Below are 49,779 nucleotides of genomic sequence, written 5' to 3'. Positions count from 1 at the left end.
GCGCAGTTCCCCGCGCCCCCGAAAGACAGGGGCTTGGCCGCGGGCAGCCGCTCCGCCGCAGGCCGGTGAGGGTTGCTCGCGCAGTTCCCCGCGCCCCCGAAAGACAGGGGCTTGGCCGCGGGCAGCCGCTCCGCCGCAGGCCGGTGAGGGTTGCTCGCGCAGTTCCCCGCGCCCCTACGGGGCGCTGCCATCGCGTCAGCGGCGCTTGCGCAACGCCCTTGTCACCACGATCGCCGATGCCAGCGCCAGTGCCGCCGCGGGTGCGGCCCATCGCAGGGCCGACGCGCCGGCCACGGTCTGCGGCGCCGGGACCGGCGCGTACCGGCCCCTCGGCGGTGCGTGGTCCACCTCTTCCGCGCTGCGGCCGATCATCGTGCGGCGGGCGTGCGCCGCCTCGGCGAAGATCTCGGGAAGCGGCTCCACCACGGACTGCGGCTCCGGTTCCGGCGCGAGCGACGGCGGCGGGACCTCCGTCTCGAAGACCGTGGCCGGTTCGGCGGCAGGCGCCTCTCCCGGACCCTCGCCCAGCCCCTCCGCGAAACGGCTCAGCAGCCTCGTGCCCGCCGCCTGCACCGCCTCCGCCGGCAGCTCCGCGACCCGCCCGTCGGCGGAGGCCGTACCGGTGACCGTGACCGTGCACCCCTCACCCGTCTCCGCGAGGCGGAGGGTCAGCGCCAGTTTCACCGTGCCGGTGCCGCGGGCCTCGGTGGCGTCACCGTCGACCGCGTACGAACCGTCGTCGTGGGCGCTCACGCGCAGGGAGCCCCGGTAGGTGATCGAGTGGCTGCCGATGCGGACCTTGAGGCGGCCGGTGCCGGGGTCGGCGCCCGCGTCCTGCTGGAGGCCGGGGACCGCCCGGGCGACCCGCGCGGGATCGGCCAGCGCCTCCCTGAGCCGCGAGGCCGGGGCCGGGACGTACACCTGGTGCTCCATGGCGAGTGAGCCTACCCACGAGTCGGTCCGGCACACCCTCCCCGACGCACGGCACGCTGCGAGCCTCCTTGACGCGCGGGCCCGTTCAGTACCGGGGGTGCACCAGCGTGGACGGCGGCGGCAACCCGGCCGTCGGCGTCTTCAGGGCGTCCCGCTCCAGTCCCCCTTCCGTGAGCGTCCGCAGCCGCGGGCCGTCGGCCGGGAGGCGCAGCGGCGGCCTCCGGGGACCCGCGGCCGCGAGGAGGAAGCCCCAGTCGTGCGGGGCCCTGGACTCGCCGGCCGAGCGGTCGGGGCCCGGGGTGAAACCGGCGTCCTGGCCGGGGACCCGGTAGGGGGTGACGGCGAGGCCCGCCGCCCGCAGGGTCGCGGCGACCGTCCAGAAGGCGTGCGGGCGGGCCTGGACCGGTCCGGCATGGACGACCAGGCGGCCGCCGGGCGCGAGGGCTCGGCGGACGAGGCCGTAGAACTCCTCGGAGTACAGCTTGGTGCTGGCGGTGATGCCGGGGTCGGGCAGGTCGGCGATGACGACGTCGTAACCGGAGGAGCCGGAGGAGCCGGAGCGGCTTGCCTCGCGCAGCCAGTCGAAGGCGTCGGCGGTGAAGACGCGGACGTGCGGGTCGTCGTAGGCGTGGCCGTTGAGCGCGGACAGGGCGGGGTCGTGGCGGGCGAGGCGGACCAGGCCCGCGTCGAGTTCGACGATGTCGACGCGGTCGACGCCCCGGTGGCGCAGCACTTCGCGCGCGGCCATGCCGTCGCCGCCGCCGAGGATCAGCACGCGCGCGTGCGGGCCGGTCATCGCGGGGTGGACGAGGGCTTCGTGGTACCGGCGTTCGTCGCGGCCGCCGACCCGCAGCCGGCCGTCGAGGAAGAGGTCGAGGGGGCGGCCGTGGGTGCCGCCGGTGAGGACGATCTCCTGGACGTCCGTCTGGAGGGCGACCCGGACCTCGGCGCCGTAGACGGCGTGCCGTGCGGCCCGTTCGAAGTCGCCGACGAGGACGGCGGCGGCGGCGAGGAGGCCGAGGACGGCGACGCCCGCGGCGAGGAGGATCCAGCGGGCCCGGCGGGACAGGTCGCGGCGGAACAGGCCGAGGACCAGGGCGCCCCCGGCGGCGACGTTGACGGTGCCGGTGAGCAGGGTGCCGGTCAGCTGGCCGAGGAAGGGCAGCAGGAGGAACGGGAAGGCGAGGCCGCCGACGAGCGCCCCCACGTAGTCGGCGGCGAACAGGTCGGCGACGGCGCCGCCCGCGTCCTGGCGGCGGATGCGCTGGATGAGCTCCATCAGCAGCGGCACCTCGGCGCCGATGAGCAGGCCGATGGCGAGGGAGAAGGCGACCAGGAGGCAGCGCGGGCCGGCCGCCCACAGGCCGCCCCAGCCGCCGGTCCAGGCGAAGACGGCGTACAGCGCCATGGCGCTGCAGCCGCCGATCAGCGCCAGCGCGGCCTCCACCGCGGCGAACCCGGCCGCCGCGTGCCAGCGCAGCCGTTTCGCGGCGAGCGAGCCGACGCCCATCGCGAAGACCATCACGGACAGCACGACGGAGGCCTGGGTGACCGAGTCGCCGATCAGGTACGAGGCGAGCGCGACCAGTTCGAGTTCGTACACCAGTCCGCAGGCCGCGCAGACGAACACGCACGCGAGCACCAGGAAGCGGCCCGTCCCCGGCCGCACGGGCAGCGGCGCGGGGGCGCCCCAGGGCGGCGGTGTGCCGGGAGGGGCCGGTGCGTGCGGATCGATCACTCTGCGACGTTACGTCACTCGCTCGGTACGCTTCGTCACCCACACGTGTGGAACTCGGGGCCCTTTGACGCCCTGTTGGTTTATGTCATCCGGCCACGGGTTGGGACACCGGGACCCGTACGCCGACCCGGGTCCGGGTCGCGACCAGCTGGCCGTCCTGCGGGTACGCGTGCCAGGTCCGCCAGTGCACCTGGCCCTCGTGGCGCTGGGCCAGCATCGCCGTGAACGCGTGCGGGCTGCCCGGGAAGACCCCGGCGAGGCCGTGCGGATGCTCGGAGACGAGGGCCAGCAGTTCCTGGGCGCGGCCCGCGAAGGAGCCCGGTGACAGCACCTCGACGCGGGCCGCGAACTCGTACTCCCAGTCGCCGTTGCGCTTGGCGACCCCGAGCGGCAGGGGGGTGCTGGACCCCGGGATGCACGCCACCGTCTCCGAACAGCCGCCGCACTCCTCCTCCAGGAGCACCTGGTGGGACGCGCCGAGCAGTCTCAACTGCAGCTTCGCCCCGGTCAGTTCCAGGTCGAGGGTGGCCAGGGCGGGCAGCGGCTCGCGTCCCAGGGCCCAGGCGAGGTCGGCCGCGCGCGTATCGGTGTAGGTGGTGTTCAGGGTCGTGAGCATGGATCGGCTCCGCTAGCACGCAAAAGGGGAGGAGTGTGGTCCGGCGCACCTCGGTCGACACCGGGAGATCGGCCCGGCCGGCCCAGCCGGGGGAGGGTGTCGTCAGGACGCCCGAGGCGCTGCTTTGGTGATTTAGAGGGAATCATGAACTGTGGTGCCGCCACAGCGTTTTTACCCAACTTCGTGGGGTTTCCATCCCTCAGAGGGCTCCACAGCTCAACTGTTCAACCAAGTTGTGCGCCCCACTCCTCCCGGCGCACGCCGGGGCGTCCGGCGAGAGCTCCCCGCTCTCCGTCCGGACGCCCAGGTTCCGCGCCGCCGCGGGCGGCTCAGTTGCCCCCGCCGCCGCAGCCGCCCCCGCCGCCGCCGCACGACGACCCGCCCCCGCAGGACGACCCGCCGCCGCACGAGGAGTGCCCGCCGCCGCAGGAGTGGCCACCCCCGTGATGCCCGCCGTGATGGCCGCCGTGATGGCCGCCGTGCGAGGACGACGACCCCGAGCCCCCGGCCCACCAGCTGCCGGAGCTGTCGTAGGAGGAGGAGCCGCCGCCGCGGTACGCCCCCCTGCCCCCGCCGCCCCTGCGGACCGCCGACGCGATGATCGCGAGGCAGATGACCGCGGCCACCACCACGATGAAGACGGTGCCCATGGCGTCACCTTCTTTCCGTTCCCCCGAAGGCGACCCCCCGTGGGCGCCCCGGCCGCCGCGCGAGAGCGCGGCGTGGACTGGGGATGCCCGGCCGTCGTGGCGGCCAAAGCGGAGTTGAGGAACTTCTGAGGGTCTCTCAGGACAGCCGGCCCCTGGTCAGCGCGAACAGGATCAGGAGGTCGAGCGTCATCACGGGGATGGCCCACAGCGGGTAGTACGGAACGAACATGAACTGGGTGATCAGGCTGATCGCCGCCACCGCTATGCCCGCCCCGCGGCCCCAGCCCTGGTCCGTCAGCACTCCCAGGCCGGCGATGACGAGTGCCAGTCCGACCACGAGGTGAATCCAGCCCCAGGCCGTCAGATCGAACCGGTAGGAGTACCGGGAGGCGGCGAACAGCGTGTCCTGCGCGATGCCGGATGCGCCCATCAGAATGCTGAGGGGGCCGCTGAGCATCATCATGCTCCCGGCGAACAGGGACGCGCCGTTGAACGTTCCGCTGCCTCCGGGCTCCCCGTGTCCTCGCTCCGGCCTGCTCGGCACCGTTGTCATGGCAGGAACCTTCCTGTGCAGCGCGGTCACCGATGCACACTGCCCGCGCGAAGTCGGCCATGCCCTCCTGCCAGCATGGCCGCAATCCCCCGGCGTCGCGACTGCAGCCCGCACCGCCGTCGGGGCATGCCCGCGGGTGCCGCCGGGAAGCCGGGTTGAGGAACGCCGGAGCCTGGGCGCAGGATGGCCGCCATGACCTCCAGCGAACGCCCGCTCCTGAACCGCCGGCTGGCCGAGTTCGGCACCACGATCTTCGCCGAGATGTCCGCCCTCGCCCTGCGCACCGGCTCCATCAACCTGGGGCAGGGCTTCCCGGACACCGACGGTCCCGAGGCGGTCAGGGAGGCCGCCGTGCGCGCGCTGCGCGAGGGGCGCGGCAACCAGTACCCGCCGGGGCCGGGCGTCCCCGAACTGCGCGCCGCGATCGCGGCGCACCAGCAGCGCCGGTACGGGCTGTCGTACGACCCGGACGCCGAGGTGCTGGTGACGGCGGGCGCCACCGAGGCGATCGCGGCCGCGCTGCTGGCCCTGGTGGAGCCCGGGGACGAGGTCGTCGCCCTGGAGCCGTACTACGACTCCTACGCGGCGAGCATCGCGATGGCGGGCGGCACCCGGGTGCCGGTCACCCTGCGCCCCGACGCCGGTGCCTTCCGCCTGGACCTCGACGAACTGCGCGCGGCCGTCACCCCGCGCACCCGCCTCCTCCTCGTCAACACCCCGCACAACCCGACCGGCACGGTCCTCACCCGCGCCGAGCTGACCGCGGTCGCGGAGCTGGCGGTGGAGCGGGACCTGCTGGTGGTGACCGACGAGGTGTACGAGCACCTGGTCTACGACGAGGCCGAACACGTCCCCCTCACCACCCTCCCCGGCATGCGCGAGCGCACGGTCACCATCGGCTCGGCCGGCAAGACGTTCTCCTTCACGGGCTGGAAGGTCGGCTGGGTGACGTCGACGCCGGAGCTGGTCACGGCGGTGCGCTCGGCGAAGCAGTTCCTGACGTACGTCGCCTCGGGCCCCTTCCAGTACGCGGTCGCGGAGGCCCTCGCCCTCCCGGACACGTACTTCGAGGCGTTCCGCCGGGACATGCAGACCAGGCGGGACATCCTCGCGGCGGGCCTGACGGAGGCGGGCTTCCAGGTCTACGACACCGCCGGCACGTACTTCATCACCACCGACATCCGCCCCCTCGGCGAGAGGGACGGCTTCGCCTTCTGCCGTTCCCTGCCGGAGCGGGCGGGGGTCGTCGCCATCCCGAACGCGGTCTTCTACGACCACCGGGAGGCGGGGGCGCCGTTCGTCCGCTTTGCGTTCTGCAAGCGGGCGGAGGTCCTCAAGGAGGCGGCGGAACGGCTGCGGCAGCTGTCGTAGCCGCGGGCGAAGCAGGTGGCCCTAGGATCACCGGCAGGTCCGGCGGGTCCGCAGGCCGGACGAACCGCATGTCATCAAGGAGTTGCTGAAGATCCATGGCTCTTGAGCCGCTCGTGACCGTGGAGACGGCCGACTTCTCCGTCACCTACGTACTGGCCCTGGACGACGACGCCGACACCGTCGAGGACGTCGACGCGGTCGTCCGCGCCCGTGACGGCAAGGGGTGGACCGCGACCTTCATGACCCCTCGGAAGATCGCCGAGGTGCTGGACGACCGGGCCGGCACCGGCGAGTGCGCCGACGGCCCGTACCTGCGGATCCCCGACCTGGTGATCGTCCGCGAAGGCGGCCTGGACGCCATGACCAGGGCCCTGGTCGACCTCTTCGGCACCTACGGCATGGACACCGGCGTCCTGCCGCGCTTCGAGGCCGACGAGGACGAGGACGACTGACCGCACGTGCACGGCCGTGCCCTGCCGGGTCGATCCTGGCGGGCACGCGCCGCCACGGGGGTGCTGCCCCCATCGGGCGCACATTTCTCGCACGCGCCCCGATCCCCCGGCACTGTGCGAATGTGAGCCACGCCAGCACCACCGCCCTCGCCCCGCCCGTCGCGCAGCATCCCGGCGCCCGGCTGTCCGTCGTCACCGCCGGCGGCGTCGCCGTGGGGCTGTTCGCGGCGGTCCGGCTCACCGGCATGGCCGTGCTGGCGCTGGCCGCGTGGGCGGGCGGACGGCATCCGCTGACGCTGCTCGGGAGGTCGTGGGACGCGGCGTGGTACCTGGGGATCGCGGCGCACGGCTACGGCCGCACCCTGTACTTCGGCCCCGGCATCGTCCACAGCGACCTGGCGTTCTTCCCGCTCTACCCGGCCCTCGTCCGGACCCTGACGGCCGTGACCCCGCTCAGCGGGGCAGGCGCGGGGCTGCTGGTGTCGTGGGCGGCCGCCGCCGTCGCCGCGGGCGGGATCTACGCGGTGGGCGCCCGGCTGCACGGCCGCGCGGTGGGCGCCGCCCTGGTGCTGCTCTGGGGGCTGCTCCCGCACTCCGTGGTGCTGTCCATGGCGTACACGGAACCGGTCCTGACCGCCTTCGCGGCCTGGTCGCTGTACGCGGTGCTGGCCGGGAACTGGCTGTGGGCGGGCACCCTGGCGGCGCTGGCCGGGCTGTCCCGTCCGAACGGCTTCGCGGTCGCGGCGGCCGTCCTGCTCGCCGCCGGCCGCGAGGTGTACCGGGCCCGCGGCCGGGTTGCCCACAGGCTGTGGACGGGCGCGGCGCTCGCCCCGCTGGGCTGGACCGCGTACGTCCTGTGGGTCGGCCGCCGCACCGGCGACGCGCTGGGCGGCTACTTCGGCGTACAGCGACTGTGGGGCTCGCGCTTCGACTTCGGCCGGGGTTCGCTGGCGTTCGTCCGTACGCTGCTGCTGCGCGGCGACCGGTTCGTCTTCCCGATGACGATGGTGATCGTGGCGGCGGCGGTGGTCCTGTTCGCCCTGCTGGCCCTGGACCGCGCCCCGCTCCCGCTGCTCGCCTACACCGCCGTGCTCCTGCTGATCGCGCTCGGCGGCTCGGGCTTCTTCGAGTCGAAGCCGCGCTTCCTGCTCCCGGCCTTCCCGCTGCTGCTGCCGCTGGCCCGCGCGCTGGTCCGCACGGCAAGAGCCCGGCCCTGGCACGCGACGGTGGTGGTCACGGCCCTGGCCGGGCTCTCGTACGGCTACGGCACGTACCTCGTCGTGTACGCGCACACACCGCTGTAGGTCCTACTCGTCGCCGTCTTCCGGCTCGTCGGCCTCGTTGACGGCCTCTTCCAGGCCGAGCTGCTCGACCAGCCACTTGTCGAACTCGATCGCGGCCCGCACCCAGCTGACCGTGGACGAGACGAAGTGGTTGATGTCGACGCCCGTGCCGATCAGCATCTGGGCCTCACCGATGAGACGGACGGTGCCGTCGTCGTGGGTGTGGGTGTAGACCTTGGGCCACAGGGTCCGCCGGTTCCAGTCGTCGATCGACTCGAGGAGCTGCGGCTTCTCGTCGATCTTGTGGGGGCGGTCGTAGAACGTCCGCACCGAGAAGACGGCCTGCTCGTCCTCGCCGCGGAACATGAAGTACGTGCGGAACTGCTCCCACGGCGCCGCGAGGTCGCCCTCGTCGTCGACGACGTACTTCAGCTCCATCTGGTCGAGGAGCTGCTTCACAAGATCCTGATCCGGGACGACGGGGCCCGCCGGTCCTTGGGGCTGCGGCTCGGGCTGGCCCCCGAAGTTCGGAATCGAGGACGGGTCGATGGTCACCGTGTTTTTCCCTTCATACGGATTCCGCCATCCTCCCCCATCCGGGGAGGGGGGTGGCAACCCCCGCCCCGGCGGGTTCATCTCGCGTTGGCGGAATTCCGCTCAGAGCGTTTTTCCGGTCTCCTGACCGGCGTTTTCCACGGCCTCCTCCGCCGTCGCCGGCCCCACGATCAGCCCGTCCCCGAACGCGTCCACGCGGATCGTGTCGCCGTCCTTGACCTCGCCGGCCAGGATCTCCTTGGCCAGCCGGTCGCCGATGGCGGTCTGGACCAGGCGGCGCAGCGGGCGGGCGCCGTACGCCGGGTCGTTGCCCTCCTCGGCGAGCCAGGCCAGGGCCTCGGGGGTGATCTCCAGGGCGAGCCGCCGGTCGGCGAGGCGCTTGGCCAGCCGGTCGATCTGGAGCCGGGCGATCCGGGCCAGTTCGTCCTTGGCCAGGGCGGAGAAGACCACCAGGTCGTCGAGGCGGTTCAGGAACTCCGGCTTGAAGGACTGCCGGACCGTCTCCAGGACCTGCCGCTTCTTCTCCTCCTCACCGAGGACCGGGTCGACCAGGTACTGGCTGCCCAGGTTGGACGTCAGCACCAGGATGGTGTTGCGGAAGTCGACCGTGCGGCCCTGGCCGTCGGTGAGGCGGCCGTCGTCCAGCACCTGGAGCAGGATGTCGAAGACCTCGGGGTGCGCCTTCTCCACCTCGTCCAGAAGGACCACGGTGTACGGGCGGCGGCGGACCGCCTCCGTCAGCTGGCCGCCCTCCTCGTAGCCGACGTAGCCGGGCGGGGCGCCGACCAGCCGGGCCACGCTGTGCTTCTCGCTGTACTCCGACATGTCGATACGGACCATCGCCCGCTCGTCGTCGAAGAGGAAGTCGGCGAGGGCCTTGGCGAGTTCGGTCTTGCCGACGCCGGTCGGGCCGAGGAAGAGGAAGGAGCCGGTGGGGCGGTCCGGGTCGGCGATCCCGGCGCGGGACCGCCGTACGGCGTCCGACACCGCGCGTACGGCCTCGGTCTGGCCGATCAGGCGGCGGCCCAGCTCGTCCTCCATGCGGAGCAGCTTCTGGGTCTCGCCCTCCAGCAGGCGCCCGGCCGGGATGCCGGTCCAGGCGGCCACCACGTCCGCGATGTCGTCGGAGCCGACCTCCTCCTTGACCATGGTGTCCCTGGCCGTCTCCTCCTCGGCCTCGGACGCGGCCTCCAGCTCCTTCTCCAGCTGCGGGATCTCGCCGTAGAGGAGCTTGGAGGCGGTGTCGAAGTCGCCGTCGCGCTGGGCGCGTTCGGCGGTGCCGCGCAGGGCGTCGAGCTTCTCCTTCAGCTCACCCACCCGGTTCAGGGACTGCTTCTCGCGCTCCCAGCGGGCGTTGAGGCCGCGCAGGTCCTCCTCCTTGTCGGCGAGGTCGCGGCGCAGCTTCTCCAGGCGCTCCCGGGAGGCCGGGTCGGTCTCCTTCTCCAGCGCCAGCTCCTCCATCTTCAACCGGTCGACGGAACGCTGGAGTTCGTCGATCTCGACCGGGGAGGAGTCGATCTCCATGCGGAGCCGGGAGGCCGCCTCGTCGACCAGGTCGATGGCCTTGTCGGGGAGGAAGCGGGAGGTGATGTAGCGGTCGGAGAGGGTCGCGGAGGCGACGAGTGCCGCGTCCGCGATCTGGACCTTGTGGTGGGCCTCGTAACGGCCCTTCAGGCCGCGGAGGATGGCGATGGTGTCCTCGACGGTCGGCTCGGCGACCAGCACCTGCTGGAAGCGGCGTTCGAGCGCCGGGTCCTTCTCGATGCGCTCGCGGTACTCGTCGAGGGTGGTCGCGCCGACCATGCGCAGTTCGCCGCGGGCCAGCATCGGCTTCAGCATGTTGCCGGCGTCCATGGCGGAGTCGCCGCCCGCGCCCGCGCCGACGACCGTGTGCAGCTCGTCGATGAAGGTGATGATCTGGCCGTCGGAGTCCTTGATCTCGGCGAGGACGGTCTTCAGCCGCTCCTCGAACTCGCCTCGGTACTTCGCACCTGCGACCATCGCGCCGAGGTCCAGCGACACCAGCCGCTTGTCCTTCAGCGACTCGGGCACGTCCCCCTTCACGATCCGCTGGGCGAGCCCCTCGACGACGGCGGTCTTGCCGACGCCGGGCTCGCCGATGAGCACGGGGTTGTTCTTCGTCCGGCGGGACAGCACCTGCACGACCCGGCGGATCTCCTGGTCGCGGCCGATGACGGGGTCGAGCTTGCCGTCCCGGGCGGCGGCGGTGAAGTCGGTGCCGAACTTCTCCAGTGCCTTGTACTGGCCCTCGGGGTCGGCGGTGGTCACCCGGCGCCCGCCGCGCGCCTTCCGGAAGGCCTCCGCCAGCTTCTTCGCACTGGCACCCTGCCGGTCGAGCACCTCGCCGGCCGCGCCACCCTTCGCGGCGATGCCGATGAGCAGGTGCTCGGTGGAAAGGAAGTCGTCGCCGAGCTCCTTGGCGCGTTCGCCCGCGTCGGCGAGGACCGCGAGCAGTTCGCGGTTGGGCTGCGGGGGCGCGACCGTCGAACCGGTCACACTGGGCAGCGCGGCCAGCACACGGTCGGCGCCCTGGCGTACGGCGGCCTGGTCGGCGTCGACGGCCGCGAGCAGGTCGGTGATGTTCTCGTTGTCCTGCCCGGCCAGCAGAGCCAGCAGCAGGTGGGCAGGGGTGAGGTCCGCGTGCCCCTCGGTCACGGCCCGGCTGCTGGCCGCGTTGATCGCGTCCCGGCTCCTGTTGGTCAGCTCGGCGTCCACGTTCGCGTTCTCCTCCTCGGCATCGTTCGGCTGACTCAGCCAACGTACATAAAGTTGAGTCTATTCCACTCAAGATGCGAGTGGGAGCCCTTCCTGGAAGCACCTTTCGGGCAATGAGCACCTACCGCGTGAACCCCGCCGCGCCGAACAAGGCACACCTGCGCTTCTGGCTGGAACGCCACGCGAAGGTGTCTCATCCGCCGGCCGCGGGGCCGGACGGGGCATGGGTGGCGGTGTGCCAGGTGGCGGGACGGCGGTGGGCGACGCTGGAGGGCCGGGCGGCCGTCCGGACCGAGCCGGCGAGGATCGCGGAGGCGGAGCGGCGGTATGCCGAGCGGTGCGGGAGGACGCCCGGGGGGAAACCGTCGAGTGTGGTGATCGAGATCGCGGTGGAGCGGGCGCGGGGGCGCGGCTGAGGGGCGGACACGGGCGGGGCGGCCGACCGGTTCCGGCGACTGGTTTCAGCCACTGTGGGGCACGGCCGAAACTGGCCGAAAAATCGAAATGTCCCCCCAAAACTGCAGCGGCGTCACCGTGTTCAGGTCACGGTGACGCCGCTGCGGGGGGAAGCACCTGAGCGATCTTTTACGACGGGGGAATCGCGTCAGGCACTGCGGGGGGTGGCCGAGATGGTCCGCACGTCCGGGACGTCCGGCTCAGCCAGCCGATGGTCCCGTTGGTCCAGGTTCACAAAGATCATTCCGTACCGGATCGCGCACCGCACGGGCTGGGGGGCACCCCTGGGCTTGCGCAGGCACCGGTACGCCCGTACGTCCTCATCCTCGTCGCGCGTGACGACGACCGGCTCACCGAAGACGGTCACCATCAGCGAGTCGCCACTGTGGGGGATGGCGGTGACCAGGTCGATGAAGTGCCAGCCGGAGCGGTAGGCCGTGGCCATCTCGCGCCGGAAGGAACGGTCATCAGGAGGAGTGGTCACGTCAACTCCACGCACTGTCGTCCGGGGTGACGCTAGTGCTGTCACTTACAGTCGCGTCGGGAGCCGCCACGGACCAGGCACTGTCGGCCCGCACCTCACCCTTCGCGCCGGCGAGGCCACTCAGAGAACCGAAGGCCACAATGGCGGCGAAGGCGGCGACAAGCACCGAGCGAAGCATTCTCTTAGGCATAGCCGGCTTCGTCCTCACTTGAAGGTCCCCTCATTCCCCCGTCCAGGTAAGACGATGGCTCATTCGGGCACATCATGGCCACACGATCGGTGCATCATGTTCCTGCATGTTCAGGACCCTGGGGGGTGGAGATTTGACAACGAATCGGGCGAAAGCTACGCATCCCCATGCGGTGACGGAACTGTGTGAGGATGGCGGCCGTCTGTACGCGAACGCGCTCCGCACAGGACGTATCGCCCGCGCCGACGTGGAACGCGCTCCTTGTCTCATGGAGTTCGCTCTGCTCCATCCGGATCCCGACGACGCGAACTGGCTGCGCCCGGTTCCCCCGGCGGTGGCCCTGGCCCAGCGGCTCAACCCCATCGAACGTGAGATCACCGACCGCCGACGGCTGTCCATCGACCTCGCCGACGCTTTCGAGCCGTTCATGGCGTTGAGCGCACAGACGGCGGAGTCGACGGACTCGATCACCGTGCTGGAAGGGCTCGACCGCATCAACGCCGCGCTCGACCTCGCCACCGCCCAGTGCCGGAACGAGATGCTCACCGTCCAGCCCAGCCACCGCCACCCCGAGCGCAGACTCATCGAGGCGCTGGAGCGCGACAAACCGTTGATCGAACGTGGCGTGCGGATACGCACCCTCTACCAGCACACCGCCCGCTACAGCCCCGAACGGCTCGCCTGGGTGGACCAGTTCTCCGACGGCAAGGCCGAGTACCGGACCATCGACGAACTCGTCGAACGCCTGATCATCTGCGACGAGACGGTTGCCTTCATCCCCACCCGCGACGACCGCCAGGTCGCCCTCGAACTACGCCATTCCGGCCTCGTCCGGTACCTGATCAAAGTATTCGAGTTCATGTGGAATCGCGCCGTACCGCTCAGCGCCGGCGCCCCCTACGAGACCGCTCCCGACGGCATCACCGACATTCAGCACTCGATCGCCAAGTTGTTGGTCGAAGGGCATGTCGACGAGGCCATCGCGCGCCGGCTGGGCATGAACGTCCGCACCTGCCGCGCCCACATCGCCAAGCTGGCCCAGGCGCTCGGCAGCGGCAGCCGTGCGCAGCTCGGCTATCTGATCGCCCAGTCCGGGCTCCTGGACCAGAAGCTCCGTGGGGAGGGCGGCGACCGGTGACGCCGGCCCCGCACACCGAGCACGGCGTCGAGGATCTGTGCGTCGCGGGGACGGAGGTCTACGAGCGCGCCCTCGGCCACGGGCACGTCTCCGTCCGGGAAGCCGCGGGGGTGCCCTGCCTCGTCGACCTCGGCCTGCTGTACCCGGCGCTCGACGACGCCGGCCGGCTGGAGCCCGTCGCCCCGGATGTCGCCCTGACCCGGCTGCTGCGCGGAGCCCGCGCCCGCATCACCGAGGAATGGCGGCTGGAGCAGCGCCTGGTGGAGCTCTTCGAACCGCTGATGAACGTCCAGGGGCCGCCCGGCGCGGCGGCGGACTCCCCGGCGCTGCGGCTGCTGAGCGGCACGCGACGGATCAACCAGGCCATCGGGGAGTCCATGGCGGAGGCCCGGCAGGAAGTCCTGTGCGTCCAGCCGCATGCCGGCCTGGTCGGCGAGCGCGGCGCCCAGGCCCGGCCCGCCGCCCTCGAACGCGACCAGGCGTTCCTCGACCGCGGCGGCCGGTTCCGCACGCTCTACCAGAACACCCTGCGCCATGTGCCCAACGTGTTCGTCTACGCCGAGGTCCTGAAGGGCGACAACGTGGCCCGCGGCCTCGACGAGGTGCCCGACCGGCTCATCGTCATCGACCGGACGGTCGCCTTCCTCCCCGCCAAGGAGGACGGCTCCCTCGCGCTGGAAGTCCGCCACCCGGCGCTGATCGACTACCTGGTCACCGCCTTCGACCGGCTCTGGCGCCTGGCCACCCCGATGTTCCCCAAGGCCGAGCTGCGCCCCACCATCAACGGCATCACCCCCCGCCAGCAGGCCATCGCCGCCCTCCTCGTGGACGGCCACACCGACGCCGTCATCGCCCAACGGCTCGGCATGAACATCCGCACCGCACGCGTCCACATCGCCAAACTCGCCGCCACCCTCGGCAGCGACAGCCGCGCCCAGCTCGGCTACCTCATCGCACGCTCAGGGGTCCTCGACGATGCGGAGTCCACCCCGTGAGCCGGTGCGAGCACGGTGTGGAGGAGCTGTGCGCGGCCGGCGCCGAGCTGTACGAACGCGCCCTGCGCACCGGGCAGGTCGAAGCCCAGGAGGCCGCGGACACGCCCTGTCTCACCGACTTCGGCCTCCTCCATCCGGCCCTCGACGACCCGGACCGGCTGGAGCCCGTGGCGCCCGCCGCAGCCCTGAACCGGCTGCTGCGTTCCGCCCGGGACCGGATCGCCGCCGAACGGCGCCGCGAGGAACGGCTGGTGGACCTGTTCGCACCGCTCATGGGGGCCGACGGCCCGCGCGGCGTCTCCCCGGACATCCCGACGATCAGCGTCCTCAGCGGACTCGATCGCATCGGTGAGGTCATCACCCAGGCCATGATCGCCACTTCCGGTGAACTTCTCGCAGTCCAGCCGCACACCACCAACATGGTGGCCCAAGCCCCTTCCAAGATGCATGTCGAAGCCCTGGCCCGCGACCAGGCCCTGCTCGACCGCGGGGGCCGCATCCGCACCCTCTACCAGCACCCCCTCCGCCACTCCCCCACAGTCATCGCACGCTACGAGCAGATACACGGCGACGTGGAGGCCCGCACGCTCGACGAAGTGACGGCACGCCTCATCGTCATCGACCGCACCGTCGCCTTCCTCCCCGCCAGCAAGGACCGCACCGTCGCTCTCGAGATCCGCCACCCCGCCCTTGTCCGGTACCTCGCCACCACCTTCGACCGCCTCTGGGACCTGGCCACCCCGATGTACCCGGAACCGGCCCGCCGCCCCACCGTCAACGGCATCACCCCCCGCCAGCAGGCCATCGCCGCGCTCCTCGTGGACGGCCACACCGACGCCGTCATCGCCGACCGCCTCGGCATGAACATCCGCACCGCCCGGGTCCACATCGCCAAACTCGCCGACACCCTCGGCAGCGAGAGCCGCGCCCAGCTCGGCTACCTCATCGCACGCTCGGGGATCCTTGATCAGGAAGGCTGACCGAGTCGGAGGCCGCGTCCGAGGCCGGGTCGGGGGTCCCGCCCGCCCCGCCCGGCGGCCGGTCCAGCCCCACCTGTGCTATCCGCACGCCGAGTTGGGTGCGGCTGGCCGCGCCCAGGGTCTCCGAGAGGCGGGCGATGTGGGCGCGGCAGGTGCGCACGCTGATGCCGAGGCGTTCGGCGATGACCGCGTCCTGGTGGCCCTCCGCGAGGAGTGCCGCGATGGACTGCTCCCGGTGCGAGATGCCCTCGATGCCGGTGTCGGGGAGCGGGGCGGTGAGCGGGATCGCGAGGCGCCAGAGGCGTTCGAAGACCGTGACGAAGTACTCGACGAGGGCGGGGTGGCGCAGCTCCAGGGCCATCGTGCGGTCCGCGTTCGCGGGGATGAACGCCACCGTGCGGTCGAAGAGGATGAGCCGGTCGATGACCTCGTCGAGGGTACGGGCCTCGACCGCGTCGCCCATCAGCTCCAGGTAGTTGAGCAGGCCCTGGCCGTGCCGGGCGACGTGCGTGTACAGGTCGCGCATCCGCACGCCCCGCCCGCGCAGGGCGACGGCCCGGTGCAGGCCCTCGGTCAGCTCCGACTCGCGCCGGATACCGCCCGGCTGCACGGTCAGCACCTCCTGCGTGCACGCCTCCGTCGCCTCGTCCATGGCCGCCTGGATCCGGGACAGCCCGTCGAGCACCCGGATGGCCGCCGTGCCCTCCGCGGACGCCGAGACGGCCTGCAGATGCCGTCCCAGACCCGCGTACCACTCGAACGCCGCGACCGCCGACCCCATCCGCCGCTGGCTGTCCGTCACCTCGTCGTAGACCCCGCGCAGCAGCCGGGTCATGACCTCCTGCGGGGCGGTCGGCACCAGCCAGTCCATGTCGTCGGGATCGGGGTGCAGCAGCGCCAGTTCAAGCAGGCAGGGCACCGCGTCGGCATCCGTGCGCGGCACCCGGCCCCGGCGCACGGCCCGGGAGTACACCCGGTCCCCGGCGGTGCACAGCCGGTCGGCACCGTGTGGATGCTCCTCCGTCCCGTGCCCGGCCATCGCCCATTCCACCCCCGGTTTGCTGCCTCTTCCGCAGCGCAACTATGAGCGGTCCGGACCGGGTCCGCAACACGGCTCCCCTCACACGGGGCGCCGTAATGCCCGGATGCGACCGGATATCACACCGCCTCCGCCGACCGCGTTGCAACAAGATGACGGTGGTGGCAGGGGGGTGGGCGCGGCATCGTGGGAGCCGCTTCCCACGGGTGTCGCCGGACACCCGGCGGGGCCCCGGGCCATCCTCCCCCGATCGGTCCGGGGCCCCGTGCAACGCGCCCACGGGGGAGATGCGTTGCAGGGAGGGCCGCTCGCGGGCACGTGGCGCGGCGGTCCCGGCGAATCCCCGAAATCCGCCAGTGATCGCCGCGTTACGTGCCCGCTCTAACGTCCCTGCATGGCGGACATATTCGACGCGTACGCGTTGGCCGACGCGTGGGACGAGATGTTTGTGCGGCCGGGTGAGGTCAGGACCGCCTATGAGCCGGTACTGGCTGCGCTCCAGCCGATCGAACCGAGTGAACTGCGGTTCCGGGCCGACCAGATGGCGCGGGCCTTCACCGACCGGGGGGTGACCTACGCCTTCGCGGGCGAGGAACGGCCCTGGCCACTGGACCTGGTGCCGAGGATCCTCGACGCCCTGGAGTGGGATCTCGTACGAAGAGGCGTGGCCCAGCGCGTGCGGGCCCTTGAGGCCTATCTGGCCGACGCCTACGGACACGCGCGGGCCTTCGAGGACGGGGTGGTGCCCTGGCGGCTGCTGCTGGGCTCGCCGCACTTCCACCGGGCCGCGCACGCGGTGGAGCCGCCCGGCGGGGTGCGCATCCATGTGGCCGGAATCGACCTGGTCCGCGACGAGGCCGGGGCCTTCCGGGTCCTGGAGGACAACGTGCGGGTGCCGAGCGGGGTGTCGTACGTCATCGAGAACCGGCGCGCGATGACCCGGATCTTCCCCTCGCTCTTCGCCGAGCAGCACGTGCTCCCGGTGGACGGGTACCCGGGACGGCTGCTCGCCGCCCTGCGGGCCGCCGCACCGGGCGGGGCGGCGAACGATCCCCGGGTGGTCGTCCTCACCCCCGGGCCCAGCAACGCCGCCTACTTCGAACACGCCCTGCTGGCCCGCCTGATGGGCGTGCAGCTGGTGGAGGGGCACGACCTGGTGTGCCGGAGCAACCGGGTGTGGATGCGGACGACGCGCGGCGAGGTGCCCGTGCACGTCGTGTACCGGCGCCTGGACGACGACTTCCTCGACCCCCTGCACTTCCGCCCCGACTCGGTGATCGGCTGCCCCGGCATCCTGAACGCCGCCATCGCGGGGAACGTCACACTCGCGAACGCCGTCGGCAACGGCATCGCGGACGACAAACTCCTCTACACCTACGTCCCGGACCTGATCCGCTACTACCTCGGCGAGGAGCCGGTCCTCCCCAACGTGGAGTCCTACCGGCCGGACGAACCAGGGCAGTTGGAGGCCGTCCTCGACCAGCTCGACCAGCTGGTCGTGAAGCCCGTGGACGGGGCGGGCGGGCAGGGCATCGTGATCGGCCCGAAGGCCGACCGGGCGACCCTGGAACGCACTCGCAAAGCCGTCGCGGCCGACCCGCGCGGCTTCATCGCGCAGCGCCCGGTGGCCCTCTCCACCTCCCCCACCCTCTCGGGTGAACGGATGGCCCCGCGCCACATTGACCTGCGGCCGTTCGCCGTGAACGACGGCGACGGCATCTGGGTACTGCCCGGCGGCCTCACCCGGGTCGCGCTCCAGGAGGGCAACCTGATCGTCAACTCCAGCCAGGGCGGCGGCTCCAAGGACACCTGGGTGCTCGCCGAGGGCCCGGCGGAGCGACCCGAGCCGGTCGGCGCGGGCCCGATCCCCGCGGTCGCCCCGCGCCGCCTCGGCCCCGACGGCACCCGTGCGGTCGGGGCGGAAGGAGCGCAGCAGCAGTGAACGACGTGATCCTCTCCCGTATCGCCGAGTCGCTGACCTGGACCGGGCGGTACGTCGAACGGGCCGACGCCACCGGCCGGATCCTCGACGCCTACCTGCACCGGATGCTGGAGGACCCCTGGCGCGACGAGGACGCCGCCTGCCGGTCGCTGTACGCGATCCTCGGCGTGGACGCCGGCGCGGCACGGGTCGACATGCAGCAGGTCCTGGACCAGCTCGCCTTCGACGCCCGTTCCACCTGTTCCATCGAGGGCGCGCTGGGCGCCGCCCGGCTGAACGCGCGCAGCGCCCGCGAGGCCGTCTCCTCGGAGATGTGGGAGTGCCTCAACTCCACCTGGCACGCGCTCGGCGACCGGCGCCGCGCGGCCCGCCGTACCGGCCCCTACGCCTACCTGGAGCTGGTGCGCAGCCGGGCCGCGCTCTTCTTCGGGCTGGCCGACTCGACGATGAGCCGGGACGACAGCTGGCGGTTCGTCGTCCTCGGGCGGAGCCTGGAGCGGGTGGACATGACGGTACGGCTGCTCTCGGTGCGGGTGCTGGACGCGGCGCACGCGCCGGACTGGCCGACGCTGCTCAGCGCGAGCGGCGCCGACGAGGCGTACGCGCGGGTGCACACCGGCTTCGGCGACACCCCGCGGGTGGCCGAGTTCCTGCTCCTGGACCGGGACTTCCCGCGCTCGGCGCTGCACGCGCTGACCACGGCCGAGGAGTGCCTGGCCGCGCTCGGCCGGCCCCGCCAGGACCCGGCCCGCTCCCCCGTCGGCCGGGCCCGCACCCGCCTCGAATACCTCGACACCGTCTCCCTGGAGGAGCAGCTGCCGGTCCTGCTGCGCGACCTCCAGCAGGCCTGCATGGCGTGCGCCGACGCGGTGGCCGAGCGGTTCTTCCCGTACCAGGGGCCCGTGCAGTGGGCCCAGGAAGGGGCCTGAGATGGCTCGTCGCCTCCGTATCCGGCACACCACCCGGGTCTCCTACGCACAGCCCGCGGCCTCCTCGCACAACGAGGTCCGGATGACGCCGCTGACCCTGCCGGGGCAGACCACGCTGGACGCGCGGGTCATGGTGCAGCCGGCGACCGCCGTCTGGTCGTACTGGGACTACTGGGGCACCCAGGTCACCGGCTTCGACCTCCTCGACCCGCACGAGGATCTGACGATCACCGCGTCGAGTCTGGTGGAGACGATGGCGCCGGGGCCGCTGCCGACCGCGCCGGGGTGGGCCGAGCTGGCCGAACGGGCTTCGGGGTCGCGGCTGTTGGAGTTCGTGGCGCCGACCGGTCGTACGTCGGTGCCGAAGAAGCTGGTGAAGAAGGCGTCGGGGGCCGCGGAGGGGCTGGGGCCGCACGAGGCCGCGGTGGCCGTGTCCGGGATGGTCGCCGACCGGGTGACGTACCTGCCGGGGGCGACCGGGGTGAACACCTCGCCCGCGGAGGCCTGGGCCCAGCGGGCGGGCGTCTGCCAGGACATCACCCACCTCACCGTCGCCCTGCTGCGGGGGCTGGGGCTGCCGGCCCGGTACGTCTCCGGGTACCTGCACCCGGAGCGGGAGGCCGAGCTGAACCGGCCCGTCGCCGGGCAGAGCCACGCCTGGATCGAGTACTGGGCCGGCGACTGGTGCGGGTACGACCCGACGAACCGGGTGCGGGCCGGCGAGGACCACGTGGTGGTGGGGCGGGGCCGTGACTACGACGACGTCACCCCCCACAAGGGGATCTACCGGGGGGTGCCGGGAGGGGCGCCGGAGGTGACCGTGGAGTTCACGAGGGTCGCGTAGCCGTCCGCGGGCGCGTGCGGGCGGGCGGGGTGCCTCCCCGCCCGCCGCCCTTGGGCAGGGCCTACCTGAGGCCGGCCGCCTCGCAGGCCGACTTGTACGCGGCCGTGCAGATCTGCGAGATCTTGTAGATGCCGTCCGCGACGACGGTGTCCTTGATCTTGCTCTTGGTCACGGCGCTGACCTGCACCAGCTGGGACGGGATGTCCTTGTTGGTCGGGCTGTCGACGGTGTCCTGGGTGAGCGCGTCGAACTGGATGTCCTTGCCCTGCACCTTGTAGACGGCCATCTGGGCGGCGGCCTCGGCCTCGTCGGGGTACGGCTTGTAGACCGTCATGTACTGCTCGCCGGCGAGGATCCGCTGGATGGCGTCGAGGTCCGCGTCCTGGCCGGTGATCGGCGGCATGTCGGTCACGCCCGCCGCCTTGAGGGCCTTGACGACACCGCCCGCCATCGCGTCGTTGGCGGAGTAGACGGCGGCGATGTTGTCCTTGCCGAGCAGGCCGACGGCCTTGGTGACCTCCTGCTCGGCGATGTCCGGGTTCCAGTCCTTGGTGTCGTACGAGTAGCCCGCGGTCGTCACCTTGCCGTTCAGCTCGGACAGGGCGCCCGTCTTGAACTGCTTGGCGTTGGGGTCGGTCGGCGAGCCGTTGATCATGACGACCTTGTCGGAGGTGTCGACGTTCGAGCCGAGCGCCTCCAGGAGGGTGCGGGCCTGGACCTCGCCCACCAGTTCGTTGTCGAAGGAGACGTAGGCGTCGATGGGGCCCTCGGCGAGGCGGTCGTAGGCGATGACCGGGATGCCCGCGGCCTTGGCCTTCTTCACCGCGCTCGCGATGGCGTGCGCGTCGACGGAGTCCAGGATGATCACGTCGACCTTGTCGTCGATCATCTGCTGCATCTGCGTCGCCTGGGTGGCGGCTGACGAGGCGGCGTTCTGGTAGTCCACCTTGCCCTGGTTGTTGGTGAGCTCGGCGATCTTCGACTTCATGATCGGGTAGTCGAAGTTGGTGTACCGGGTGTTGATCTTGTCCGGCATGAGCACACCCACCGTGATGTCGTTGCCCTTCGTCGGGGTCGCGGACGTCGACGATCCTGTCGCGTTGAGCGCGCCGCAGCCGGCAAGCGAAAGGGTCATCGTGGACGCGGCCACAAACATGGCTATACGACGCATACGGGGGCTCACTTCAGGTGCGTTCCGGACGTGGGCTGCTTTGCGACCCAGATGTCTGAAAAGACAACGCGTACGCAACACCCGGCGTCAAGCGGAATCACTTAACGAGTGCGCAACACCACGCTCCGCTGCACCTGTGAAGGAGGAGCGGAACCCCCTCCAAACACTCTTTACGGACCCTCCATCCAAAGGGAGTTCATCGGGAGGCAAAGATCAGTACAACCAAGTCCATTCCTCGCGAGTCGACATCAGGAACGGCCATCCCGGTCGTACTCACTTGTACGACGCGACCAGAGGATCGAATGAACCGCTCCTGGCGTTGCTGGACCGTGATGGCCAACTCGCCGTGCTCCGGACCCCTGGTCCGGGTGACCTCGCGAACGGTCTTCGAGGTCGGGGAACAGCGCGAGTTGGTCACCTCGGCACGGTCGGGTCTTGCCGCCTGGCTCGGGCGTGCCTGCCGTCCTGGGTGGGCTCGCGGTTCCGCACGCTCTTGGTGTGGACACGGCCTGGCCGGTAGCTCTCCCCACACTCATCCTCCGGTGAGCGGGGGTCACACCTGGCCGACGCCGAATCCCATACCCAAGGGCGCGCCTGCCGATGGCCACTCCAGCTGCATGATGCCGGGTGACCGTGATCTTCTTCGACTGCCGCTGCAACGGCCTGGTCCAGTGCTGCCCGCCCCAGCGGCTGGTGTAGGCGGGGTCGACCGCTACGACCACCAGGCCCCGGTGGTTGGCCATACCGCGCAGCCGTTCCCGGAAGCGGGCAGTGGGGATTCCTGCCACCGTATGGCGGAAGTGTCTGCCGCGTCTGCCCTTGCCCATGGACTCCCGCCCGGTGGCACGAGCGTCGGCGAATCCCAAGTTCTCGATGGCCATCCCGACGCAGCCGTGCTTGCGGGCGAGCTCGATCAGGTCGCTGATCGCGGCGCGCAGCCGTCCGTCCCGGGTGCTGGTGGGACCCGTCAGGTCGAGCGGGATGGTGACCGGATCGCCGATCGGGTTGCCGTGCACATCGAGCACGCAGGCGGCGAGGTGGTCGGCGTTCAGATCGACGCCCAGCAGCCGCGCGCTTCGCGTCTTGAGCTCCTCCGGAGTGGGCAACACGGTGAAGTCGGCCGACCAACTTGCGTCCAGGTACCAACGGCCGCTTGCCGGGTCGCAGGCAATGTCGTAGCGCACGGCCCGATGTGCGGTGACGCGGTCCAGCCATTCCTCGCGACGGTGCGAGAACCGCACCGTGCCAGTCAGCTGGTAGCGACCCCGAGGCGCATTGGACAAGTGTCTCAGCGGCTCAGGCAGCACGATCGTCACCGAGCCACAGGACGGATCAACCGTGATGGTGTAGTTGCCGTACGAGGCGCCGGACTCGCCATCCGCAGTCAGGAACAGCCTCACGCCCTCCCACCGCTCGCGCCACTGGGCCTCGGTCAGCCGGGCATCGGCGAGGTTGTGCCGCAGCTTTAGGAGGCGCCTACCACCGACGACAACCGAAGGGCACCCCGAGGCGATCTTCTGCTCCACGACGGCGAGCCGGGCCTTGAGCGCCTGCACGCGATGCTGCTTCTGAACGCGTTCATTCCGGTCGGCGTAACCGCGGACACCGTCCTTCGACCGCTTGCCGCAGGGAGCGGCCAGGCGCCGGGTGATGATGCGGATGGATCGGCGCAGTCCGACCCGCTCGTCGTTCAGGCAGCGAATCGACAGCTGGTACTGATCCTCCGAGACACGAGTCATTGCCCCGGCCCAACGGGACGAGGAGACCGCAGTGAGTTTCTTCTTCCGCTCTGCCCGCTTGGTGTCCTTCGCCTTGACCTGCCCAAGCCTGATGCGCTCGACCAGGTCGGCCCGTTGATGGTGACCAAGGTGCCTGCCCAGCAGGCGGAGCACCTTCTCATCGGCGGGATCCGGACGCAGCCGATCTCTGATCCGCGTCCCTGACGGCGCGGCAACCGTGAACGGAGTCGCCAGCACACGCAATGCACGCTTCCTCCCGCGCTTGCCTGCCACCGTCGACCTCTCCCCCTCTGGATCACTGCGAACTCAGCGGCCACCGCCGATCATGCGTTCCAAGAGCTCAGGAATCCTGACAATCCCCCCCGTTCACCCTTATGGGCGACACGATGGCGCTCTTCACCGTCCGAACGACGCCGAAAGGCCCGGAGGTCGGTGAACCTCCGGGCCCCTCTCGTACGCGTGTCGCGGTCAGTCCTTGGCCTTCTTCGGCCGCCACACCACCAGCGCGCTGGTCTGCTGGACCTCCTGGTACGGGACCAGGTCTCGGCGGTAGGAGGCGTGGACGGCGGCCTCGCGCTGCTGCATCGCGGCCGCCGCGCCGTCGACGGCCGCCTGGAGTTCGGCGACGCGCTGCTGGAGCGCCATGACCTGGTTCTCCAGTTCGATGATGCGCTTGATGCCGGCCAGGTTGATGCCCTCGTCCTGGGACAGCGCCTGCACCTGGCGGAGCAGTTCGATGTCACGGGCCGAGTAGCGGCGGCCGCGCCCGGCCGTGCGGTCCGGGGAGACCAGGCCGAGCCGGTCGTACTGGCGCAGCGTCTGCGGGTGCAGTCCGGAGAGCTGGGCCGCCACCGAGATGACGTAGACCGGGGTCTCCTCGGTCAGTTCATACGGATTACGTCGACGGCCGTCCATCTCTGTCATGCTCCCTTCGCGGCCTCGAACAACTCGGCGCGCGGGTCCTCGCCCGCGGTCGCCTCGCGATACGCCTCCAGTGCGTCCCGAGCATTCCCCGACAGGTCCTTCGGGACACTCACCTCGACGGTGACCAACAGGTCGCCGCGGGTGCCGTCCTTGCGGACCGCGCCCTTGCCCCGGGCGCGCATGGTGCGGCCGTTGGGCGTGCCCGGGGGCAGCTTCAGGGTGACCGGCGGTCCGCCCAGGGTCGGGACCCTGACCTCGCCGCCGAGCGCCGCCTCGGTGAAGGTCACCGGGACGGTCACCGTGAGGTTGTCGTCCTTGCGGCCGAACACCGGGTGGGTGTCCACGTGCACCATGACGTACAGGTCGCCCGCGGGGCCGCCGCGTTCGCCCGGTGCGCCCTTGCCGCGCAGGCGGATGCGCTGGCCGTCGGTCACCCCGGCGGGGATGCGGACCTGCATGGTGCGCGAGGACTTGGCGCGGCCGCTGCCCTTGCAGTCGGGGCAGGGGTTCTCCGCGATCAGGCCGCGGCCCTTGCAGTCGGGGCAGGGGTCGGTCAGCGAGAAGCCGCCGCCGGAGCCCCGCGCCACCTGGCCGGTGCCGACGCAGGTCGGGCACACTCTGGGCGTGCCGTTCGCGTCGCCGGTGCCCGAACAGGCCTTGCAGGGTGCCTGCGAGGACATCCGCAGCGGGACCGTGGCGCCCTCGATGGCCTCCGTGAAGCTGAGCGTGACCTCGGACTCGATGTCCTGGCCGCGCCTGGGCTGGGTACGGCCGGCCGTGCCGCCGCCCCGGTTGAACAGGCCCCCCAGGACGTCACTGAAGCCGCCGCCGCCCCCGCCGAAGCCGCCCCCGCCCTGGGCGTTGCCCCCGAAGAGGTCGCCCAGGTCGAAGTTGAAGTTGCCTCCGCCCGCGCCCGGCCCGGGGCGGAAGCCGCCGTTGCCGAAGAGGGCGCGGGCCTCGTCGTACTCCTTGCGCTTCTTGGGGTCGCCGAGTATGTCGTTCGCCTCGGAGATCTCCTTGAAGCGCTCCTCGGCCTTGGCGTTGCCCTTGTTGGCGTCCGGGTGGAACTCGCGGGCGAGCTTGCGGTACGCCTTCTTGATCTCGGCTTCGGTGGCGTCCTTGGGGACGCCGAGGACCTTGTAGTAGTCCTTCTCGATGAAGTCCTTGGTGCTCATCCCCGACGCCCCTCCTTCCACGTGTTACCTACGACTTCAGCCCTCCTCAGGGCCGTTGTCCTTGTCGTCACCGGCCGCCGGGGCCTCTTCGGTCCCGTCGGCCTTCACCGCGGTCGCTCCCGGCTGCGGTTCGGCGACCGCCACCCGCGCGGGGCGGATGGTGCGCTCGCCGATGCGATACCCGGGCTGCAGGATGGCCACGCACGTCGTCTCGGTGACGTCCGGCGCGTAGCTGTGCATCAGCGCCTCGTGGATCGTCGGGTCGAAGGGCTCGCCCTCCTTGCCGAACTGCTGCAGGCCCATCTTCGCCGCGACCGTCTCCAGCGACTCGGCCACCGACTTGAAACCGCCGACCAGTTCGCCGTGTTCCCGGGCCCGGCCGATGTCGTCGAGCACGGGCAGGAGTTCGGTCAGGAGGTTCGCGATGGCGATCTCCCGGACCGTGATCCGGTCGCGCTCCACCCGGCGGCGGTAGTTCTGGTACTCGGCCTGGAGGCGCTGGAGGTCCGCGGTGCGCTCGCCGAGCGCGGTGCGTACCTGGTCCAGCTGCGCGGTCAGACCGGCCAGCTGTGCGCTTGAGTCCCCGGCCGGGGCCGCCCCCTGTGCGGGAGCGGCCTTCGGCCCGGCGTCTTCGGGGGTGGCGCCGGAGGGGACGTCGGGCTTCTCCTCGAAGCCCGGGGTCTCCTCCGTCACGCGGCACCGTCCTTGCGCTCGTCGTCGACGATCTCGGCGTCCACCACGTCGTCGGCGGCGTCACCGGCGGGGGCACCGCCGGCGGCGGCCTGCGAGGCCTGGGCGTCGGCGTACATGGCCTGGCCCAGCTTCTGGGAGACGGCCGCGACCTTCTCGGTGGCGGTGCGGATCTCGGCGGTGTCCTCGCCCTTGAGGGTCTCCTTGAGCTCCTCCAGGGAGGCCTCGACCTCGGTCTTGATCTCGCCCGGGACCTTGTCCTCGTTGTCCTTGAGGAACTTCTCGGTCTGGTAGACGAGCTGCTCGCCCTGGTTGCGGGTCTCGGCGGCCTCGCGGCGGCGGTGGTCCTCCTCCGCGTACTGCTCGGCCTCCTGGCGCATCCGGTCGACCTCGTCCTTCGGCAGCGAGGAGCCGCCGGTGACGGTCATCTTCTGCTCCTTGCCCGTGCCCAGGTCCTTCGCGGTCACGTGCATGATGCCGTTGGCGTCGATGTCGAAGGCGACCTCGATCTGCGGGACACCGCGCGGGGCCGGCGGCAGACCGGTCAGCTCGAACATGCCGAGCTTCTTGTTGTACGCCGCGATCTCGCGCTCGCCCTGGTAGACCTGGATCTGCACGGAGGGCTGGTTGTCCTCGGCGGTGGTGAAGATCTCGGACCGCTTGGTCGGGATCGTCGTGTTCCGCTCGATGAGCTTGGTCATGATGCCGCCCTTGGTCTCGATACCGAGGGACAGCGGGGTGACGTCGAGGAGCAGGACGTCCTTGACCTCGCCCTTGAGGACACCGGCCTGGAGCGCGGCGCCGATGGCGACGACCTCGTCCGGGTTGACGCCCTTGTTGGCGTCCTTGCCGCCGGTCAGCTCCTTGACGAGCTCGGCGACGGCGGGCATGCGGGTGGAGCCGCCGACGAGAACGACGTGGTCGATCTCGCCGAGGTTGATGCCGGCGTCCTTGATGACGTTGTGGAACGGGGTCTTGCAGCGCTCCAGCAGGTCCGCGGTCAGCTGCTGGAACTGGGCGCGGGTGAGCTTCTCGTCGAGGTGCAGGGGGCCCTCGGCGGAGGCGGTGATGTAGGGCAGGTTGATCGAGGTCTCGGTGGAGGAGGACAGCTCGATCTTGGCCTTCTCGGCGGCCTCGCGGAGGCGCTGCAGGGCCATCTTGTCCTTGCCGAGGTCCACGCCGTGGCCGGCCGCGAACTGCTTGACCAGGTAGTCGACGACGCGCTGGTCCCAGTCGTCACCACCGAGGTGGTTGTCGCCGTTGGTAGCCTTCACCTCGACGACGCCGTCACCGATCTCCAGGAGGGACACGTCGAAGGTGCCGCCACCGAGGTCGAAGACGAGGATCGTCTGGTCGTCCTTGTCGAGGCCGTACGCCAGCGCGGCGGCGGTCGGCTCGTTGACGATGCGCAGGACGTTCAGGCCCGCGATCTCGCCGGCCTCCTTCGTCGCCTGGCGCTCGGAGTCGTTGAAGTAGGCCGGGACGGTGATGACCGCGTCGGTCACCTTCTCGCCCAGGTAGGCCTCGGCGTCCCGCTTGAGCTTCTGCAGGATGAACGCGGAGATCTGCTGGGGGTTGAAGTCCTTCCCGTCCAGCTGGATCTTCCAGTCGGTGCCCATGTGCCGCTTCACGGACCGGATGGTCCGGTCGACGTTGGTGACCGCCTGACGCTTGGCGACCTCGCCGACGAGGACTTCGCCGTTCTTCGCGAAGGCGACGACGGACGGCGTGGTCCGGGCACCCTCGGCGTTGGTGATGACGGTGGGCTCGCCGCCTTCAAGAACGCTGACGACGGAGTTAGTCGTGCCCAGGTCGATGCCGACCGCACGTGCCATGGTGATTTCCTCCAGCTGACTTGAGTGGAACGGACTCAAGTGTGCATCAAGCCGCGCCCGGGGTCAACAGACCTGAGTCCAACCGGCTCAAGTCTTATCCGTTCCTTACACGCAAGTGCCCGCTGACCTGCGTCGATACGGCGTTCCTTGGCCCGTACACCGGAACCCGAAGGAGTAGCAGCACGATGCTGAAGGTGACGCATGCGACGCAGGTGGCTCCGGTGCGGCCGACCCAGCCGCCGTGCACGAGCACCGCGACGAGCACCCCGGCGAAGGACGCGGCACCGAGGACGACGGTCGCCCGCTGCGAGGTGAGCCCGAGGCGCCGCAGCCGGTGCGCGAGATGGTCGGGCCCGCGCCGCAGCACCGGGCGTCCGGCGAGCAGCCGCGACAGCACGACGAGCAGGACGTCACCGCTCGCCACGGCCGTGAGCGCGAACAGCACACCCGCGCTGGCCGCGGGGTCGTAGCCGGACCGGGTCACCAGCGCGGCCGCGGCCAGCACGAACCCGGTGAACAGCGAGCCGGTGGCGCCGAGGGCGATCCGCGCGGGCGCCCAGTTGTGCAGCAGGAACCCGGTGAGCGCGGCCGCGAGCACGCTCAGCAGTACGGAGAGACCGTCCATCACCTCGGCGGCGGCGCAGGCCCCCACCCCGAAGGCGGTCACCACCCCGACGGTCCCGGCCAGCCCGTCCGCGTGGTCGAGCCCCTTGAAGGCGACGGCGACGAAGGCGATCCAGGCCGCCCCGAGCACCCCGCCGACGATCCCGAACTCGCCGTACGGCACCACGCACGCGGCCGCCACCGCCGTACCGAACAGCAGGAACCGCGTCTTGAGCCGCCACACGTCGGCGACCACCCCGAGCAGCGCCACGGCGCCCCCGGCGGCCACCAGCTCCCCGACGCCGGTGCCGAGCGGGGCGACACCGGTCCAGTCGCCGGCGAACGCGACCAGACAGGTGGCGCCGACCACGGCGAGGCCGCCCAGCGCGGGCACCCGCCGGGCCCGCCGCCGGTCGACGAGCCCGAGCCGCAGGGCACACGGGCGGATCAGCGCGGCGAGGAAGGCGGCGAGCAGGAAGGCGGTGGTGGCGGCGGCGATCCCGTAGAGCACGGGTCCAAATTAGACCTAAATGTAACAATTATGTACGAATAACACGATCGGGTTGGGGCGTACCGCCCAGGCAGACCTCAGCGATCCAGATCACCCCGCACCTGGCTACAGTGCGGGTAAAGATGCGGGTAGTCTCGAACCGACTGGATAAGTTACCGCTTAGTAATTTCGGGAACCCTCTGCGAAGAGACCCGAAGAGACCACCCCTCGCAGGCCCGAGGAGCCCCCATGCAACTCGCCGCGATCATCGTGTCGCTGGTTCTGATCGTGGTTGGCGTGGCGTTGTTCGCCCGCGCCGTCCTGCAGATCTACAACTTCATGCGGCTCGGCCAGAACGTGCCCGCCGGTACCCGCACCGACGAGCCCGTCCAGCGGACCGTCACGGTGGTCAGGGAGTTCCTCGGCCACACCCGGATGAACCGCTGGGGCATCGTGGGCGTGGCGCACTGGTTCGTCGCGGTCGGCTTCTTCTCCCTGCTGCTGACGATCGTCAACGCCGTCGGCCAGCTGTTCCAGGCCGACTGGATCCTGCCGGTCATCGGCGACTGGGCGCCGTACAACATGTTCGTCGAGTTCATCGGCACCATGACGGTCCTCGGCATCCTCGTGCTGATCGTCATCCGCCAGCTGAGCAAGCCGAACCGGCCGGGCCGCAAGTCCCGCTTCGCCGGCTCCAACTTCGGCCAGGCGTACTTCGTCGAGACGGTCATCCTGATCGTCGGCGTCTGCATCTTCACGCTGCACGCCCTGGAGGGCGCCCAGCACCACGTGGACTCCTACGAGGCGTCGTTCTTCATCTCGTACCCGGTGGTCTCCTGGTTCCGGGGCATGGACGTCTCCACGCTCCAGAACCTCACCTACTTCTTCGCCGGCCTGAAGATCGCGACCTCCTTCATCTGGATGATCGTGGTCGCCCTCAAGACCGACATGGGCGTCGCCTGGCACCGCTTCCTCGCCTTCCCGAACATCTGGTTCAAGCGGAACGCGACCGGTGAGACCTCGCTGGGCGCGCTGCTGCCGATGACCTCGGGCGGCAAGCCGATCGACTTCACCGACCCGGGCGAGGACGACGTCTTCGGCGTCTCCCAGGTCGAGCAGTTCTCCTGGAAGGGCCTCCTCGACTTCTCGACCTGCACCGAGTGCGGTCGCTGCCAGTCGCAGTGCCCGGCCTGGAACACCGGCAAGCCGCTCTCCCCGAAGCTGCTGATCATGTCGCTGCGGGACAACGCGCACGCCAAGGCGCCCTACCTGCTCGCGGGCGGCGGCAAGACCGCCGAGGGCGAGGAGAAGGGTTCCGAGGAGCAGCTCGCCGGGGTCCCCGCGGCGGCTCTCGCCGAGGCCGAGCGGCCGCTGATCGGCACCGCCGAGGAGAACGGCGTCATCGACCCGGACGTGCTGTGGTCCTGCACCACCTGCGGCGCCTGCGTCGAGCAGTGCCCGGTGGACATCGAGCACGTCGACCACATCGTCGACATGCGCCGCTACCAGGTGATGATCGAGTCCGCGTTCCCGTCCGAGGCGGGCACGATGCTCAAGAACCTGGAGAAGAAGGGCAACCCCTGGGGCCTGGCGAAGAAGCAGCGCCTGGAGTGGCTCAAGGAGGTCGACTTCGAGGTCCCGGTCGTCGGCCAGGACATCGAGGACCTCACCGAGGTCGAGTACCTGTACTGGGTCGGCTGCGCGGGCTCCCTGGAGGACCGCGCCAAGAAGACCACGAAGGCCTTCGCCGAGCTGCTGCACATCGCGGGCGTCAAGTTCGCGATCATGGGCGGCGACGAGAAGTGCACCGGCGACTCCGCCCGCCGCCTCGGCAACGAGCCCCTGTTCCAGGAACTCGGCATGGAGAACGTCATGGCGCTGAACATGGCGTTCGGCGAGGAGCTCGACGACGACGGCAAGGTGGTCCCCGAGTCCGCCAAGCCCAGGTCGGCCAAGAAGATCGTCGCCACCTGCCCGCACTGCCTCAACACCATCGGCAACGAGTACCCGCAGCTCGGCGGCGACTACGAGGTCGTCCACCACACCCAGCTGCTCCAGCACCTGGTGGACGAGGGCAAGCTGGTCCCGGTCACCCCGGTCGAGGGCATCATCACCTACCACGACCCCTGCTACCTGGGCCGCCACAACAAGATCTACACGCCCCCGCGCGAGATCATCGCCAGCGTCCCGGGCCTCCGCAACGAGGAGATGCACCGCCACAAGGAGCGCGGCTTCTGCTGCGGCGCCGGCGGCGCGCGGATGTGGATGGAGGAGCGGATCGGCAAGCGCATCAACAACGAGCGCGTCGACGAGGCCCTCTCCCTCAACCCCGACATCGTCTCCACCGCCTGCCCGTTCTGCCTGGTCATGCTCACCGACTCGGTCAACGGCAAGAAGAACGACGGCAAGGCCAAGGAGTCCATCACGGTCGTGGACGTGGCCCAGCTGCTCCTCGACTCGGTGAAGACCCCGGTGGACCCGGCGGGCGCCGCCGAGCAGGAGAGCGAGCCGGAGCCGGAGCCGGTGAAGTAGTTCTTCCCGCGGTCGTCACGGCGCCTCGTGCCCTCGCCGGGCACGGGGCGCCGTCGTGTGCGGGGGCGTGCCCGTCGTCTCCGGCCCGCGTCGGGGACGGCCGACCGCGTCCGTAGCCCGGACGGCCCTCTCCTGCTCGCGTGCGTGCTCCCCGGCGGTTCGGCTGGCAGGAGGGCCGGATCGAGCGGGAGGTACGGGTGGCGGAGGACAGTGCGCACGACGACGGGGACGGGGACCGCTCCGACGACGTAAGGGAACTGCGGGCCCGGGTCGCGGCCCTGGAGGGCGAACGGGCCCGGCCGCCCCGGCACCACGTGAGGTCCCTGCTCGCCGTCGTCCTGGTCCTCGTCGGCGCGCTGCTCGCCCCGCTCGCCGTGGTCGCCTCGTGGGCGGCCGACCAGGTGGGCGACACCGACCGCTACGTCAGCACGGTCGCCCCGCTCGCCTCGAACACCGACGTGCAGAACGCCGTGGCCAGCCGGGCCACCGACGCCCTCATGTCCCACCTCGACCTGCCCGCCCTGCTCGCCGACGTGGCCCCCGCGGACCGGCCCCGCCTGCAGCAGGCGCTCGGCGGCAGACTCGGTGACGCCCTCGAAGGGGCCGTGCGCAGCTTCGTCCACGACAAGGCCCGCGAGGTCGCCGCGTCCGGCGCGTTCCGGACCGTCTGGACCGACGCCAACCGCAAGATCCACAGCAGCCTCGACAAGGCCCTCACCGGCAGCGGCGGCGGCGCGGTGCAGCTGACGAACGACAGCGTCACCCTGGACATCGGCCCCGTCGTGGACCAGGTCAAGCAGCGCCTCGTCGACGCCGGCCTGACCCCCGCCGAGCACATCCCCGCCGTCCACACCGACTTCACCCTCGCCAGGTCCGACCAGGTCGGCAAGGTCAAGACCTATGTACGGCTGCTGCAGCTCGCCGGGAACTGGCTGCCCGTGCTGGCCGTGCTGCTGGTCGCCGCCGGGGTGCTGCTGGCGGTCCGGCGACGCCGGGCCCTGGTGACGGGCTGCCTCGCGGTCGCCGTCACCACCGGGCTGCTCGGCATCGGGCTGCGGGTGTTCCGCGTCTTCTACCTGGACCGGCTGCCCGCGGGCGTCTCCCCGGGCGCGGCGGCCGCCGTCTACGACGCGCTGACCCACTTCCTGCGCACCGGAGTCCGCATGGTGGTGGCCCTCGCCGTCGTCGTCGCCCTGGCTGCCTGGCTCTCCGGCCCCGGCCGGTACGCCGGTCTGGTCCGGGGCCTGTGGACGTCCGGGATCGGCGCGGTCCGCGGCACCGCCGGCCACGCCGGACTGCGCACCGGGCCGACCGGCCCCTTCGTCCGCCGCCACCGCACCTGGATCACCTGGCTCCTGGTGGCCGCGGCGGTGCTCAGCTACCTGCTCTGGCCCTACCCCACCGGCTGGGTGGTGGTCGGGATCGCCTTGTGCCTGCTGTTCGTCCTGGCGGTGGTGGAGTTCCTGGCCGCCGATCGGACCCCGGCCCACCCTGGCGTCCCTTGAGGGGCGCGGGGCTGTATCAATATGCGGCTCCGCCGCGTGGGCGCGATCAGCCACGACGGCGCCGCAGACGGACACGGCATCTCGCGGCACTTCCCATGACCGCTCAGGTCAGTCCGATCGCGGCACAGGCCGACCGGTACTTCGGGGTGCAGATCTGCGCCACGGTGTAGACGCCGTCCGCGATCACCGTGTCCTCGATGTTGTCCTTCGTGAGGGCGACCACCGGGACGAGCGTCGCGGGGATGTCCTTGCCGGTCGGGCTGTCGACCTTGTCCTGGGCCAGCGCGTCGTACTGGATGTCGCGGCCCTGCACCTTGTACACCGCCATCTGCGCGGCGTCGGTGGCCTCGTCCAGGAACGACTTGTACACGGTCATGTACTGCTCGCCCGAGACGACCCGCTGCACCGCGTCCAGGTTCGCGTCCTGCCCGGTCACCGGGGGAATCGTGGTGGCCCCCGCGTCCTTCAGGGTGTCGATGACGGCACCGGCCATGCCGTCGTTGGCCGAGTAGACGGCGGCGATGTTGTGCAGGCCGACGGCCCTGATCGCCTTCTTCATGTTCGCGGCGGCGACCGCGGGCGACCACTTGTCGGTGTTGTACTCCTCGGCGATGCGGACCTTGTTCTTCAGTTCGCCGAGGGCGCCCTTCTTGAAACTCGCCGTGTTCGGGTCCGCGGGGTCGCCGTTCATCATGACGACCTCGCTGGTCGCCGCCCTGCCGCCGAGCGCTCCGAGGATGGCCCGGCCCTGGACCTCGCCGACGAGTTCGTTGTCGTGCGAGACGTACGCGTCGATCGGGCCCTGCGCGAGCCGGTCGTAGGCGATGACGGGGATACCGGCGGCCTTCGCCTTCCGGACGTCCGGTGCGATGGCCCTGGCGTCCACCGAGTCGACCAGGACGACGTCGACCTTCCGGTCCACCATCTGCCGGAGCTGCCGGCTCTGGGTGGCCGGGCTCGCCTCGGCGTTGGCGTAGTCGACCGTGCCCTTGCCGTGGGTGAGGGAGGCGACCTCCTTCTCGATGATGGGGCGGTCGAAGGTCTCGAACCGTGCGGTGTCCTTGTCGGGCAGGAGCAGCCCGACCGTGATGTCGTCGCCCTTCGTCGCGGACGCGGAGGCGCCGCTCCCGCCGATGCCGTCGACGACGCCGCACGCGGTGAGCGAGAGAGCGGACGCGGCGGCGGCCAGGGTGATCGCGAGGCGGGGCAGGGGGGTCCCGCGGAGGGTGGGAACGCTCACATCAGGCGCCTTCCGAGTGGGGGGAGCGTCATGCGCAACCGATGGTGTGAAGGAAGCAAACGCGTAGCGGCCGGATACGTCAAGACGTATGGACAACGCGGCAGTTGAGGGTGGTCCCGCACCGCGCTCCGGCACACCCGAAGCGCTGCCGTTGCCCCAGGTCAGGCCGGTGTGGCGGGAGTTCGGCGCGGCGCCGGGACAGGGGCCGGGGAGGAGCGGGCGGCAGGGCGGGCCAACGGGCCGTCCACGCCAGGGACTTCACCGAGCCTTCGCAGTTGCTACCCCACCTTCACAGCCGGCGTCCGTGCGGGGCGAGGAACGACCGGGACTCCGCCGCCCGGCCGGTGCTGCGCGCTCTGCTGACCGGTGGGAGGACGCGGTGGCCGCCGCCCCCGCCGTCACCCGTCCGGCGCGGGGAGTTCGATCTCGGCCCAGATGGTCTTGCCGCCGGCCTGGTGGCGGGTGCCCCAGCGGCGGGCGAGCTGGGCGACGAGCAGCAGGCCGCGGCCGCCCTCGTCGTAGGTGCGGGCCCGGCGCAGGTGCGGGGCGGTGCCGCTGCCGTCGGAGACCTCGCAGATCAGCGCGACGCCCCGGATCAGCCGCAGCTGGACGGGCGGCTGCCCGTAGCGGATCGCGTTGGTGACGAGCTCGCTGACCACCAGCTCGGCCTTGAACGCCACGTCCGACAGGTGCCAGGCCTCCAGCCGGGCCAGCACCTGGGCGCGGGCGTCCGCCACCCTGGCCGGGTCGGAGGGCAGGTCCCAGGTGGCGACCTGGTCGGCGTCGAGGGACCGGGTGCGCGCGACGAGCAGGGCGACGTCGTCCTGGGGCTGCGTGGGCAGCAGCGTCCGGAGCAGTTCGTCGCACAGCTCCTCCAGCGGCCGGGCGGCGGCCCGGCCGAGGGCTCGGCGCAACCGCGCCAGACCGCCGGCCAGGTCGTGCGCGGCGTCCTGGACCAGACCGTCGGTGTAGAGCGCGAGGAGGCTGCCGGCGGGCAGTACCCGCTCGGCGGTCTCGAAGGGCAGCCCGCCCGCGCCCAGCGGCGGTCCGGGCGGCACGTCGAGGAAGTCCGCCGGGCCGTCCGGGCCGACGACGACGGGCGGCGGATGGCCCGCGCTGGCGGCCGTGCACCGGCGGGAGACCGGGTCGTAGACCACGTACAGACAGGTGGCGATGAGGTCGGTGCAGGCCTCGGCGTCGGGTTCGTGCTCCGCGCTGCTCTCCTCCTCGGCTGCGAGCAGGGTGACCAGGTCGTCGAGGTGGGTGAGCAGTTCGTCGGCGGGCAGGTCCACGTCGGCCAGGGTGCGCACGGCGGTCCGCAGCCGTCCCATGGTGGCCGAGGCCCGCAGCCCGTGGCCCACCACGTCGCCGGCCACCAGCGCGACCCGGGCGCCGGAGAGCGGGATCACGTCGAACCAGTCGCCGCCCGGCCCCGCCCGGGTACGGGCCGGCAGGTAGCGGTGGGCCGCCTCGACCGCGTCCTGGGCCGAGAGCCGGCTGGGCAGCAGGCTGCGCTGCAGGGCCAGGGCGGTGCTGCGTTCGAGGGTGTACCGGCGGGCGTTGTCCACGGCCACGGCGGCACGGGCGGCGATCTCCTCGGCCAGCAGCAGGTCGTCGTGGCTGAACGGCTCCTCGCGCCGGTGCCGGACGAGGACCGCCACCCCGAGGGTGATGCCGCGGGCGCGCAGCGGGACGACCATGACCGAGTGGATCCCGAACCTGCGGACCACACCCGACCGCCCGGGGTCGACGAGCTCCCAGTTGCGGATCGCCTCGTCCCCGGTGCTGTGCAGCGAGGACCTGCCGGTGGCCATGGCGCGGACGGGGGGCGCGGACGCGGGGTAGTCGTCCACCTCCCCCGGCTCGGTCACCGCCTCGGGAACGCCGGGCAGCACGGACTGCTGGGCCGCCCGCCGCAGCGGGACCCGGCCGGTCCCGGAGGGTTTCGGCTCGACGCCGCGGTACAGGGAGTCGAGCAGGTCGATGGTGATGAAGTCGGCGAGCCGCTCCACCGTGACGTCGGCCATCTCCTGCGCCGTGCGCATCACGTCCAGGGTGCTGCCCACCCGGGCGCTGATGTCGTTGAGCAGCGCGAGCCGCTCCCTGGCCAGGTACTGCTCGCTGACGTCCAGCGCGGCGATCTCCACGTGCCGGACCCGCCCCGCCGGGGTGACGAGCGGGGAGACGGTGACGGACCAGACCCGCTCGGGTCCGTCCGGACGGACCCGGCCCCGGAGGCGGAACTCCTCGGGCTCGCCCGTCGCCAGCACCCGGACCATGCCGTCCTCGACCCGGTGGCACAGGCTCGCCGGCAGGATGTCGGCGACGCGCCGGCCGAGCATGCGCTCCTCGCGCAGGCCGAGTTCGCGCACGGCACCGGCGCTCGCCCGCACGACCCGCAGCGCGGAGTCGTACACCATCAGGGCCACCCTGCACTGGGCGAACGCCTCGTCCCCGGTCACCCCGTCCGGCCGCGGCCGCTCCGGTGACTCCGGTGGCGTCACCACGAGGAGCCGCTGGGCGCGGCCCGCGCCGTCGACCGACGGATACGCCCGCACCCACAGCGGCAGGGAGCTGCCGTCCCGGTGCCGGAACAGGGCGGTCGCCGGGGTACCGGCCGGGGCCGCGAGGCCGTCCACGGCGACCAGGCGGCCGACGGGGCTGCCCACGGCCTCATGGCAGGGGTAGCCGAGCAGCCGCTCGGCGCCCGCGCTCCACCCCGTCACGACTCCCCGGTCGTCGACGACCGCCGTGGCCGGGTCCGCCGGGGCCGCCGGGTCCGCGGGATCGGACCGATCCGGCGGTACGGCGCCGGTCCCGCTGCTCGGGGTGACATCACTCATGCCGGTCACCGCCCGTTCTGCCGGCCCGTCCGCCAGGGCCCCGGGCGAACGCCGAGTGGGCCGTGGGCCTCGGAGCCGGCCGGTCTCGCCGCGTCGCCCTCGCACTCTCCTCCATCGTCCTTCGCCCGCCCCGGCACGTCACCTCCGCGCCCGCCGCCCTCCCCACGCGGCGACGAGGCCGGAGCGGGAACGGGAAACGGCCCGGGTGCGGGACCCGGGCCGTTTCCGTGCGGTGCGGGGCTCCGTCAGGGCTTCTGCCGGGCGAGGGCCGGGACGAAGCGCAGGGCGTCCACGGTGCCGACACCGGTGGCGAGGTCGTAGCCGTTGACGGCCTTGTAGCCGGTCACGCCCTCGTAGCTGTTGTCGGTGCCGTCGTTGACGTCGACGATGCCGGTCGACCCGGAGTGGCGGGCGGAGAGGTCGTACAGCCGCTTCTGGATGTTGCCCAGCCGGTGGCCGGCGGCCTGGTCGGCGAGGGCGACGATGCCCGCGAAGAGCGGGGTGGCCTCGCTGGTGCCGCCGCTGACGTCCCAGCCGGTGGCGGTCGGGTCGAAGCTGGAGTAGATCCAGGCGCCGCCGTTCACCGCGGCGGACATCGAGATGTCGGGGGTGCCGCGGCGGGTGCCGACCGCCTTCTTCACGCCGTTCTGGAAGGACGGGCGGGTGAACACGTGGGACTGGCCGCCACCGCCGGAGCCGTAGTCGTTGTAGACGCTGTCCGGCTTGACGCGGTCGCCCTTGTCGTCCAGGTGGAGCTGGGTGCCGCCGACCGAGGTGACCAGCGGGTCGGAGGACGGCCAGGAGTTGACGCGCTTCTTGTAGTACGTCTTGCCGTCCGCCTGCAGGTCGGTGGCGCCGCCGTCACCGGAGGCGGCGAGCACGGTGACGTGCTTGCGGTTCGCGTCCTGGAAGGCGTACCGGAGCTTCTTGATGCTGGAGAAGTCGCCCTTGGCGAAGCCGGGGAAGGTGTTCTCGGTGGCGCCGAAGCTCTGGCTGATGACGTCGCCGACCCCGTGGTCGATCATGTACTTCTCGGCGTCCATCATCTCCGGCAGACCGGTGGTGCCCTCGGTCTCGGAGACGGCCGTCTCGACGACGACGATCTTCGCGGCGGGCGCCACCGCGTGCGCCATCTCGACGTCCAGCGTGGTCTCGCCGGCCCAGCCGGTCATGTCCGGGTTCTTCGGGTCGAAGGCGGGCACGTGCCCCCACTTGACGACCTTCACCTTGGTGCTGGGCAGCCCGAACTGCTTGCTGTAGACGTCGAGATCGTGCTGGACGGTCGGCGAACCGTACGAGTCCACGATGACGATCGTGCGTCCCTTGCCCGTGACGCCCTTGCGGTAGAGGGCGTTCAGGTCGTACGCGGTGCGGTACTGGAGCGGGGTGTAGCAGTTGATCTGCCACTTGGCCTGGCACTGAGCGTCGGAGAGCGGGCTGCTCACGCGGTGCGCCAGGGTGTGCCCGACGACGGCCGGCACCGCGAGGGTGTGCGGTGCGGCGACGGGCGCGGCGGCCGTGAGCGCGGTGGCCGCGAGGGCGGCGACCGACGTGGCAGCCGCGACGCCCCGCCCGGTACGGGCTATCTGCATGGATCCCCCTGTGGTTCGGAGTCTCACGAAGTGATCTCGAAGTGGTCTTCGCGCATCACACCGGAGAGGTCATGCACAGATCAAGTGCGTTGAACCGACGATGCCGAACCCTTTACCCTGCGTTATCCCGCCATTAGCCTTCCAGCCGTCGAGAGCAGGGCTGGAACCCCGGTAGCGGTCTTTCCGTCTTCCCTCGTCGAACGGGACCTCAACCTTCCCTCAACCTCTAGCAAATCGGCCGGAACTTGAGACACACATCACTGAGACCCTGGGCCGTGGCAGGCGCCACGGCCTTCGCGTTCCTCGTCGCCCTGGAGGCCGCCGCACGCCACTACGGTCTGCCGGGTCCGCTCACCAACCAGGCCCGGGAGGTGATATGCGCCCCCAAGTCCGGCTTCCTGCTCTACGCCGGGCTGGCGTTGACGATGGTGGTGCTCACCTGGCGGCAGCGGTTCGCCGCCCTCGGCGCCGCGATCGGCATCGACCTCGCCTTCGCGGCGGTCCGGTGGGCGACCGGCGCCGAGGTGGCCCACGGCCAGCCGTTCGGCAACGGTGCCCTGTGGGTGCTGGTCGGCTGCGGAGTGGTCGCCGTGACCCGCCGCACCGGCCCGGAGCGCGCGCTGCTGCTGAAGGGCGTCGGTCTCGGCCTGCTCCTGGTGACCGGCCGCAAGACCGGCGACACCTGGCTGCTCATCACCTCGAAGACCCGCCCGATGGTCCTCGACCCGTACGTGGCCACCGCCGACCACGCGCTGGGCAACCCGTCGTGGCTGGTGGGCCGGCTCGTCACCGCCACCGGCCCGGCCGGCTTCAACCTCCTCGACATCGTCTACGGCCAGCTCGCCGTGGCCGCGGTCGCCGTCGCGCTCCACCAGCTGCGCGGCGTGGCGGCCGACCGCCGCTTCCCGCGCCACCACCTGGTCCGCACCTTCCTGCTGATAGGCCTGCTCGGACCGGCCGTCTACATGGTCTTCCCGGTGGTCGGACCGGTCTTCGCCTACGGCACGGGCGCCGACCACTGGGCGTCGGTCAGCCTCTGGCCGGAGCGGCCCCCGCACGGTGGGCACTGGCCGGCGGCCGACCTGTGGCCGCGCACGGTGCCGCGGATCACCGCCCCGCACCCCGTGCGGTACGACGGGTTCACCCCCCGCAACTGCATGCCCAGCCTGCACACGGCCTGGGCCACCGCGATCTTCGTGCACTCCCGGCGGGGCCCCCGGGCGCTGCGCTGGGCGGGCGCGTTCTGGCTGGCCGCCACCGTCACCGCGACGCTGGGCTTCGGCTACCACTACGGCGCCGACCTCCTCGCCGGCGTGGTGTTCGCGCTCACGGTCGAGGCGGCCCTGCGCACCTTCGACCGCGACTGGGACCGCTCGGGCCTGAGACTGGTCGCCCACGGCACGGCGGTCTTCGCCGCGCTCCTGCTCTCCTACCGCTGGCTGCCGCTGGAGATGGCCACGCACCGCTGGGTGGCGGGACCGCTGCTGGTGCTGGCGGCGGCGTCGGTGGTCTACGACTACGTGCGCACCGTCAACCGCTGGGACCCGCGGCCCGCGCCGACGGTGCACCGGCCGGCACCGCAGGCCGAACTGGTCTGAGCTCGCCCGGCGCCGCCGCGCCGCGCGGTCATCCGGCCGCGGCGCCGTCGCGGCCGGTCGCGCCGTCCCCCACGCCCCGCCGGGGCGCGGGGTAGGTGACCACCAGCATGGTGACGCCCTCCGGGGCGGTCCAGGGGCCGTGCGGCATGCCGGGTGGGCGGCAGGCGTACATGCCGGCGGCGAAGGTGCGGTCCAGGGTCAGGTCGTGCAGGGCGCCCTCGACGAGGTAGACCTCCTCCCAGAAGTCGTGGCGGGTCACCCCGTCCGCCGAGGTGTCGGTGCCCGGGGCCCAGCGGACCAGCGCGGTGCGGGACCCGTGCTCGGGGTCGTCGGCCAGGACGCGCTCCTCGACCCCTGGACCGGCACCGGCCGGGGTCCGCCACGGTCCGTCGGGTACGTGGAACTCCAGCTCGGGCTTGCCCACCGCGCCGCCTCCGGGCTCGATCACGGGACATCGGACCCGGGGAATCCTTCCCGGGCGCCGACCGCGTGCGCAACCTCCGCGCGGGGCCTGTCCGCCGGCGGCTCCGGGCCGAGCCACTGCTCGGTCCAGATGACCTTTCCGGCCGGGGTGTAGCGCGTCCCCCAGCGGTCGGCGAACTGGGCCACCAGGAAGAGGCCGCGGCCGCCCTCGTCCATGGTGGTGGCCCGGCGCAGGTGCGGGGAGACGCTGCTGCCGTCGGAGACCTCGCAGATGAGGCAGCGGTCGTGGATCAGCCGTACCCCGACGGGGCCCGTCGCGTGCCGGATGGCGTTGGTGACCAGCTCGCTCAGGATCAGCTCCAGCGTGAACGCCTCCTCCTTCAGGCCCCAGTCCCGCACCAGTTCGGTGGCCGCGGCCCGGACCGTGGCGACGGCCGCGGGGTCGGACGGCACGGTCCAGTACGCGGTGTGCCGGTCGTCCAGCGCCCGGGTGCGGGCGACGAGCAGGGCCACGTCGTCCCGGGAGGCCCCGGGCGGCATGGCGTCCAGGGCCGCCCGGCACATCCGGTCGGGCGTGCGCCCCGGCACCGCGAGGGCCCGGCGCAGGCGCTCGATGCCCTCGTCGATGTCCTCGCGCCGGTCCTCGATCAGGCCGTCGGTGTAGAGCACGACGCCGCTGCCCTCGGGCAGCAGCACCTCGCTCGTCTCGTACGGCATGCCGCCCAGCCCCAGGGGCGGCCCGGCCGGTACGCCGGGCAGGCGGGCGTCGCCGTCCGGGAGCACGACGACCGGTTCCAGGTGCCCCGCCCTGGCCATGCTGCACACCCGGGAGACCGGGTCGTAGATCGCGTACAGGCAGGTGGCGCCCGTGAGGGTGCGGTTGCCGCCCTCGCCGTCCCGGTCCTGGTCGATGCGGGTGACCAACTCGTCGAGATGCCAGAGGAGTTCGTCGGGCGGCAGGTCGAGCGTCGAGAGGTTGTGCACGGCGGTGCGCAGCTGGCCCATGGTGGCGGCGGCGTGCAGTCCGTGCCCCACGACGTCGCCGACCACGAGGGCGACGCGCGCCCCGGGCAGCGGTATCACGTCGAACCAGTCGCCTCCGACACCGCCGTGCCCGGCCCCCGCCGGCAGGTAGCGGTACGCCGCGTCGACCGCGTTCTGCTCCGGCAGGGCGTGCGGCAGCAGGCTGCGCTGCAGCGTGACCGCCATGGTGCGCTCCCGGGTGAAGCGGCGCGCGTTGTCGATGCTGGTGGCCGCGCGGGCGACCAGCTCCTCCGCGAGCGAGAGGTCCTCGTCGGTGAAGGGGGTCGGCTCCTTGGAACGCCAGAAGGTCGCCACGCCGAGGACCACACCGCGGGCCCGCAGCGGGGCGGAGATCATCGAGTGGATGCCGTAGGCCACCAGTTGGCGGGCCCGGTCGGGGTCCTGGGCCTGCCAGCCGGAGAAGGCCGCCATGTCGGACTCCAGCACCATCCGCCCGGAACCGAAGCCCTCGCCCTGCGGGGTGAAGGGGTCGAAGTGGATGAGCGCACCGGGCGGGTAGAGCGGCACGCCGGGCCGGATGCCGTGCAGGGCGACCCGGCGCAGCTCCGCCACGCCCGCCTCGTCCGGTTCCTCGCCGCTCAGCACGGTGTCGGACAGGTCGACGGTGACGTAGTCGGCGAGTCCGGGCACGGCGAACTCCGCCAGTTCCTCCGCGGTGCGTGTCACGTCGAGGGTGGTGCCGATGCGCAGTCCGGCGTCGTAGAGCAGCGCGAGCCGTTCCTGGACCACCTCGATCCGGCCCGTCAGCGCGGCGAGTTCGGTGGTGTCCCGCAGGGTGGCGACCCAGCCGCCCGGTCCGGGCGGCCCGTCCGTGGGGCGCTGACTGACGGCCAGCAGCCGGTCGCCCACCTCGACCACCTCGTCCGTGGCCGCCCTGCCGGACGCGAGGAGTTCCGCGGCCCTGGGGGCGATCCCCAGGTCGGTGACGGGCCGGCCGTCCACGTCGGCCGCGAGTCCCAGCAGGCGCCGCGCCTCGTCGTTGGCCAGGAGCAGCCGGCGGTGCCGGTCGACGATCAGGACGCCTTCGCGCACCGAGTGCAGAACGGCGTCGTGGTGCTCGTACATGCGCGTGATCTGCACCGGCCCCAGACCGCGCGTCTGGCGGCACAGGCGCCGGCCGACGAGTGCCGTGCCTGCTGTGGCGGCCGCGAGCGCCAGCCCCGTGCCGGTCAGGACGAGCGGCACCTGGCGGGCCGCCGCCAGACTCACCCGGTGGACGGTGATGCCCGCGGAGACCAGTCCGACGACCTTGCCGTCGGGGGCGGTCACCGGGACGACGGTCCGGACGGAGGGGCCGAGCGTCCCGGTCGTCGTCTCGGTGACGGTGCCGCCGTGCTGCGCCGCCCCGATGCTGCCGATGTAGCGGCGGCCGATCTCGCCGGGGTTCGGATGGGTGTAGCGGATGCCCGCGGGGCTCATCACGACGACGAAGTCCACGTGCGCGTGCCGGCGGGTCTCCTCGGCCAGCTGCTCGAGCGCGGCGGTCGGACGGCCCCCGGCGAGCTCCTGCCGCACGGTGGGGTCCGCGGCGACCGATGCGGCCACGGCCTGCGTGTGGTTGCGCGCGTCCCGCTCGGCGTCGGTCCGTGACTGCACCAGGAGCGCGGCGACCGCCGTCGCCACCAGCACCAGGACGACACCGACCTGCAGAAGGAACATCTGACCGGCGACGCCGCGTATCCCGTACCAGGACCGCACCTGCCGGAGCATTTGGCGCATACGGCTCATATAACACCACGCAGGTGTGAATCCATCACCCCCGGACCGCATCCGTCCGCGGCACCGACGCGCTCCGCGCGCGAGCGGCTACGACCCGTGGGCACCCGGCGCCGCGCGCCGTCAGCCGCCCTCCCGCGGGATCCACTCGCTGCCGCCCAGCGGGTAGTCGTATCCCGGCCGGCCGGCGTCGCCGCTGGTACGGAAGGCGGTGCCGGCGTTGTCGACGCGGACGGTGCCGTGGCGGCTGCCGCTGGACCAGTCCAGGGTCAGGTCCCAGCGGACGTCGTGGGCCGTGGTCCGGGCGAAGACGTAGAAGACCTCCGGGTCGGACTCGCTGACCTTGTACGGCAGGTCGCGCTGGCCGTTCTTGGCGGTGACCGTGGGGCTGCCGTTGTCGAGGTCGATGTCGAACGACTTGGTCCCGACGCCGCCGCCGCAGCCGACGCCCATCGAGTAGTCGTTCCAGGCGAGCGGTGCGCCCTTGCTGAGCACGCGCACGTGCAGCGCCTCCAGGACGACGGTCTCCGCGCCGGTGCCCTGGACGGTGAGGGCGACCTCCTGTTCGCCCGAGGACACCGCCCCGTACGCCGCGGCCCAGCGCGGGGCGTCCTGCTCGCTCGCCGGCGGGCCGACCTGCGCGGGCTCGCTGTCGACGAGGAAGTGCTGGCTGCACGGGTCGTCGTAGACGTACGGACGGGTGTTGACGGTGAGCGGTACGGCGGTGCCGGTGGTACCGCCGTCGGCGCCCTGGGCCCCGCCGCCCTGCTTGCCGTCGGCCGCGGAGCCGCCGGTCCCGGTCGACGCGGACTCGGTGGGGGTGGCGGAGGACGACGCGGAGGGCTTGCGTCCGGTTCTGCTCGGGGACGGGGAGACAGACGCCTTCCCGGTTTCCGGCACGCCGGTGACCGCGGCGGCGTCCCCGGCCGCCTGCTGGTGGCCCGTGCCGCCGTGCCCGCCGCCGAGCGACGGACGCACGGCGAACACCACGGCTCCCAGCACGGCGGCCGCCGCGACGGAGGCGATCAGCGCGGTACGGCGCCGGCGCGGCGGCGCGGGCTCCCGCGCCAGGTCGACGACGACCGGCTCACCGCTGTCGCCGCTGCCGTGGCCGCCGTGGCTGCCGTCGGCGCCGGGTGGCGCGTCGGAGCCGGTGACCACCGGCCCACCGGCATCGGCGGGGCCGGACGGCACGCCGGCACCGGTCTTCCGCGGTGCGGCCGCCGCCGTGGCCTGGTCCGTTCTGCTCCCGCGTGCCGCGTCCGCCAGGATCCAGCGCCGGTGCAGCTCCACCAGCTCCTCGGGCGTCGCCCGGCAGACCCGTGCGAGGCGTTCCACCGGCGCGTACTCGACGGGCACCGCCGTGCCGTTGCAGTACCGGTGCAGCGTCGACGTGCTCATGTGCAGCCGCTTGGCCAGTACCCCGTAGCTGAGCCCAGAACGGTCCTTGAGCTCCCGCAGCAGCAGCGCGAACGCCTCCACCGCGTCGGCCCCTGTCGCCCCTGACACCCGTTCCCCCATCCCCTCACGTCCCAGTCCCGCGTTCCAGGGTCACGGTGTTCGCCCTGGTCGGAGCCCGTTTCCGCGTTCCAGCGTCCCCAACTGCCCGCCGTACCTGGCGGTTGGGACGGATCGCCTCGCAGGCTTCGGTCATCCAATCACCACCGCCACCCGAACACCGAAGGGGCACGTCCACATGTCCAGCCTCCGCACCTCCCGCATCCGTCTCGCCGGCGCCGCCACCACCGTCGTCCTCGCCGCGCTGTCCCTGACGGCCTGCACCGACGGCACCGGCGTCCACGCCGAGAGCGTCGCGGCCGCCACGCCGACGACCGCGCACACCGCTTCCCCCACGCCGTCCTCCGCCGCCGGTGCGGCCACCTCCGCCGCCACCTCCGCCCCGACGGCCGGGGCCGGCACCGGCACCGGCACCGGCACGCAGAAGTCCGCCGGGGGCACCACCGGGTCGAAGGCGGCCGCCCCGGCCGCCAAGCCGGTCACCTGCGAGGGGTCCAACACCAAGACGGTCGCGGCCCCGCTGAACCGCCCCGTGAACCACATGCTCCTCACGGTGACCAACACCGGCAGCAGGACCTGCTACCTCCACTCCTACCCGGCCGTCCGCTTCGGCGAGGCCCAGTCCGTCCCGCCGGTGATCGAGGACTCGAAGCCGCAGGCCGTCGTCACCCTCGCACCGGGCGAGTCCGGCTACGCCTCGGTGAACCTGTCCGCCACCGACGGCAGCGGCGCCCACGGCCACACCGTGAACTCCCTGTACGTCTACTTCCACGGCAGCTCCGGCAACGAGAGCGTCGGCACGGGCGCCCACCCGGCGCTGCCCGCGAAGGGTGTCTACGTCGACGACTCGCTCAAGGTCACGTACTGGCAGCAGTCGATGGACGACGCCGTCAACTGGTGACGTCCCGGCCCCCGTTCGCAGCACCGCCCCTCGGACAGCCCCCGGCAGGAAGGTGACCCGCCATGCACCGCACCCGCAGGATCTCCCGCTTCGTGACCGCCTATCTCCGCGCCGCCTTCCAGGTAGTCCTGCTGGGCGGCACCGAAACCCTGCCGCAGGCCGCCGCGGTCCGCCGCCGCGGGTAGCGGGCAGCGGGGGGACGGACCGCGGAGCCGCCTACCAGCCGATGCGGGCCGCCAGGAAGGGCTCGTCCTCCGGTGCCTCCTTGCGGGCCCGCAGGACCCGCTCGGCGGGGGTACCGGCCGGCACGCGCAGCGGGGGCTCGGGGTGTTCGACCGTGTCGGCCACCGTGGCGGCCACCTGCTCCGGGGTGACGACTTCGCCGCGGAGCGCGGGCAGCGCCGCGGCGAGCGGGGCGTAGGGATCGTCCTCCCCGAGGAACACCCTGGCGCGCTCGGCACCGCCCGAGGAGACCGCGCCGGGCTGTACGACGCTCACTCTGACCCCGAAGTGGCCCGTCTCCAGGGCGAGCGTCTCGGCGAGCGCCTCCAGCGCCCATTTGCTGGCCCCGTAGGGACCGATCAGCGGCAGCACCAGGCGCCCCTGGATGCTGGAGACGAAGACGAGACGGCCCGCTCCCCGCTGCCGCATGGCGGGCAGCACGGCCTGGGCCACCCGCAGGGCGCCCAGGGTGTTGAGCTGGAAGAGCCGCTCGACCTCGGTGAGCGGGACGCTCTCCAGGGGGGCGCGGATGGTGTCCCCGGCGTTGCTGACGAGGACGTCGATGTCACCGGCGGCCCGGACGGCCCGGTCGACGCTCTCCTGGTCGGTGACGTCGAGGCGCAGGCGCAGGTCGGCGGGGAGGTCGGCCAGGGTCTCCGGCCGGCGGGCGGTGGCGATCACGCGGTGGCCCCGGCCCGCGAGTTCGACGGCGATGGCCCGGCCGATGCCTCTGGACGCGCCGGTGATGAGCACGGACGACATGGTGCACCTCGTTTTTCGTGAACAGTGGGTGGTGGACGGCGGTTTCCCGGACGGCGCTCCGCGGAGGGCGCTCCGCGGACGGCGGCCTCGGCGGCAGCGGGGCCAGCGGCTGAAACGGGGGGCCGGCGGCTCAGGCGGCCGCCTCGTCGCCGACGAGGTTGCCCCTCATGAGCCACGTCGGGCCCTCGGCGTATTCGGCGGCCTCGGCGAAGAACGCGGCGAAGTACGGGCCGGAGGCGTGCGCCTGGAACGCGTCGAGGTCGGCGTAGACCTCGTTCAGGTAGAAGAGGTCCGGGTCCTCCTCGTCCGCGACGACCTCGAAGCGGTGGGAACCGGGCTCGTTCGCGAGGGAGTCGCGGGCGGTCCTGCGGGCCGCCCGGACGAAGTCGTCGCGGCGCTCCGGCCGGACGGTGAAGGAAACGAGGAACTGGTACATGCGGTGCTCTCCTCACGGTCGACACAGCCCAGCCGTCCAGTTCAGTGACTGAACTGCTCCTGGTCAACACCGTAGCATCGCCAGTTCAGTGAGTGAACCGCCGCTGGTAGCATGGCGGGCATGACCCTTCCCAACACCTATGCGGACGGGAACTGCCCCCTCGCGCGCACGCTGGAGGTCGTGGGAGAGCGCTGGACGCTCCTGATCGTCCGGGACGCCTTCTACGGGGTCCGCAGGTTCGGCGACTTCGCCACCCAGCTCGGGATCCCGCGGGCCGTCCTGACCGGCCGGCTGAAGTCGCTGGTGCAGGAGGGCGTGCTCAGCCGCGAGAGCGACGGGGCCGGCGGCGTCGAGTACCTGCTGACGGACAAGGGCGTCGCACTGTGGCCGGCCGTGCACGCCCTGATGAACTGGGGCGAGGCCTTCTACTCCCCGAACGGCATCAAGCGCCTCCTCCGGCACGACCTGGACGGCGGGCTCCTCGACCCCGACGGGCGGTGCCGGGACTGCGGCGCGGCGGTCCCGGTCCCGGAGATCCGGAGCGAACCCGGCCCCGGCCACCGGCCGGCGGGCGGTGCCGCGGACCCCGTCTCCGACGCGATCAACACGCCACGGCGGCTCCTGCAGCCGATCACACCGGCCCCCGCGGACGACTGAGCCGGGCGCCCCGGCGCCGTGGTGTCACCGCAGCGCGACAGAGCGTGAGGTGTGCCTAGAGTGGGCGGGTGACGGGCGTTTCCCCCGGGGCGCGGGTGGGCCGCAGGCTCCGGGCGCAGGGGCCGGCGGCGGCCCGGATCCTGGTGATCGCGGTGCTCTGCTGGCAGACGGCACTGTGGGCCGGTGCCGACCAGCCGCCGGTGTTCGCGGCCATCGTCCCGCTGCTGTGCCTGCGCGGTGACTCCGCCACCTCCCTGGCGGCGCTGCTGCTGAGGATCCTCGGCGTGCTGGCGGGCGTGGCCCTGGGCATCACCGTGGTCAGCCTCTTCCGGCCGAGCACGCTCGTCCTCGCCGTCGTGATCGGGCTGGCCCTGCTCTGCGGGACCGTCATCGGTTCCGGGACGACCCTGAACGTGCAGGTCGCGGTGACCTCGCTACTGGTCTTCGCCAACCCCTCGCCGGAGTCGTACGGCTTCGCCCGGCTCTGGGAGAACGCGCTCGGGGGTGCCGTGACCGCCGTCCTCGCCCCGCTGCTCTGGCCGCGGAACCCCCGCAGGGAAGCGGCGGCGCTGGCCCGCGGGTGCGCGGACGGCCTCACGGAGTGCCTCGTGCGCACCACGCGCGCGATCGGGTCCCCGGACGCGGCACGCGCGAACCGGGTGTCGGCGCAGGCGGCCGCGGACCGGCTGCGCGGGTACGGGGCGCAGGCGCGGGAGGCGGAGAAGGCCCTGCGGTTCAACCCGCTGCACCGCCGCCACCGCGCCGAGGTGACCGGACTGGGCGCCCGGATCGACCTCGCCGTCCGGGCGGTCCCCCAGCTCCTCTCCCTGGCCGTCGAGGCCGAGTTCTTCAGCGTGCGCGACGGCCCGGCCCCGGTGCTCCGCCGGGCCCGGACCTCGCTCCTGCCGGTGGCCGAGTCCACCGGGCACGCCCTGGAGGCGATCCTCGCGGGGCGGGATGCGCACGCCGACACGGAAGCCGCCCGCGCCGCACTGGCCCGGTACGCCGAGAACGACCGGGAACCGACGGCCGTGGTGCTGCGCAGGCCGTTCGTCCGGATCCTCGACCTCTGCGAGAACTTCTGCGAGGGCTCCTGCGGGGACTCCTGCGGGGGCTTCCGCGGCTGAGCAGGGTGCCGGGGCCGGCCGCCCGGGAAGATCCTCCCGAGGACAGATCCGGCTCGGCGCAGGAGGATGGAGACGAGGATGTGCCGAGTACGCCGGAGGCGACCATGGGTGCGGTTCTCGGTGACGTGCTGGGGTTCGCGGCCGCCGTCGCGGTCAGCCCGCTCCCGATCATCGCGGTGATCCTGATCCTCGCCACGCCCCGCGGGCGCCTCAACGGCGTTCTGTTCACCGTCGGCTGGATCCTGGGGCTCGCGGTGCTGGGCGCGGTGATGCTGGCGATCGCCTCCCCCGCGCACGCCTCGGCCCACAAGCACCCGGCCACCTGGGTGGGAGCGCTCAAGCTCGCCCTGGGCGTGTTCCTCGTGGTCTTCGGCGCCCGGCTGTGGCACCGGCGCCCGAGGGATCCCGCGGAGGCCCGGCTGCCGAAGTGGATGAGCGCGATCGACGGCCTGACCCCGGTCAGGGTCTTCGCTCTTGGGGTGGCGCTGGCCGCGCTCAACGCGAAGAACGCCCCGCTGACGATCGCCGCCGGGGCCGCGATCGGCTCGGCCGGCCTGCCGGTGGGGCAGCAGATCGGGTCCCTGGCGGTCTTCGTGGTGGTCGCCACCCTCGGTCTGCTGGCCCCACTGGGGGTTTTCCTGCTCGGCGGCGAGCGGGCCAGGACCACCCTCGGCAACTGGAAGGACTGGGCGGCTCAGCACAACGTCGCCGTGATGGCGGTCCTGTTCTTCGTGCTCGGGCTGAAGCTGCTCGGAGACGGCGTCTCCGTCCTCACCTCCTGAGCGCTGCCACGCTCACCAATAGTGACGTCGGCCGGCGACCGCGTGCCCCATGGATCCCATGATCCAGAAGACCGCCCCGACGACGAGCAGGATGATGCCCAGCGTCCACAGGATCGATATGCCCGTGAGGAATCCGACGATGAGCAGGATGACACCGAGTGCGATCATGACCGTACCTCCTAGCGCGTTCCACGGCCTCTGTCGGATTGCCGGGTTCCCCGCAGCGGGGAGGTCACACCGGATCCGTCCGACCAGGTGACGTAGCCTCGATGACATGCGGGTGCTGATCGTCGAGGACGAGCCCTACCTGGCGGAGGCCATCCGCGACGGCCTGCGCCTGGCGGCGATCGCCGCGGACATCGCGGGGGAC

General features: G+C 72.0%; 44 protein-coding genes (1 of these 44 running past the window's edge). 19 read left to right on the top strand and 25 right to left on the bottom strand.

Translation table 11 applies throughout. The annotated features are described in order from the left end of the window. Window positions 1–195 precede the first annotated feature (195 nt). From ACIQVL_RS18395 to ACIQVL_RS18375, 5 genes are all read right to left on the bottom strand, one after another. Complete coding sequence (locus ACIQVL_RS18395) at window positions 196–933, bottom strand: SRPBCC family protein (protein WP_403475798.1); 738 nt, start codon at window positions 931–933, stop codon at window positions 196–198. An 85-nt stretch (window positions 934–1,018) separates the two neighbouring features. Beyond that, the gene (locus ACIQVL_RS18390) at window positions 1,019–2,671 is read right to left on the bottom strand and encodes a polyamine aminopropyltransferase (protein WP_403439797.1); all 1,653 of its coding nucleotides are present in this window, start codon (window positions 2,669–2,671) and stop codon (window positions 1,019–1,021) included. Window positions 2,672–2,756: 85 nt separating this feature from the next. After that, window positions 2,757–3,287 carry a DUF2617 family protein gene (locus tag ACIQVL_RS18385; protein ID WP_403439796.1) on the bottom strand — a complete coding sequence of 177 codons (531 nt, stop codon included), beginning with the start codon at window positions 3,285–3,287 and terminating at the stop codon, window positions 2,757–2,759. A 329-nt stretch (window positions 3,288–3,616) separates the two neighbouring features. After that, window positions 3,617–3,937 (bottom strand): hypothetical protein, encoded by a 321-nt coding sequence (locus ACIQVL_RS18380; RefSeq protein ID WP_403439794.1) that lies wholly within the window; start codon window positions 3,935–3,937, stop codon window positions 3,617–3,619. A gap of 136 nt (window positions 3,938–4,073) precedes the next feature. After that, window positions 4,074–4,490 carry a hypothetical protein gene (locus ACIQVL_RS18375; protein ID WP_403439792.1) on the bottom strand — a complete coding sequence of 139 codons (417 nt, stop codon included), beginning with the start codon at window positions 4,488–4,490 and terminating at the stop codon, window positions 4,074–4,076. Window positions 4,491–4,673: 183 nt separating this feature from the next. On the opposite strand from ACIQVL_RS18375, the gene ACIQVL_RS18370 reads away from it, so the two are divergent. From ACIQVL_RS18370 to ACIQVL_RS18360, 3 genes are all read left to right on the top strand, one after another. After that, window positions 4,674–5,861 carry a pyridoxal phosphate-dependent aminotransferase gene (locus ACIQVL_RS18370; RefSeq protein WP_403475797.1) on the top strand — a complete coding sequence of 396 codons (1,188 nt, stop codon included), beginning with the start codon at window positions 4,674–4,676 and terminating at the stop codon, window positions 5,859–5,861. Between the two features lie 95 nt (window positions 5,862–5,956). Next, window positions 5,957–6,313 (top strand): hypothetical protein, encoded by a 357-nt coding sequence (locus ACIQVL_RS18365; protein ID WP_403439788.1) that lies wholly within the window; start codon window positions 5,957–5,959, stop codon window positions 6,311–6,313. Window positions 6,314–6,435: 122 nt separating this feature from the next. Next, window positions 6,436–7,617 (top strand): hypothetical protein, encoded by a 1,182-nt coding sequence (locus tag ACIQVL_RS18360; RefSeq protein WP_403439787.1) that lies wholly within the window; start codon window positions 6,436–6,438, stop codon window positions 7,615–7,617. Between the two features lie 3 nt (window positions 7,618–7,620). Here ACIQVL_RS18360 and ACIQVL_RS18355 read toward each other — a convergent pair whose 3' ends face one another. Both ACIQVL_RS18355 and clpB read right to left on the bottom strand, forming a co-directional pair. Continuing rightward, window positions 7,621–8,151 (bottom strand): YbjN domain-containing protein, encoded by a 531-nt coding sequence (locus ACIQVL_RS18355; protein WP_351486951.1) that lies wholly within the window; start codon window positions 8,149–8,151, stop codon window positions 7,621–7,623. 102 nt (window positions 8,152–8,253) lie between these two features. After that, the gene (gene clpB, locus ACIQVL_RS18350; protein WP_403439785.1) at window positions 8,254–10,887 is read right to left on the bottom strand and encodes an ATP-dependent chaperone ClpB; all 2,634 of its coding nucleotides are present in this window, start codon (window positions 10,885–10,887) and stop codon (window positions 8,254–8,256) included. Between the two features lie 113 nt (window positions 10,888–11,000). On the opposite strand from clpB, the gene ACIQVL_RS18345 reads away from it, so the two are divergent. Next, the gene (locus ACIQVL_RS18345; protein ID WP_403475796.1) at window positions 11,001–11,303 is read left to right on the top strand and encodes a nitrilase; all 303 of its coding nucleotides are present in this window, start codon (window positions 11,001–11,003) and stop codon (window positions 11,301–11,303) included. Between the two features lie 188 nt (window positions 11,304–11,491). Here the strand turns inward: ACIQVL_RS18345 and ACIQVL_RS18340 are convergent, their stop codons facing one another. Beyond that, complete coding sequence (locus ACIQVL_RS18340) at window positions 11,492–11,788, bottom strand: (2Fe-2S)-binding protein (RefSeq protein WP_167449907.1); 297 nt, start codon at window positions 11,786–11,788, stop codon at window positions 11,492–11,494. Window positions 11,789–12,123: 335 nt separating this feature from the next. Here ACIQVL_RS18340 and ACIQVL_RS18335 point away from each other — a divergent pair, with 335 nt between their 5' ends. The 3 genes from ACIQVL_RS18335 to ACIQVL_RS18325 are packed head-to-tail and all read left to right on the top strand — an operon-like array spanning window position 12,124 to window position 15,130. Then, window positions 12,124–13,155, top strand: coding sequence for a helix-turn-helix transcriptional regulator (locus tag ACIQVL_RS18335; RefSeq protein WP_403439783.1), 1,032 nt, complete (start codon window positions 12,124–12,126; stop codon window positions 13,153–13,155). After that, window positions 13,152–14,150, top strand: a complete 999-nt coding sequence (locus ACIQVL_RS18330; RefSeq protein ID WP_403439781.1) for a helix-turn-helix transcriptional regulator — start codon at window positions 13,152–13,154, stop codon at window positions 14,148–14,150. The genes ACIQVL_RS18335 and ACIQVL_RS18330 overlap by 4 nt, the downstream gene beginning before the upstream one ends. Then, complete coding sequence (locus tag ACIQVL_RS18325; protein ID WP_403475795.1) at window positions 14,147–15,130, top strand: helix-turn-helix transcriptional regulator; 984 nt, start codon at window positions 14,147–14,149, stop codon at window positions 15,128–15,130. The genes ACIQVL_RS18330 and ACIQVL_RS18325 overlap by 4 nt, the downstream gene beginning before the upstream one ends. Here the strand turns inward: ACIQVL_RS18325 and ACIQVL_RS18320 are convergent. Then, entirely contained in the window at window positions 15,093–16,169 is a 1,077-nt protein-coding gene (locus ACIQVL_RS18320; protein WP_403475794.1) for a LuxR C-terminal-related transcriptional regulator, read from the bottom strand. The two genes, ACIQVL_RS18325 and ACIQVL_RS18320, sit on opposite strands and share 38 nt — an antisense overlap. A 394-nt stretch (window positions 16,170–16,563) precedes the next feature. On the opposite strand from ACIQVL_RS18320, the gene ACIQVL_RS18315 reads away from it, so the two are divergent. The 3 genes from ACIQVL_RS18315 to ACIQVL_RS18305 are packed head-to-tail and all read left to right on the top strand — an operon-like array spanning window position 16,564 to window position 19,884. After that, entirely contained in the window at window positions 16,564–18,111 is a 1,548-nt protein-coding gene (locus ACIQVL_RS18315) for a circularly permuted type 2 ATP-grasp protein (RefSeq protein ID WP_403475793.1), read from the top strand. Then, the gene (locus tag ACIQVL_RS18310) at window positions 18,108–19,040 is read left to right on the top strand and encodes an alpha-E domain-containing protein (RefSeq protein ID WP_403439773.1); all 933 of its coding nucleotides are present in this window, start codon (window positions 18,108–18,110) and stop codon (window positions 19,038–19,040) included. Before ACIQVL_RS18315 ends, ACIQVL_RS18310 begins: the two co-directional genes overlap by 4 nt. A gap of 1 nt (window position 19,041) precedes the next feature. Beyond that, entirely contained in the window at window positions 19,042–19,884 is an 843-nt protein-coding gene (locus tag ACIQVL_RS18305) for a transglutaminase N-terminal domain-containing protein (protein WP_403475792.1), read from the top strand. 61 nt (window positions 19,885–19,945) lie between these two features. Here the strand turns inward: ACIQVL_RS18305 and ACIQVL_RS18300 are convergent, their stop codons facing one another. From ACIQVL_RS18300 to ACIQVL_RS18270, 7 genes are all read right to left on the bottom strand, one after another. Then, window positions 19,946–21,055 (bottom strand): sugar ABC transporter substrate-binding protein, encoded by a 1,110-nt coding sequence (locus ACIQVL_RS18300; protein WP_403439770.1) that lies wholly within the window; start codon window positions 21,053–21,055, stop codon window positions 19,946–19,948. 248 nt (window positions 21,056–21,303) lie between these two features. Further along, on the bottom strand, window positions 21,304–23,067 hold the full coding sequence (locus tag ACIQVL_RS18295) for a hypothetical protein (protein WP_403439768.1): 1,764 nt from the start codon (window positions 23,065–23,067) through the stop codon (window positions 21,304–21,306). 195 nt (window positions 23,068–23,262) lie between these two features. Beyond that, window positions 23,263–23,709 (bottom strand): heat shock protein transcriptional repressor HspR, encoded by a 447-nt coding sequence (locus tag ACIQVL_RS18290; RefSeq protein ID WP_355725271.1) that lies wholly within the window; start codon window positions 23,707–23,709, stop codon window positions 23,263–23,265. Window positions 23,710–23,714: 5 nt separating this feature from the next. After that, complete coding sequence (gene dnaJ, locus ACIQVL_RS18285) at window positions 23,715–24,893, bottom strand: molecular chaperone DnaJ (RefSeq protein WP_403439767.1); 1,179 nt, start codon at window positions 24,891–24,893, stop codon at window positions 23,715–23,717. 36 nt (window positions 24,894–24,929) lie between these two features. After that, entirely contained in the window at window positions 24,930–25,586 is a 657-nt protein-coding gene (gene grpE, locus ACIQVL_RS18280; RefSeq protein ID WP_403439765.1) for a nucleotide exchange factor GrpE, read from the bottom strand. After that, the gene (gene dnaK / locus ACIQVL_RS18275; protein WP_403439763.1) at window positions 25,583–27,418 is read right to left on the bottom strand and encodes a molecular chaperone DnaK; all 1,836 of its coding nucleotides are present in this window, start codon (window positions 27,416–27,418) and stop codon (window positions 25,583–25,585) included. Before dnaK ends, grpE begins: the two co-directional genes overlap by 4 nt. A 94-nt stretch (window positions 27,419–27,512) precedes the next feature. Next, the gene (locus ACIQVL_RS18270; RefSeq protein ID WP_403439761.1) at window positions 27,513–28,532 is read right to left on the bottom strand and encodes an MraY family glycosyltransferase; all 1,020 of its coding nucleotides are present in this window, start codon (window positions 28,530–28,532) and stop codon (window positions 27,513–27,515) included. 228 nt (window positions 28,533–28,760) lie between these two features. Between ACIQVL_RS18270 and ACIQVL_RS18265 the strand changes: the two genes are divergently transcribed. Beyond that, window positions 28,761–31,043 (top strand): (Fe-S)-binding protein, encoded by a 2,283-nt coding sequence (locus ACIQVL_RS18265; RefSeq protein WP_403475791.1) that lies wholly within the window; start codon window positions 28,761–28,763, stop codon window positions 31,041–31,043. A 197-nt stretch (window positions 31,044–31,240) separates the two neighbouring features. Continuing rightward, window positions 31,241–32,548 (top strand): hypothetical protein, encoded by a 1,308-nt coding sequence (locus tag ACIQVL_RS18260; protein WP_403475919.1) that lies wholly within the window; start codon window positions 31,241–31,243, stop codon window positions 32,546–32,548. A 103-nt stretch (window positions 32,549–32,651) separates the two neighbouring features. Here ACIQVL_RS18260 and ACIQVL_RS18255 read toward each other — a convergent pair whose 3' ends face one another. From ACIQVL_RS18255 to ACIQVL_RS18245, 3 genes are all read right to left on the bottom strand, one after another. Next, window positions 32,652–33,788: a sugar ABC transporter substrate-binding protein gene (locus ACIQVL_RS18255; protein ID WP_403475790.1), complete on the bottom strand. Its 1,137-nt coding sequence runs from the start codon at window positions 33,786–33,788 to the stop codon at window positions 32,652–32,654. Window positions 33,789–34,186: 398 nt separating this feature from the next. Further along, window positions 34,187–36,631, bottom strand: coding sequence for a SpoIIE family protein phosphatase (locus ACIQVL_RS18250; RefSeq protein ID WP_403475789.1), 2,445 nt, complete (start codon window positions 36,629–36,631; stop codon window positions 34,187–34,189). Between the two features lie 245 nt (window positions 36,632–36,876). Beyond that, window positions 36,877–38,223 (bottom strand): S8 family serine peptidase, encoded by a 1,347-nt coding sequence (locus ACIQVL_RS18245; RefSeq protein ID WP_403439754.1) that lies wholly within the window; start codon window positions 38,221–38,223, stop codon window positions 36,877–36,879. A gap of 275 nt (window positions 38,224–38,498) precedes the next feature. Between ACIQVL_RS18245 and ACIQVL_RS18240 the strand changes: the two genes are divergently transcribed. After that, complete coding sequence (locus tag ACIQVL_RS18240) at window positions 38,499–39,821, top strand: phosphatase PAP2 family protein (protein WP_403439752.1); 1,323 nt, start codon at window positions 38,499–38,501, stop codon at window positions 39,819–39,821. Window positions 39,822–39,849: 28 nt separating this feature from the next. Here the strand turns inward: ACIQVL_RS18240 and ACIQVL_RS18235 are convergent, their stop codons facing one another. From ACIQVL_RS18235 to ACIQVL_RS18225, 3 genes are all read right to left on the bottom strand, one after another. Further along, the gene (locus ACIQVL_RS18235; protein WP_403475788.1) at window positions 39,850–40,269 is read right to left on the bottom strand and encodes a cupin domain-containing protein; all 420 of its coding nucleotides are present in this window, start codon (window positions 40,267–40,269) and stop codon (window positions 39,850–39,852) included. After that, window positions 40,266–43,007 carry a SpoIIE family protein phosphatase gene (locus ACIQVL_RS18230; protein WP_403439748.1) on the bottom strand — a complete coding sequence of 914 codons (2,742 nt, stop codon included), beginning with the start codon at window positions 43,005–43,007 and terminating at the stop codon, window positions 40,266–40,268. The genes ACIQVL_RS18235 and ACIQVL_RS18230 overlap by 4 nt, the downstream gene beginning before the upstream one ends. A 120-nt stretch (window positions 43,008–43,127) precedes the next feature. Continuing rightward, window positions 43,128–44,513: a helix-turn-helix domain-containing protein gene (locus ACIQVL_RS18225; protein ID WP_403439747.1), complete on the bottom strand. Its 1,386-nt coding sequence runs from the start codon at window positions 44,511–44,513 to the stop codon at window positions 43,128–43,130. 187 nt (window positions 44,514–44,700) lie between these two features. On the opposite strand from ACIQVL_RS18225, the gene ACIQVL_RS18220 reads away from it, so the two are divergent. Both ACIQVL_RS18220 and ACIQVL_RS18215 read left to right on the top strand, forming a co-directional pair. Continuing rightward, window positions 44,701–45,423, top strand: coding sequence for a DUF4232 domain-containing protein (locus ACIQVL_RS18220; RefSeq protein WP_403475787.1), 723 nt, complete (start codon window positions 44,701–44,703; stop codon window positions 45,421–45,423). A gap of 62 nt (window positions 45,424–45,485) precedes the next feature. Beyond that, window positions 45,486–45,608, top strand: a complete 123-nt coding sequence (locus tag ACIQVL_RS18215; RefSeq protein WP_403439743.1) for a hypothetical protein — start codon at window positions 45,486–45,488, stop codon at window positions 45,606–45,608. A gap of 31 nt (window positions 45,609–45,639) precedes the next feature. Here the strand turns inward: ACIQVL_RS18215 and ACIQVL_RS18210 are convergent, their stop codons facing one another. Further along, on the bottom strand, window positions 45,640–46,407 hold the full coding sequence (locus ACIQVL_RS18210; RefSeq protein WP_403475786.1) for an SDR family oxidoreductase: 768 nt from the start codon (window positions 46,405–46,407) through the stop codon (window positions 45,640–45,642). A gap of 130 nt (window positions 46,408–46,537) precedes the next feature. Next, window positions 46,538–46,843, bottom strand: coding sequence for a putative quinol monooxygenase (locus tag ACIQVL_RS18205; RefSeq protein ID WP_403439739.1), 306 nt, complete (start codon window positions 46,841–46,843; stop codon window positions 46,538–46,540). Window positions 46,844–46,963: 120 nt separating this feature from the next. Between ACIQVL_RS18205 and ACIQVL_RS18200 the strand changes: the two genes are divergently transcribed. The 3 genes from ACIQVL_RS18200 (at window position 46,964) to ACIQVL_RS18190 (ending at window position 49,409) form a co-directional block, all read left to right on the top strand. Continuing rightward, window positions 46,964–47,500, top strand: a complete 537-nt coding sequence (locus tag ACIQVL_RS18200; protein ID WP_403439737.1) for a winged helix-turn-helix transcriptional regulator — start codon at window positions 46,964–46,966, stop codon at window positions 47,498–47,500. 68 nt (window positions 47,501–47,568) lie between these two features. Next, complete coding sequence (locus ACIQVL_RS18195) at window positions 47,569–48,627, top strand: aromatic acid exporter family protein (protein WP_403475785.1); 1,059 nt, start codon at window positions 47,569–47,571, stop codon at window positions 48,625–48,627. 104 nt (window positions 48,628–48,731) lie between these two features. Beyond that, window positions 48,732–49,409, top strand: coding sequence for a GAP family protein (locus ACIQVL_RS18190; protein WP_403439735.1), 678 nt, complete (start codon window positions 48,732–48,734; stop codon window positions 49,407–49,409). 12 nt (window positions 49,410–49,421) lie between these two features. On the opposite strand, the gene ACIQVL_RS18185 is transcribed toward ACIQVL_RS18190, so the two are convergent. Continuing rightward, a complete protein-coding gene (locus tag ACIQVL_RS18185; RefSeq protein ID WP_403439733.1) occupies window positions 49,422–49,577 on the bottom strand; it encodes a DUF6131 family protein in 156 nt (51 codons plus the stop codon). 106 nt (window positions 49,578–49,683) lie between these two features. Here ACIQVL_RS18185 and ACIQVL_RS18180 point away from each other — a divergent pair, with 106 nt between their 5' ends. Next, window positions 49,684–49,779, top strand: partial view of a response regulator transcription factor gene (locus ACIQVL_RS18180; protein WP_403439731.1) — the 5' portion only. Its footprint extends 591 nt past the window's final position; the window shows 96 of its 687 coding nt (coding positions 1–96); it begins with the start codon at window positions 49,684–49,686; its stop codon lies beyond the right edge, outside the window.

Origin of the sequence: Streptomyces sp. NPDC090499, assembly GCF_044769305.1 — a bacterium.
GTDB lineage: Bacteria > Actinomycetota > Actinomycetes > Streptomycetales > Streptomycetaceae > Streptomyces.
Note: the sequence above shows the minus strand (reverse complement) of the source record. Positions and strands in the feature narration are given on the sequence as shown.

Coding starts and splice junctions, on each gene's coding strand:
- ACIQVL_RS18215 (WP_403439743.1), top strand. CDS start 45,486: ATGCACCGCACCCGCAGGATCTCCCGCTTCGTGACCGCCTATCTCCGC.
- ACIQVL_RS18265 (WP_403475791.1), top strand. CDS start 28,761: ATGCAACTCGCCGCGATCATCGTGTCGCTGGTTCTGATCGTGGTTGGC.
- ACIQVL_RS18250 (WP_403475789.1), bottom strand. CDS start 36,631: ATGAGTGATGTCACCCCGAGCAGCGGGACCGGCGCCGTACCGCCGGAT.
- ACIQVL_RS18385 (WP_403439796.1), bottom strand. CDS start 3,287: ATGCTCACGACCCTGAACACCACCTACACCGATACGCGCGCGGCCGAC.
- ACIQVL_RS18395 (WP_403475798.1), bottom strand. CDS start 933: ATGGAGCACCAGGTGTACGTCCCGGCCCCGGCCTCGCGGCTCAGGGAG.
- ACIQVL_RS18365 (WP_403439788.1), top strand. CDS start 5,957: ATGGCTCTTGAGCCGCTCGTGACCGTGGAGACGGCCGACTTCTCCGTC.
- ACIQVL_RS18340 (WP_167449907.1), bottom strand. CDS start 11,788: ATGGCCACGGCCTACCGCTCCGGCTGGCACTTCATCGACCTGGTCACC.
- ACIQVL_RS18190 (WP_403439735.1), top strand. CDS start 48,732: ATGGGTGCGGTTCTCGGTGACGTGCTGGGGTTCGCGGCCGCCGTCGCG.
- ACIQVL_RS18220 (WP_403475787.1), top strand. CDS start 44,701: ATGTCCAGCCTCCGCACCTCCCGCATCCGTCTCGCCGGCGCCGCCACC.
- ACIQVL_RS18320 (WP_403475794.1), bottom strand. CDS start 16,169: ATGGCCGGGCACGGGACGGAGGAGCATCCACACGGTGCCGACCGGCTG.
- ACIQVL_RS18315 (WP_403475793.1), top strand. CDS start 16,564: ATGGCGGACATATTCGACGCGTACGCGTTGGCCGACGCGTGGGACGAG.
- ACIQVL_RS18370 (WP_403475797.1), top strand. CDS start 4,674: ATGGCCGCCATGACCTCCAGCGAACGCCCGCTCCTGAACCGCCGGCTG.
- ACIQVL_RS18200 (WP_403439737.1), top strand. CDS start 46,964: ATGACCCTTCCCAACACCTATGCGGACGGGAACTGCCCCCTCGCGCGC.
- ACIQVL_RS18245 (WP_403439754.1), bottom strand. CDS start 38,223: ATGCAGATAGCCCGTACCGGGCGGGGCGTCGCGGCTGCCACGTCGGTC.
- ACIQVL_RS18305 (WP_403475792.1), top strand. CDS start 19,042: ATGGCTCGTCGCCTCCGTATCCGGCACACCACCCGGGTCTCCTACGCA.
- dnaJ (WP_403439767.1), bottom strand. CDS start 24,893: ATGAGCACCAAGGACTTCATCGAGAAGGACTACTACAAGGTCCTCGGC.
- ACIQVL_RS18335 (WP_403439783.1), top strand. CDS start 12,124: ATGTTCAGGACCCTGGGGGGTGGAGATTTGACAACGAATCGGGCGAAA.
- ACIQVL_RS18300 (WP_403439770.1), bottom strand. CDS start 21,055: ATGCGTCGTATAGCCATGTTTGTGGCCGCGTCCACGATGACCCTTTCG.
- ACIQVL_RS18210 (WP_403475786.1), bottom strand. CDS start 46,407: ATGTCGTCCGTGCTCATCACCGGCGCGTCCAGAGGCATCGGCCGGGCC.
- ACIQVL_RS18205 (WP_403439739.1), bottom strand. CDS start 46,843: ATGTACCAGTTCCTCGTTTCCTTCACCGTCCGGCCGGAGCGCCGCGAC.
- ACIQVL_RS18345 (WP_403475796.1), top strand. CDS start 11,001: ATGAGCACCTACCGCGTGAACCCCGCCGCGCCGAACAAGGCACACCTG.
- ACIQVL_RS18290 (WP_355725271.1), bottom strand. CDS start 23,709: ATGGACGGCCGTCGACGTAATCCGTATGAACTGACCGAGGAGACCCCG.
- ACIQVL_RS18230 (WP_403439748.1), bottom strand. CDS start 43,007: ATGCGCCAAATGCTCCGGCAGGTGCGGTCCTGGTACGGGATACGCGGC.
- ACIQVL_RS18380 (WP_403439794.1), bottom strand. CDS start 3,937: ATGGGCACCGTCTTCATCGTGGTGGTGGCCGCGGTCATCTGCCTCGCG.
- ACIQVL_RS18185 (WP_403439733.1), bottom strand. CDS start 49,577: ATGATCGCACTCGGTGTCATCCTGCTCATCGTCGGATTCCTCACGGGC.
- ACIQVL_RS18375 (WP_403439792.1), bottom strand. CDS start 4,490: ATGACAACGGTGCCGAGCAGGCCGGAGCGAGGACACGGGGAGCCCGGA.
- dnaK (WP_403439763.1), bottom strand. CDS start 27,418: ATGGCACGTGCGGTCGGCATCGACCTGGGCACGACTAACTCCGTCGTC.